Source organism: Chryseobacterium sp. Bi04 (assembly GCF_918698085.1).
Lineage (GTDB): Bacteria > Bacteroidota > Bacteroidia > Flavobacteriales > Weeksellaceae > Chryseobacterium.
Genome location: NZ_CAKKLP010000010.1, coordinates 115,343 through 173,013, shown reverse-complemented (window position 1 = coordinate 173,013; position 57,671 = coordinate 115,343). Strand labels below are relative to the sequence as shown.

Below are 57,671 nucleotides of genomic sequence, written 5' to 3'. Positions count from 1 at the left end.
ACAGCTCGGAACAGTAATGACTGATGCAGATTATCAGAAGCAAGGCTTGAGCCGTTTTTTTAATGGAACGTATTCTCAATGATTTTAAAGGAAAGAATGATGGAATATTCCTGTTTGCCAACGAAACGGTACTTGATTTTTATCCTAAGTTCGGATTTGTTCCAGTACAGGAATTTGAGGCTTTTCAGCATATTAAAAACTTAAATCCTGGAGAAAGATCTGATAAAAGGAAATTAAATCTTGACCAGGAAGCAGATCTGAAATTATTTGAAAATAGGGTAGAAAATGCTGTCCCGAACACCATCTTTCAAACAAAAAACAAGGGGCTCTCTTTTTTCTACTGCTATGCTAATCCTGAATTGGGTTACAGAGATTCTATTTACTTCATTGAAGATCTGAACTGTGCTGTTGTGGTAGAAAATGAAGAAAAAACACTGCATATTTTAGAGGTTTTCAGCCCCAGTACCATAGATATCACCCGCGTTATTGCTGCTTTTACGGATATTCCATTCGATGAAGTTGTATTAGGGTTCACACCGGAGCAGAATAATTTTAATTACCGAAAATGGAAAGATGATGATTTACAGCTTTTTGTAACTGAAGAATTAGAGCCTTTTTTTAAGAAGCAGCAACTTATTGTACCTGTATTATCACACACTTAAAAAACAGATTATGAAGCAGAATATTTATGATAATCCTGAATTCTTCACAGGCTATAAGGCACTCCGTGAAGGATATAAAGGCTTAAATGAACTATTGGAACAACCGGTAATGAAAAGATTACTGCTTCCTGTTCAAAATAAAACAATTCTTGATATGGGCTGTGGTCTGGGCCATCACTATTGTCAATACTCTTTTAACTGCAGGATTTATATTAAAAAACCTGGAAGAACCAAGTCCGGACAAAGAATTACTGAATTTACGTCCTGATTTCCTACAGCATGCACACCGCTATTGTTATAATCAACTGTCAAAAAATATAAATACAGGAACTTTTGTGATTATAGTCACAAGTAAGACCATTACTAATCCCTTAATTTTGTCTTCACTAAACAATAGATATGGACAATAAAACCACAAACACAGCAGAACAATTTATCCAGTATTTAAATGACGAAAACTTTGATAAAGCGGAAAGCTGTCTCGATCCGGAATTTAAATTCATCGGAGTAATGGGAAGCCGCGATAATGCTTCAGTTTACATCAAAGATATGAGACAGATGAAGTTTAAATATAAGATTCTTCAGGCATTTACAGCCGGTGAAGATGTATGTTTCTGGTATCAGATCACTATGGGAGAAAAAACAATACTGGCATCCGGATGGTATGAAATCAAAGATGAAAAGATCCGGTCATTGCAGGTCCTTTTTGATCCCAGACCATTATTAAATGATCAATAACATCATCTGATTCATGGGCTCAGCATAAATACAACAGCATCTATACAGGTTTATGGATGTTTTTTGTTACGTCAGGAATCACCATCTATGCTTATCTTTAACCGTAAGATAAATTCCGGGAAATAAGGAAATTGAAAATGAGAAATTCCGGAATTAAGAATTCCTGATGAACAGAATTTCAAAGATTTTATTTGAATGATATTTCTGTTCATTTTAAGAGCAGAATCTGAGACCATTACGCTATACTTTATCCTTTTATCCAACCTACCTTTTCTCTCCATAGGGTATAGTCTTTTTCTCTGGCATCCATTTCGGCGATATGTTCAGAATCGGGAATACGGTTGATCTCTTCTAGGGATAATGGTGGCAGGCCCACCTTGAGCCGTTCTTCATTTATGTTCTCTTTATTTTCTACAGGATATAATTTTCTTTCAGGAATAAGCTGAGTTCCATACCGTTGCGGCTTACTTTGAAACACCTGAATCCGGTCATACAGATAGGCTTTATTTTTGGGGTTAACATCATTACTGTTCTCATCCATCATGATATAGCAGTCTTTCATAAATGCAGGCTCCCCTATAGAATGCTGGATAATCAGCCAGGCTGCATCACTTGCTTCCTCTCCTACTTTTGAGATCGTTGGAAATCCAATTTCCTGGATGATTTCTCTAAGACGTTTTGCATTAGTTTGATGAACGGCTTCCATTTCAGGGTGATAGCCTCCTGATAACTCTCCTTTGGCTACCAGCTTTTCCCTTACGGACAAATCATGATTGGCAAGTTCGATGAGCTCTTCTGAGAATTTATACTCCATTATTTAAAGTTTTTTGATCAGGTATTTAGGTGATTCTGTATAGCCTTGCCTGTAATAAAACCGATGTGCTTTTTCTCTATTGAAATTACAATGCACCTCTATTCTATCGCAGTTTTTCTCCCGGGCTACTTTCTCACAGTATTCTTCCAAAAGCTTTCCTATCCCTGAACTCCTGTAGTTTTCATCTACCGAAAAATAACTGATCCTTGCAAAATCTCCTTTAAGAGCAATCTGCGGAATAATATGGACAGAAATAAAAGCAACAACCCTGCCTTCTGAATTTTCTGCAACGGTAAGATATTCGTTAGGGTCGTTTAAAAGTTTTTTTATTTTTTGAGAAAGAAATTCTTCTGTATCAGAGTATCCCAATTGATCCAGCAGGGCTATAACAAATTTCTGATCTTCTTCTTTCATTCTTCTGATATTCATAGCTTTATTGTTTTAAAAGGAGACTCAATGACCCGATCAAGTTACAAAATAATAGTCTACAAAATCACTGAATCAGAATTATCTATCTCAATTTTTTCAAGAACAAACTGAAGTCTCTGCCGTAGTGTATCTTTAGGAACCTCTATTAAATGATACCCAAATTCCAGATAGGTTTCCTTTATACAATTAAAGGTAAGTATCGCTTCTTCAGGAGTCTGCTTCCTTTCCGGATCGTTCTCATAAATCTCATCCCAGGGTGGAAGAATAAAAACATTTTTATGATAAACCATTGCGCTGGCTTGTATTTTCATCTCCTCCGGAACACGGATATTTTCCGTTTTGAGATAGCCGATTGTATCTAATATTCCCCGGTCAAAGAAAGCCGCTTTCAAATCGGGAATCCGGCTTATTTCCTGATAGGCTGCTACAGAAGCATCAAACATCAGTTTGGCAAAAAGATTTTTGTTTATCCAGGGCAAGCCTTCACCGTTCATACTAAGCTGTTCTTTAATCACTCTCCGTCCTTCTTCAGGAACCGTGATACAGCCGTCTCTGCCCAGTTCATTAAGCAGCGTGGTTTTACCTGATCCCGGACCGCCGGTAATAATATATAATGCTGGAGCGTCTCTTTCCATCTTTATTTCATAGGGTTAATGATTGGAATACATACATTTCCATATGAAACGGAAATGCAGTTATTTATTATTTTTAATAATGCTCTGGTAGGTACTGATCCGGTCTTCTTCCCGGTACATATTACTTAGAACAAGAATATTATCTGTATTGTATTTTTCAGCAATATGCTCTAATCTTGCTGATATCGACTGAGAAGTCTCTATCACCATCCGGTCTAAAATTCTAAAAAACTCTTTTTCATCCTGAGTTCCCAGGACTTTTTGTTCTACAATTTCAGGCGGAAAAAGGGCCTCCGGACTGACCAATTGTCTTGACTGCAAAAACTGATAAGCCATTCCATATGCGTTACGTGTGGCTTTTTCAATAGTTTCTGCCACAGAAGCAGCTACCGTAACCTGCAATGAAGAGCTGGAAGCATATTGAGTCCTGTCAAATTTCTGAAGATAAGCCTCTGTATTTTCTTTTCCGTTTTCACTGTTCATAAAGGCAGCAAAAGAATATCCTATTCCATGTTTTGCGGCTTCAATGGCTGATGTCATTCCGGAACCCAGCCAAATAATTTCAGGAAGGTGCTGTAGATGTGTAGGCTGTGCAATAAGGTTTTCATAAACTCCTTTTTCTTCTTTGATAAGTTGAATGATCTCCTGAAGTTTCGTTTCCATATTGGATAAAACTACAGGTTTATGATTATTTAAGGCCATCACCGCATCTTTCAGTCCTCCGGGAGCTTTCCCCAATCCGAGGATAAAGCGCCCTGGATATATGCTTCCCAATAGTTTCGTCCATTCTGCTATTTTATAAGCTGAATAGTTTCTCATCATAATTCCGGCTGTTCCTACTTTTATCCTTTTTGTTTTACTCAGGATAATAGCCGCTAAAAGCTCAGGGCTTGAGCTGCCATATGCTTCTACACCATGATGTTCTGCATACATTACACTATGGAATCCTGTTTCTTCAGCTAATAAAGCGAGATTAATACTGTTGGTCAATGCCGATGATGCGTTACCACCCATTGACGTAGGTGACTGATCTAATATCCCCAGTTTTAATTTCATACTATTGAATCAGATTTTTTATCCATTCATGTGAAGATAAGAAAAAAGAGAGTTTGATATATATTGAGTTTTAAAATTATTTGCCTCGTATGCCATCTTTCTCACTGAGACTCTTTCCTTCTTTGGGAGGAAAGGTTATTCCTTCTTCTTTGATAAGATCATATCCGAACATCATAATGGTTTCAATAACCGGAATCGCTTTCTTTCCTTTTTCTGTAAGGCTGTACTCTACTTTCGGAGGAACTACCGGAAATACTTCACGATGAATCATGTCTTTGGCTTCCAGCTCCCGAAGCTGGCTGGTCAGCATCTTATCCGTGATATGGGGAATATCTTTTTTAAGCTCACTGAAACGAAGTGGTTTTTCCTGCAGTCTCCATAAAATGGGCATTTTCCAGGTTCCTCCAATATGGCTTAACGCAAACTCAATAGGCGTATAATACAGTCTTTTATCATGAAAAAATTCAGGCATAATAATAGTTTTTACAGTTACCCTTTCATAAAGGTGAGTATAGAACTAAAAGGTAAGTATATAGTTTTCTGATAGTCCATTTTGCAAATTTGCACAAAAAATATGAAATCAAAAAGAAATCTTTATGTCCTTGCTTTAGGTGTTTTTGGGATTACCACCACAGAATTTGGGGTCATCGGGATATTACCTGAAATAGCTTCTGCATTTCACGTCCCGATTGACAAAGCAGGATGGCTGTTAAGTGTTTTCGCATTGATTGTGGCGGTTTTCGGGCCTTTTATGATCATTCTCTTTTCATCTTTCAGAAGAAAACCTTTGCTGGTTAGTTCTCTGTTTATTTTTGCTGCAGCTAATGTTTTATCAGCTTATATTACCAATTTCTATATACTGCTGGCTGTCAGAATGATTCCTGCATTTTTCCATCCGGTATATTGGTCTATTTCGTTATCTGTTGCTGAAAAAACCTCCGCTCCCGAAAACAAATCAAAGGCAGTCGGTATTATTTTTTCCGGGCTCACCCTGGCAACAGTGCTTGGGGTTCCGCTAGCCACTTTAATGTCTGACCTGATCTCCTGGCAAGCCGCTTTTTTTCTGACTGCTTTCATTAATATATTGGCGCTGGCAGGCGTTCAGTTATTTTTACCCTCTATTCAGAATACTTCAGGATCATCAACAGGACTTAGCTTTAAAACACTTAATAATATCCCTTTATGGACCAGCCTTTTTCTTGCATTTTTTACCATAATGGCAATGTATTCTACGTATGGATATATGGCTGATTTTTTAAAGAATATTACCCTAATGAATGGCAGACAGATCAGTATAATGTTTTTCCTGTTTGGAACCGTAGGAATTGCAGGAAATAAAATGGCAGGAAAATACATGTCCCGGTTTCCTTTTGAAACTACCCTTATTTTTTTAATCCTCTTATTAGGTATCCATCTATTGATTTTTTATTACGGAGTTTTTTTTATTCCTATGATTGGAATCATCGCATTTTGGGGGTTGATTCATTCGGGAGGTTTTCTGATCAGTAATATCAATGTTACTTCCTCCACTTCCGGTTCTCCTGAATTTATCAACAGTATTTTTACGTCCTGTGGTAATTTTGCCGTAACAGCAGGAACTTTACTGGGAGGATTCTGGATTTCCCATTATGGTATTGGAAGTATTGTATGGCCAAGCATTATATGCATCACATTAGCATTCTGCATATTGCTTTTAAAGAAGAAGCTGACAGAATAAGCCAGATCTACCCCTTTCAAGGCTGATATTTTAAGATTTGGGTGTATTATTTGTGGTAGAAAAAGAATGGGTTTAATCTTTTTTGCAGACCTGAGGTTCTTTAATGTATACAACAAACCCCTGCTGTCCGCAAGGGTTTGTTTTTTATGTTGTATATCGGTTGGAAATATTAATCCTTCATTATTTTATTCATCTCATCAAATTCATTCTCAATCACTGTATCATGCTTGTAGGTCAGTAAAGAAACAATAATATTGGTAAGTAATGAAAGCGTAAACCCGGGAATCATTTCGTACCAGTCTTTAAACGGATGCTGAAAATAGACCCATGCCAGTACTGTTACTCCTCCTGCCAGCATCCCGGCAAAGCCTCCCTGCCAGGTTGTTTTCTTCCATAAAAGAGACAGAAGGATCAGAGGACCGAATGCGGAACCAAAACCTGCCCAGGCATTTCCTACCAGGTTAAGAATGCTGTCTTTAGGATCCAATGATAAAAGAACTGCAATAACCGCAACCAACAACACGGAAACCCTGCTGGTAATCAATAGTTGTTTGGGTGTTGCCTTTTTGTTCAGAAAAGCTTTATAAATATCTTCCGTTAATGAACTGGAGGTTACCAGCAGTTGCGAAGAAATAGTGCTCATTACAGCTGCCAGAATAGCCGTAAGCAGGAATCCTGCAATAAACGGATGGAATAATATGCGGGAGAAATAAATAAAAATAGTCTCTGCTTCTGTCTTTGACCCATCAAATTTCATCATCGTTGCAATATCGAATTTTTGCAGGTAAGCGATCCCAACTAAACCTATGGCTAAAGCACCGGCCACGGTAAAAATCATCCATGTAATCCCTATTCTTCTTGCCTTGATCAAATCTTTAGGTTTATCTATCGCCATGAAACGTACCAAAATATGTGGCTGCCCACAGTACCCAAGTCCCCAGGCTAATAAAGATACTATACTTATTGTGGTAGTGCCCTGGAATAAATCAAGGTATCTAGGATCTTTCGCTTTAATAAGTGAAAATGTTTCCTGAAAGCTCCCGATTTCAGAAATCACTACAATCGGTACGATAACCAGGGCCAACACCATAATAGTCCCTTGTACAAAATCGGTAAGACTTACCGCCAGGAATCCTCCTAAAAAGGTATATAAGACAACAACTAAGCTCGTTACCAGTAATCCTACAGTGTAATCCATTCCAAAAGCCGATTCAAACAGCTTTCCTCCGGAAACCATCCCCGCTGAAGTGTAGAGTGTAAAAAATACAAGAATAAAAATAGAGGAAGTGATCTTCAGAAGGTGGTTTTTATTTTTAAACCTGTTTTCGAAAAACACGGGTATTGTAATGGCATTCTGAGCTACCTCGGTATAAATCCTGAGCCTTGGTGCTACAATGATGTAGTTGAGATAAGCCCCAATCGTTAAACCTATCGCAATCCATGAACTGGAAATTCCGGATAAATACATGGCACCGGGAACTCCCATCAGCAGCCAGCCGCTCATATCAGCCGCTCCGGCAGACAGGGCTGTAACGGCTGCGCCCATTTTTCTTCCTCCAATTAAAAACTCCTCTGAATTACTGGTTGATTTTCTATAAGAATAGATGCCTATACCTATCATCAATAACAGATACAACCCCACAGAAATCCCTTCATATACTTGCATATCATTTTTTTTATGAAGCCGAAGATAGTTATTTTTTGAAAAACGGAGGTTTTGTATCGCAAAACAGGCTATGTTCTCAATATAAAAAACCCCGACAGGCTTACCAAAGTTCTTTGTATTTATCTAAGAACCAGCACGGTTCTATTTAACCAATGCCTGAGCCCTCTTCAGATTGTCTGTTGCCTGCAGAATTTTATTCTTCAGAATCGCATTATAATCCGGATGCTGCGAAAGAAACTGATTAACCGTTTCAAGTGCTTTTGGATTCTGATAATTACTAAATGTTGACCGAAGCCAGTTATCCGGGAAAAAGATATCTCCTGTTTTCTGTATTTCCTGCAGGAGATCTAAAGACCTGGGCAGATACTGAATAGAAGTATGCTGTCTCAACGGATGGTGCAGGTAGCCCAATGCAGCCCCTACAGCAGATTCATTCGTTCTGTTCTGTTTTTGAGTAAGACCATTGAAAAAATCGTCACGGATTTTTTGATCTGATGAAGCTGCCTTCATAATAATTTTAAAACGGTTTACCCGGTCCGGATTTTTAATTCTGGTCAGCTGTTCTTGCAGCAAATCATTATTATTGGCGTTTCGTAATGATAAAGAAAGCGCAAGGCTGGTAAAATCTTCATCATTAAGAGATACCTCTTTCGGAGGAGTCTGGGATTTCCAGATCGTATACAGATTATCATAGGCCTGTTGAGATTGAAAAATCCCCTGATAGCCATCAAATAAAATTTTCTTGTTGTTTTTAGCCGTTTGCGCCTGCAGAGCCTTCCAAAGTATATTTTCTATATTTTCAGATTCCTTCAGCCGTATATTCTCAGGTAAGAATTCCCAATAAATAGTAGCAATATAACCGGTAATCAGGCGAAGGTTCAGTTCTGTACTTTCTGTTGATAATTGTCCGGCAAAAAAGTTCAGTAAGTCTTGCGGGGTTACTTCTGAACCATTCAGCATATTTTCATACAATGATATATATATGCTGGCACGGTTGATCGGATCCTTCACTACAGAAAAGTTTGTCATTACTGCTTTATCAGTTTTGAATACCCCATACCCTATTCCTGAAGAATTCAGCAGAATAAAAAGAGGTTTTGCTTTCCCTTTTAATGCTGAAACTTCCTGTTGTTTTTTGGACAACTTTATGCTAACTTTTTCTACTTTGTCAGTGTAAAACAGACTTACCTGAAACTCCTGAGGCCATAATTTTTGGTCCTTTCCATATTCCGGATGCTGAGAAAGGCTAAAGTATTCAATTGTATTATCTCTATACTTCACATCATAGTCTATGACAGGTCTTCCGGGATCATTAACCCACACTTTATTCCAGCTTTGCAGATCTTCCGGTGTATGGTTGTCTAAAATAGCAATAAGATCCGGCCAGCTTGCATTACTGTAAGCATATTTTTTAAGATATTCGCTCACTCCTTTTTTGAAGTTCTCTTCTCCAATCAACAGTTCCAGCTGACGCATCATGATCGGCGCTTTGTTATAAATAACCGGGCCATACATCATCCCTGCATTTTGAAGATTATCTAAAACCTGCCGGATGGGATTCGCTCCCAATGTACGGTCTACTCCATATGCTGCCGGGAAATGTGTTGTTAAAAACTTCAGGTCATAAACACTTTTATCCGAAGAAGCTCCGGTACTTTTATCCGCCATAAAGTTGGCAAACACTTCTTTCATCCAGACATCATTAAACCAGTTCATCGTCACCATATCTCCAAACCAGAGATGAGCCACCTCGTGGGCAATAAGATTGGAACGGTTATTCAATTGATTTTGGGTAGCATTCTGATCTAAAAACAAGGTGGAATTTTGAAATAAGATGGCTCCGGGGTGCTCCATTCCTCCAAACTGGAAATCAGGGACGGCAATCATTCCATGCTTTTGAAAAGGATGAGGAATATCGGTCCATTTTTCGAAGTAAGCAAGAGAGTTTCTATACAGGGAGAAAATAGAATCCATACTGTTTTTAATTTTCACAGAATCTGTTTCACGGTATAAAAGCCTGGAGTCCTGCTCTCCTATTTTTTCTGTAGAAGTCTTAAAATCTCCGGCAGCAAAAGAAAAGAGATAAGTGGGAAGTAAGTCCGACTGGTTAAACTTTAAGGTTTTTTGTCCTTGTTGTATACTTGTTTCCTTAAGCTTCCCATTCGCTATGGCGCTCCATTTTTCAGGAATGGTTAAGTCTAAAGAATAATTAGCTTTCAGGTTAGGCTGGTCAAAACACGGAAACATGGTTCGCGCACGGTCCGGTACAAATAAAGCATATAAGTAGCCATCCCGCCTGTTCAAAGCTCCATTACCGGCAAGAAAGGTGAAATTGATTTGATTAAACCCTGATTTCAGGTATTTTGCCTCAATGATCACATGTTCATTTTCCAGAACAGGTTTTGTCATTTGTCCATTCACAGACACTGATACCAGCGATGAAGCTTCTTCTTTAAAATCGATCTGCAGTGGGGTTTCATTTTGCTTTTTATAGTTAAAACTAAGAACTTCTGTCCCCGAAATCCTCTCCGATTTGCTTTCAGGAATCTTCAGACTGAGCTCATATTTAATCTCACTGAGTGTATTCTTTCTCAGCTGAGCCAATTCATATGAAACACCGGATTCAATCTTCGGTAAAGATTTTACCTGTGTATGATAACTACTGCTAAAAATAACAAAACATAATGCGAGTACCCCTTTTTTCATAATTCAAATATAAGGATAGAAATTGTGATGGAAAATAGAAACATCAATCCAGGATTTTACGGTAACACAAACTCCTCCCTGTGGTGAGTTTTTTTTACTATTTAAAAATAATTTTCAAAAAAAACAGAAGCAGGAACTGAATTTATCTATTCAGCTAGTGGGCCCACATTCAACCAAAGGCTCACTCTAGGATTATAATATCTCGCTCCATAGTAATAATATCCCGTCTCATCATCCTGCTCCTTACCATTAAACTTATAAGGTGTATTGTAAGAGTTCTTATGATTTTGCCTCTTTCCTTATTTATTGTTTTTAAAGGAATCGGCGAATCTCCTCCGTCGATTTCTACAAAGACCTCTCCGCTTGGGAAATACTCGATATTCTGGGTTACTTCACCATCTAAACCGGTAATAAAAGAACGCCTACGCGACAGTCTGGCTCTTTCGCTAAAAAGGTCCACCGGAACTTTTCTTTACGCTCCGCCCTCTAAGTGATCAGGATGATACCAATATGTATCTTTCTCCTCTACACCTGTATACGAAGATACACAATTTTCAGTATAGCCTGCATTTTGTCCATAGTTAGGGGGAGGTGTAATTCCATTCGCTGCCATGATCGCTAAACTGGCGGCAGTATTGGCCTCCAACTTTTCTTTAGCTACCGCTTTTTCATTGATTGCGGCACTTCCTCCTCCAAAAGGAATAATCAGCCATCCGCAATTAAATTGCCCAACATCTTTTCCTTTTCCTAATTTACTGTTGATACGTTGGCTGCCTGCATAATAATGCTTGGTATAATTCAGAATATACTTTCCGGTTTGCTGATCTAACGTAAGAGCGTCAGAAAGCATACCATTCGGGTAGATTGTATACCTGTTATTGTTTACTATACTTTCATTTCCTCCTGTATTAATAATAACGGCATCACCCAATACATTTTTGATAATTCTTTCTCCTCCGGCATCATAAGTATAGATAGATGCTCCATCTACTTCCGGAGTGGAAGGATTGGTATCTACAAAACGAAGACGGTTCTCTTCATCCCACAGATCCTATAAAAACAAAACCCTCACTATTGTGAAGGCTCTATTTTTTTTTGCTGGGTAAGAGCTGGAAGCTCATACCAGTGAAAGGAGAATATAATTTTTAACAATCAATAAAATACTTTTTGAAAGCACTATTCTCTTTTAATTGAGGAAATGAAACAATTAATTTATTCAATGTTTTTTTTCTGAATTTTTTGTAGCTCTGTTTAAAATCATCATAATTACAATTGATCTTAAATAACCCGGCATTACTCTCAGAAATTACTAATTCATTAGTATGCTCATTATAAAGGTAATCAAGACTATTACTATAAAAATCATACGATACAGTAAAAGCCTCATTATTTCCTTCATCAATGTGAGAAAACATAGAGTCAAATTGATTAATGTAATCTAAAATCCCTGTTTCAAGTATTATTTCTTTTCTCTCCCCAGTACTATAATGAATATGTATATATATAACTCCACTGAAGCTTTTTTTCAAATCGTATATATCATAGTATTTAATTTTAATATTATCAAATATCTCGTTCTCTAATTTATATTCAAAAAAAATTGAATTCATATAATTTATTTTGTAGGATAAGCATTTTTAACATTCCCTGCATTATCGAAATATACAGTAATTGTTTTTGTTTTATGGCTCATTATTTTAGTCCTTTCTATACCATCTACCACGTTTTTCACTTTCGTATCATAAGTCCCAATTACTTCATCAAATTCATATATTACTTTATAATTATCTTTAGTTCCACTATGTTTGCCTTTCGTTATAGCTTCTTGAACTAATTTTTTGACACTTTTTGTATTACTCAATGCTTGTGAAAAACGACTGCTTTCTCTACCAATTCTTGATTTAAAAAAATGTCCCGCTGCAATATGTTCTATTGCTGTAGTTCCATAATCTGCAACAAAGAAAGGTTTCAAGAGTTTATACTATTATAGTTAAAATATATCAAATGAGTTGATATATTTTAAATTATGATTTTTTTAAAATCAGCTATATATTATTTGAAACAGATTAGCCTTATCAATAATTATTTGAATATTTTTTTTATTGACCAATATAAAAAGGTTATTAGCAAAGACCCTCCTACTATTATTATCCACCAATAAGGCAAAACCCAAAAAATAAAATATTTTATAGAATTAATAAGGTATGATGGCGCATTTTTAGAAGGATAAACTATTTGGAAGGCATCATCTGTAAGTCCTAAAAAACAGGCAATTACTGATAATACTATAATGCTTATAATAAATACATTAAAAATTGGTTTTTTCATATTACATTATTTTGCTGCTTTTCCAGATTGGACATTTCCATCTTGAGGATTTAATTTTTGAAATTGTACATTCCATTGATTAGGAGAATAATTTTTACCCTTATAATTGACACCTTTAAATGTATCATTTTTATTTAATAAAACTTTGAATCTAAAACTAGACATAGGTCTCTCATTATCTCCTGCTAAAGAAGTATAAGGAGAGCCATCTGCTCCAGAAGCACCTAAAAATAAAGAATTTCCTTTTGTATCTGTGATGAATGTTTCATTTGATGGGAACTTATCTCCATAAACAGTTCCTTCAATGTCAAAACTTTGTCCTTTCATTACATTTGAAACATTAAAACTCACATTTGTATCAATATCAGGAGATACAATTCCCCATAACATGGCTTTATTCGATCCATACATATGTACATAAAATGATTGTTTATTGCTATTATAGGCATTACTTCCTTTAACATTTGTAGGCGAAGTAGCACTACTAAATTCAGTTCCCAGCCAGTCTGAATGAGTTATATGAGGTGTCATGGTCATACTTCTATTATCCAGATTAATTTTTGCCGTAGCAGCAATTCTATATGTATCTGATTGACTTGTAGAAAATTTTCTATTATTTCCATCTCCTTCGAACCCCATTCCAAATCTATTAAATGGTGCAAAACTTCTGGTTTGCATAAAAAATGTTTGTTTGCCATTAGGGTCAATATATTTAATAGGATTTTGGTATGTATAGATATATGGATTTAGGTTTCCAGAATTATACACTCCACCATTATGTTCCCCATCAATATAAGCTTGATCATTCATAAACGGATTATAATCCGCCAGCGGGTCCACATTCAACCAAAGACTCACTCTAGGATTATAATATCTCGCCCCATAGTAATAATACCCCGTCTCATCATCCTGCTCCTTACCATTAAACTTATAAGGTGTATTGTAAGAATTCTTATGGTTTTGCCTCTTTCTTTATTTATTGTTTTTAAAGGAATCGGCGAATCTCCTCCGTCGATTTCTACAAACACTTCTCCGCTTGGGAAATATTCTATATTCTGGGTTACTTCTCCGTCTAAACCGGTAATAAAAGAGCTGCTGCCTAAGTGATCAGGATGATACCAATACGTATCTTTCTCCTCTACCCCTGTATACGAAGATACACAATCTTGCTATAAAGCTAAAGCCCCACTATGTAAGGGCTTTGGCTTCTATTCTAAACACCAGCGAGGGGCTGATTTCCTGCATAATAATGCTTAGTATAAGACAGCCCATATTTAAAGACCACTGCCCAAAAACAGCAGTGGCCTTTTCTTTATCTAGATCATTGTCTAGCTATACTTATTGCCTTAGAGACGAGCAAAATGCTTGCGCTAGCGAGAGGCAATTTTAATGAAAACTCTTTCAATATTAGGAGATAATATATTATAAAAAATTTCACAAAAATCTTTTTCAGAATAATCCATATCATTATCTATATAAAAAAGTTCTACTTGATTGATTTTTTTTTCAATTCTTTCAAAAAACTCATCCTTTAAAAAAGTAACTTCTTCATAATTTAAAGAATTTAAAAAGAAGCTCACTTTGAAAAAAGTATTTAATTTTTTAATTGTACATAAAATATAACGATTACTAAAATTACAATTTTCTTGGTTTCTAAATGAAACAAAAAAATTATATATTTCTTCTTGATTTTTAAAATACGCATCAAAACTCTCTTCATTAAAATCAACATCATCTCCTTCTAAATATCCTCTCACCACTTCAGCACCTAGCTTATTTAGTGTTTCTAGCAAAGATAATCTCGAAAGATTCTTAAAACATAAAACTGCTTCTTTATAAGTTGCCATATATTATTCCTATCTAGGTTCCTTAAATATTTTAACATTGTCTTTTCCCAGTTTCTCCTGAGCTTTCTTTATTAACCATTCTGGCGTATTATCTGACAGGTAAGTTTGTGCTGTTGCTCCCGTATCATCAGCAACTCGTTTAAGATTTGCAAGAGTACTTAAAAAAGCACTCCCTCCATTTTTGGCTTTACTAGCTCCTCCAACACTTATAAGTTCTCCATTATTCCCAATTACATCAATGGTGGTACCAATTGTTCCATCTTTTGTACGAACTACCAAATCTTTTCCATCGACCATTGCTACTCCTCCTCCCGATAACTCAGCTACCAAATTTTCTCTCTTCTTACCTAAATCCAATACATCACCAACATGTCTAAATTGTCTAAAATTATCAGCATTTTTAAAAAGTTTTTTTAATCCTTTTAAAAAATCTCCACCTGGTACCCAAGCTATCATAGCAAAAGAGATATCCCAACCATTGCCTCCTTTGAATGCGTTGTAAGTATCTTTAATGTCAATAAGCTGTCCATAGTATGGAACAAACCCTGCTCCAGTATCATGAATAAGAGTCCATGATTTTTCATAAGAGCGATTCATTCCCCTTATAACATGCTGCCTTTGATTAGCAGGAACGCTACTCATTGCATATCCCCAAGTTTGTTTTCCGTTAGGGTCAATAAGATTTATTGGACTTTGATAGCAATAAATATACGGATTATTATTCCCCGAATTATACACTCCCCCATTATGTTCCCCATCAATATAAGCCTGATCATTATACAACGGATTATAGTCTGCCAATGGATCCACATTCAACCAAAGGCTCACCCTTGCATTATAATATCTCGCACCATAATAGTAATACCCCGTCTCATCATCCTGCTCCTTACCATTAAACTACGTATCTTTCTCCTCAACCCCTGTATACGAAGATACACAATTTCATTATAGCCCGCATTTTGTCCATAGTTAGGGGGAGGCCTAATTCCATTCGCTGCCATAATTGCTAAGCTAGCAGTTGTATTGGCTTCTAATTTTTCTTTGGCTACCATCTTTTCATTGATGGAAGACGCTCCGGCTCCATAAGGAATGATCAACCATGCACAATTAAATAATCCTACGTCTTTTCCTTTTCCTTTTCCTAATTTGCTGCAATTGCAGTGGTTTTACTTTTATCAAGTTAAAAACTTTGCGCAGCGGGGTAATTATTAGAATCTATGATTAATATTTGATTTTTATATATTTCAACCAATTTGTTTTCTGTATTATAATTCTCCTCCTCCAAATAAAATGGCTTATCTATTAAATCTGACATTGATGAAACAAAATCTATAATTTTTTTTAAATTTTCATCATTTAAAATATCATTATAAACAACATCAAAATCTAAATCACTTATCCCATTAAAATAGCAATTTATTGAAATAGTTTTTAAATCAATTATTGCCATATAACCATTTTCAGTATTCCCATTCCAAAAACTTAATAGCAATTTGTAGTCAATTTTTTCAGTTTCATTGTTTGAAACATATTCTTTAAAAACTATTTTGTATGTATTATTTAGATATGATATTAAAATTTTCCAATTCTCATTAGATAAATCATAAGCACCTATATTGATAAAATATTTATTATCAATTTTTTCAATGGTTTGTTTTACTAATTCTAAAGTCATATTATTTTTATTTTTTAATAACTCTTTCAACATTATTTATATTTCTTTGAGGAAGTTCCCTAAATCCTCCAAATTCCCCCTGTCTGTTGACATTAAATCCCCTACCAGTTACTTTGTCATAAATAGTTTTAGTTCCATTTTTTTCCAAATCTATTAACTGCTTATTAGAATTAACAATATCTTTTATAATTCCCATTCCATCATCTGTTGCTGTTTTTCCTGAATAAGCTACATTTTCAAAAGTACTGCCTGTTCTTCCTGCGTGTTTCTGTAAAGCTCTACCAATTACTGACATTCCTCCTTTTGAAGGAGCTAATATAGAATCCAATAGTTTTTCTGCATTAGGAATAACTTTAGTTCCAATTTTAGAGACCATGTTACTCAGTAATGGTCCAGCTATTTTCATGATACCTCCTGCTACTAAACTCCCAGCTGCATTATCTACCAATTCATGGACAAATCTATTATCAACTGGATCATATCGTTTCTTTTCAACAAAATAATCAGAATCTCCACCAAACCAGCTATTGATTTTATTACCTATTGAAGCTGGTAGATTTGTTGTGTTGTTATGATATTTATTTCCTCTGATGGTAACTATTTGTGATAATCTTTGTGCTTCGCTTCCTGTAACACATACCTGCTTACCATTAGGGTCAATATATTTTATTGGATTCTGATATGTATAAATGTAAGGATTCAAGTTTCCGGAGTTGTAAACACCATCATTGTGTTCCCCATCAATATAAGCCTGATCATTATAGAACGGGTTATAATCTGCCAAGGGGTCCACATTCAACCAAAGACTCACTCTAGGGTTATAATATCTCGCACCATAATAGTAATATCCCGTCTCATCATCCTGCTCCTTGCCATTAAACTTATAAGGTGTATTGTAAGAATTTTTATGGTTTTCTACAAACACTTCTCCGCTTGGGAAATACTCTATATTCTGGGTTACTTCACCATCTAAACCGGTAATAAAAGAACTGCTGCCTAAGTGATCAGGATGATACCAATACGTATCTTTCTCCTCTACCCCTGTATACGAAGATACACAATTTTCATTATAGCCTGCGTTTTGTCCATAGTTAGGGGGAGGCGTAATTCCATTCGCTGCCATGATCGCTAAACTGGCTGCAGTATTGGCCTCCAACTTTTCTTTAGCTACCGCTTTTTCATTGATTGCTGCACTTCCTGCTCCAAAAGGAATAATCAGCCATCCGCAATTAAATTGCCCTACATCTTTTCCTTTGCCTAATTTACTGTTGATACGTTGGCTACCTGCATAATAATGCTTGGTATAATTCAGGATATACTTTCCGGTTTGCTGATCTAACGTAAGAGCGGCAGAAAGCATACCATTCGGGTAGATCGTATACCTGTTATTGTTTACTATACTTTCATTTCCTCCTGTATTGATAATAACGGCATCACCCAATACATTTTTGATAATTCTTTCTCCTCCGGCATCATAAGTATAGATGGACGCTCCATCTACCTCCGGAGTGGAAGGATTGGTATCTACAAAACGAAGACGGTTCTCTTCATCCCATAAGTACTTTGTTTTAGGTTCTGTTGCTTCACAGGTTTGCTGAGCAATGGCTGTAGGGTTTCCTTTTTTATCATAGGTATAGTTCTGGAACTTCACCTGAGGATTGTTTACATCACAGCATAAAGCACCCGGCACATTAGGCTCATCTACAATGGTTGTTGGCGCATGAGGTTTTGTGCTTTCATATTTATAGTTCAATCGGTAAGAACTGGCTTCTATAGTATTCCACACATTCCCGGTATTTCCCATCGCTTTTTCATGCTTTTGGGTTTTACCCATCACATTATGCATATTGTCATAAGCCATGGTAACGGTGTAACGCTGGCGTTCTTCCTGACTTTGCGGATTGATGCCGCGCCAGTTTCCACTTGCAGAAGTCAGTCTGTATAAGTCGTCATATCCATAAGTATGGTTGGTCCCTCCACCCAATAATCCGGCCTGTGCTACAGGAGCATTGTTATGAACCTGAAGTACATTGCTTACCACATCATACTGATACAGGTTCTTCATGAAGTAACGGTTACCGGGAGTCTGGGCATTCATTTTCAGCAGCCTCCTTCTCTTGGTCTCATACTCATAGCTGGTTGCTGTTCCGTTTCCATATTTCAGGAATACTCTCTGGTCAAATTTATCATAGCCTAATTCATTAATGATATTTCTGGTGAAACCATCTTTTACCGAAGTCATATTCTTAAGGTTTCCGGCCAGGTTGTAATTATACGTTAGTTTTTCTCCATCCGGATAGGTAATGGTTTTCACACGGTTCCAGGTATCGTATTCCCATTCTGTTCCGAACCAGTATACTCCTGCTCCGGGAACAGCTACTGAACGGCGCTGATGGGTAAGTTCTCCCAATCTGCCGTATTTCATATACTGTGTTCCGGTAGCATCTACCTGATACCATAATCTTCCTACCGAATTATTATCCATTGCTGAAGCGTCCATCGCCTGGCCATAATAGTATTTTACTGTATTTTCAGGATATTTTGGATACATCACAGCATTCAGACGGCCAAAATCATAGGTGTAAGTAACGGTTTCATTTTCAGCATTGGCTCTGGAAGTCATATTGCTGGCAGCATCATATACAAAGGTGGAAATTCCGCTGTCCGGATGGGTCATGGATGTTCTTCGACCTAAATCATCATAAATACTGGTTGTCAGATTATTCTGTACATCTCTTACTTTTAACAACTCGTCAATAGCATCATGGGTGAAGCTTGTAAAAATATCTCCGGTATTGGAAGGTTCATGTACAGTTGTTGTACGTCCTTTAATGTCTGTATACGCTTTCTTGATCGTTCCTAATTCATCCGTCATAATAGTACGGAACATCAGTCTTCCTTCGCGGTCATTTCCAAAGCCATATTCCACTTCAGAAATCAGATCTTCATCCGGTAATTTAGTGGTAAGGACTCTATCCAGTACATCATACGTATTGATGGTAGGAACGATATTGTCTACCGTAGCATCATAAGTATATCCTGAAGCCTGTGCTTCTGTAGGGTAATATGTTTTCAGAGCTCTGCCGAAAGCATCCTGTTCTACTTTTCCGGAAACCACATATTTAAGGCCTTTTTGGTAGAGATCTGCTGTCTTTTTCACCTGTATAGGGCTTCCAAAACCATCAGAAATACTTACGGTATTAATGGTATTGTTAGCATTATCAGGATCATAATGACGGGTTACGGCATAAGATTGTGCTCCTGTAGCATTCAATGGTGCATCGTTGACCGGTTTATATTCAAACTGTATCGTCCACGGAATATCGTTGAACATTTCATAAGGACCGGTAATTTCAGTTGTTCTTCCCGCTGCATCGTAAGCATACTGGGTCGGCTGCAGATTCATATCTTCAGTGAAGACAGGGACTCCAAACCGGAAGTCATATTCTGACTTGCTGCTGTATCCGAAGGCATCTTTTACCACAGTAGGATAAGTCGCTACATTAGAATCATAGGTATACTCATGGAAGAAGCGTTGTCCCTGGTGGTTCACCGGACCGATTGCTTTTTTAATATTTCCATAGATATCATACTCATAATTATTGACAGGATTTCCTGGACCTACCATGGTAATGGCAGTAACATTTCCTTTACTGTCATACTGAGCTGTTCTTTCCCTTACTACCCCTGCAGCAGTTGATTTTACCCCTGTAGGCAGGATGAGATAGTTTGAAGCATTGTCTGTAACCTGATATGTTATAATAGAAGTAAGCACTTCTCCGGCTCCGATCTGAACGTCTCCCGCATCTTTATTCTGTTTCAGGTTACCATAATTATCATAGACCATTTCTGTAGAAGTAGATTTACCTGCCACGGCCTGGCCTTCATAGAAACTGGAAGTCGTTTTGTCCAATGCAGTGAAGTAGGCATAATTCGTCAGCGATTTTTCTCCTTCTTTCACCGGCAGATTAGTCGCTACCGTAGCTGTATTATGGATCGTCCTTAAGGTAAGCGTATTATTTTTCTCCGTCCATTTTTTCCCTGCTGCATCGTATAGTATTTCAGATAATAAAGATCCTTTTAAAAAATAGGAATTATTATTGAAAACCTGCTGAGTATATCGGTAGATTTCTGTAGCAGCAGCTCCTCCATTTCCTGTATTGATCTGATTGGTTCTTACCTTCTCAAATCCATAAAATGTTCTTTCTCTTCTGCTATGGTAAGGATTTTCGTAGGTTACAGTAATTTTGGAAGCATCCGGTCTGAACTGATTGTCTCCGGTAAATCCATCATTTGTCACCACAGAAGTCATGATCCATTTGCTTTGCGGCAAATCATACGTATTTCCTGTTCTTTCGTAGGTTACCTCCCAGGATCCACCCATTGGAGTGGTTACTTTTTTGAGGAGGTTGGTAGTTCCTATCGTAGAATACTTTACAAATCCGGCTGTATTACTGAAATTACCGTCACCATCTGCCTGTGATTGTAATAAATCCGGGAAGCCGTCTCCGTTCAGGTCTACTATCTGCTGCTTAACGTTACTGTCTCCTTCCCCAAAACTTGTACTTGGGTTTACAGAAATTTTAAGAGAATTTCCGGTAGTGCCGATAGGAATAAGGATAGACGCCGTAACTCCTACATTCATATTAAATCCCCGGGAAACATCCTGCTGAATATTAGATGCAGCATTCCATGGAATGGCAACAAACCTGTTTCCTGTATTGATCTGGACGCTCAGATTTCCGCCCGAACTGGTTACCAGATCTGCAAGGCCATCATTATTGATATCTATCAGTGATGTTTTCTGATCATTAAATGTTTCAGATTTTCCGGCTCCAAAAGCAATACTACCGTTAAACATGCTTACTCCTTTAGGCAAACCGTTTGTTATGGTTCCTCCAATGGAAGCTCCTGCCCCAAGATTAGAGGAAGTAGTGGTTCCATTTCTGAAATCACCATATGAAAGATTTTCAGGAGCGGCATAAGAGTACCCCAAATTCAACTGAACCTGTCCATTCTGAGAAACTTTATCCAATAGTCCATCTCCATTAATATCAATATAACTATAAAGAGAAAAGTCTGTCCCATCAGATGAGCCGGCAGAAAAATTAAAGCCTGGTTCAACAGCTTTTAATGCATTTTTATTACTGGATTCATTGGACTTTCCTGATAATGGATAGCTTTGTCCCACTCCTTTTCCAGAATTTTTATGCTCTGTTCTGTGTGGATTATCGTTGGCTCCTGTTAAGGTACTTCCGGAAAGCATACCGATCATATTGGTATATTGAATAGCATTTCCGTTCAATACATCAGGATAGCCGTCTCCATTCATATCAAAATAATCCAATGTATTAATTGTACTCCCTTTCGATTTTGTATTATTTAAAGAGAAAACGGAAAACCCTCCTGAAATCCCTTCATTATCATTTGTCGTTTTTGATTGTTTAACAGGTGCGTTAAAAATGCCTGGTGTATTTGCAGGTGTCCCTTGTGAAAGGACACTCATGTCATTCATTCCCATTCTTGAAGTGGAAACATCTGTACCTTGAACGTAAGTGGTTTTACTGATTCCAATATACCTTTGAACGTAATCAGGATTAGTGGGTGCATTAAAATCTCTTCCATTATAAGCATTCATCATCATGAAAAGCCTCTGATTCAAAGGAGTAGAATCACTCTCATCAACAGGAGGAACTAATTTACCGGGATCTATAAGCTGGCTCCCATAATCTGTTAACTGAGTTTGCAGTTCACCACAAGTTGCCGGCAGCGTACCATAGCCTCCATGATAAATAAACTGACCCCAGCTTCTGTACATGGCTCCAAACCTTGCATCATCTTTAGACAGATCTGCATTAGATCCTGCCAGATATATTTTATCAGTATCTTTTCCGTAAACATTGATTCCATGGGTCTCAAATACTGTAGGTGCCAAAGGATTTACATTGGCAGACTGGCGGATCTCTACTTCCAGGCTAGGGATAGCTCCATCTAATCCTTTATCAGACTCCAGATCTGTATAACATTCCACATAATAATCATTATAACGTACAATAGGTTGTGAAATAGAAAGCTCCTGTATACTGCTCACACTACCTGTCCAATTGATTGTTGTAATAATTGGCTCCACAAAGTTTCCACGCTGCATTAGTCTTTTTCTAACGATATAAGTATATCTTCCTGCCGGTTTGCCTGTTAATTTTGCATATAATGAATAATTTCCGTCACGGCTACGCATGTCAATCCATGGCTTAAATGTGGAAACTGTATTAGTTCTTAAATTGTAAAATTGAATGTCGGGGATTACGGGTAGTTCCATATCACTTCCTTCATAATTGATCGTCAGCTTTAAATTATTAAACTTTAAATCTTCCCATTTTTCATTTAAGTCAGATTGTACCTGGAAATACAGGATATCACCTTCAGCTAAAGCACCTGTGTTAAAAAGCAGATTCTGGCTTCCGGTAGTGGTGTTAGGATACTGCTGACTTCCTATGGTTGTTACCGTACCATTTGATTGTTTTCTTACAATATTCAGTCTAATGTCTTTTACCGTAAGAGGCTTGATGAATGTTCCCGTAACGGTTGCCGAGTTTACACTGACAGGGACTCCTGTTCCGTTTTTACTGCTTATGAGGCTTACATTGCTAAATTGGCCTAAGAGTGTTTCTGATGAGTCTCTATACCAATCCTTAAGAGCACCCGGGTATGGATAGGCCATTGCAGCGCTGATATAGGTAATATTCATAGGAAATTCTACAATATCCCCAACACCATTGTCCCTTGAATTTGCCCTGAAATAAAAATAATCACCCGGTTTTACCTGTATTGATGTCTGAACAACACTATATAAGCTGTTGGCCGTGTTGAGTACCGTAAACGGAACTAAAAAGCTTGAAGTATTTGTTTCTGCATTATACTGTTGTACACTTATTTTCACCCCGTCCGGGCTAGATGAAGGATTCTTTAGTCTAATTACTCCTAATATATTAATAGTTCCTTCATAAGGCGCCCGCCAAACTTTAACAACATCGTGAAGGGGGGAGTTTTTATAATCCTCCAATAGATCATTACAGTCTACAGCCGGAGTACTTATAGCAGCTCCTTTACTGATTGGGTTTGGAGTCAGTAAAACATCTGTCGTATATTTTAGAACTCCATTTTCTATTCTTCCAAAATAAACCTGCCCGTTGCTGACTATATCCTGAATTCCATCGCTATTGGCATCTGTAAAATAATTATAAGTAAGATCTTTTGTTTTGGATGTTCCCCCAGATATCCCTGCCGAAGCCAGTATTGAAGCGGTTGCCTCGAAACCAAAACTATTCGTATAGCTTTTTGAATAAGAAAAAGATTTCGAGTTTTCAGGAGTCAATAAATCACTTCCAAAAGAACTTATATCTAATCCTTTCTTTCTATATTTAAAAACAGAATTCGGAGAATTCCATTCATTCTTCAAAACCTTATCCGGTAGCCCATCTCCATCTACATCGGTTATGGTAAGCCTTCCTCCAACTTCTCCTTCAGTATACTGATAATCTCCACCAAATGTTGCACTTTTGGTAAGCGGATTATAGGCCTGGGTATCACCTACTTTTGCAACACCAAAGGTAAGGGCTCCACCCACCGTTGTATTTTTCGAGTCACCATGCCCCAATAATGAAGAACTTTTTATTCCTGCATCGTTAGCAACAGCATCAATTGAAGTCTCAGGTGAATACTGAGTAGTTTCTATAGTATTAAAGTATTCTATCCTATTGGTATAAAATACACTCCCATTTGCATTTTTCTCAGTAATTGTTTCTAAAAGCGATTTAGAAAAGGCTCCTTTTTTATATTGAAACTCATAACTTCTCACCTGAGCTCCATCATATAATATCTGAATGCTCCCTAACCTTTTTGATGTCACCCGTACAAATCCAAGCCTTGCATCTACCTGTACATCCTCTCTTTGATTGGAGTCATATCCAAAATTGACATTGTATTTCTTTAAAGAAGGATTAGCATCATTAAGGGTATATTCTATTGTATTGATATACATTTCTTTCCCCCCATTTCCAAGAGCTCCTGACGAACTGTATGTGGGCGTATCATAATTGTACTTTACATAATTTCCATTCGTATCAATTGTTTTATAAAGCGACCAGTAGCCGATATTATTTGTTCCGGATTGCCTCAGTACCGCATTTTCTACGATGGCAGTACCATCTCCTCCAAAATAATTCCTGGTACCATCTTTACTGATCACTTCCCACCAGTAACTGGAGGGGCTGCTGCCGTGTCTGATGATTTTATGATAAGCACCTTCTATTCTCGGGTAAAACTGTCGTTCTGCAGTTCTGTCTTTATCAAAACCTTCTGCACGATTTGGCAAAACGTATTTATCACCATCTTTAAAAGTCAGCTGCTCCCCACCAAAAGAATAAATTTCTGTCTCTTTTGCTCCGTCATATTTTGGTACTCCCCATCTTGTATCAATACTTATCGCAGGAGTAGAAAGATCCCAGCCTAAACCCAGCCAGCCATTGCCGCCCTCACTGCTGTAGTTTACAGATAATGAAGGCTGTACTCCTTGCCTTCCGGTAGGAAGCTTAATAGGAAAACTTGTATTTACTGTTCCCATACTGTTGGGTGAAGGTGCTCCTATACTCACAATTCCTGTGGATGGGTCTGCTGCTTTGATATCTTTAATAGAATTGGGAGCATAGTTTCCTGTTTCCGGAGATTCAGGTACTTTGATGATTCCTGCAATCATATCCGTAAAGTGGGTTGTTTTAGAAACCAACACCTGCTTGTCACTCATCAAAGAATCTTTTTCCAGTGCCATCCATTTTTTCTGGATATCATCAAAGTAAAAAACCCTGATATCCTGTTCGGTATATCCTGCAGGAATTTTAGATTTGTCATAATCCATTGATACTTTTGCAGGAATGCTGAAATGCTCTCCATGAGGAAGAAAACGATACGCAAAATGCTGTTTGGTAACATTAACGAATTCGGGAGTGGTAACAGGAATATCAATATCCCGCAAAGGGGTTACTGAAAAGTTCTGTGATGTTTTCAGAATGCCTTTGTTTACTTCAAGACCTGCGCCTTCCCAATGTAATTCTCCAGCTTCTCCTGCAGCAATATTTTTTATCAGTGCTGAAGAAACAGCTTTTACCGCTTTATAAGAGGAAGGTATAGATGTATCAATCCTGATATGGACATTACGAACCTTATAGGTGTATTCTGCTTCGGAAGGAATGGTAAAGGTGATTTTATTTTTCCCCTGAAGAACAGCAGAGGGTGATAATACTTCGGAGTGAAAACTCCATTGGTTATTTTTTTCCACCACCTTACCTCCTGTAGCCAATTCATCATTGATGTATTTGCTGATACCGGAGGCCTCGCTCACTCCATAAAGCTCATATTCCAGCCATACAGAAGAATTGGGTTTTACAACATCATTCACCAACACTGTAAATATATTATCAAATACCTGGTCTATAGGATGTTCCTGGTCTTTACCAATAACTCCCTGTTTAATATCTGACCTGTATAATTTGGACGCATGGCTTTTTACATCGGATATATTAAAAGTTTTAACGCTTTCTGATGAGCTTTGAGGTATCTTTTCTATAGTTTCCTTATTGTTTACAGAAGCCTGTTCAGGTGATGAATTTCTTTCGTTTTCAGAAAAAGATAACGGAGAATGCGAAGATGAAATACTTTTATATTCCCTATCGATTTGTTTTTGCTCTTCTTTATGTAAAAAAAGACTGTTGGCTTGAGCATGGATCTGTGACCATGAAATAAGAAAAATAAAAGAATTAACTATTTTTTTCTGTCCTCTGATGAGGTTAAATAAAGATGTCTTCATAGCCGTTATTAGTTAATGATTAGTTTAAAATTTTTCTTCTGAGAAGACGTTTCCACAACCACAACATAGGTTCCTCCCACCTTAAGTGATTCTTTAAACTCATAGAAAGATTTCCCCGATTCCTTAATTTCTTTAGCCAGTCTTCCGGACATTTCAAAAATTTTAACATTTACATCTTCTGCTTTTGACAGACGGATACGGATCGTAAAGTTTTCTCCTGCATGAATAGGGTTAGGGAAAATTACGATGCTGTTTTCCAAAGGCTGGGTTACTGAAATTTTATTGGTTTTTATACAGCCTCCGGGAGTGGTGGCCGTGATTGTATAGTCTCCGGGTTCATAGATTTTAATTTTTGATCCGGAGCTCGTAAATCCATTATTGGAAGTCCATTGATAAAGGGTTTCTTTATTGCTGATATTTTTAGAAGCATCCAATTCAACAAATCCATTTTGAGGCAGTATATAATTTTCTTCCAAATTCTGATCTATAGCCTTAAAATCAGTAATGTTAAAACTAAAACGGGAGGAAATATTGGTTTTATCCAAAATTTCCAGCGTATAGCTTCCAGGTGTAAGGTTATTAAAATCTACCTTCGGACTTTGTGAGGTTTGATTTTGCACCGGCACGTTATCTTTCGTCAGATTAATTTTAAATGGAGCGGCCCCTCTTTGAATATTGATTTTTAAAGCTCCAAAACTATTTTTACAGTCAGCCTGTATAATTTCTTTTGCCAGTAAGAGTTGTGATCCCAAAGCAAAAGTAAACACATCCGATCCTGAAAAATCCTTATCAAATATTATATTTTCAAAATGAATAAATCCCTTATCGTCCACAGATTCCATAGGATACACTTCAAGGTCAGTGTTGTTGAAATCTCCTTTTCCGGAACGGTCAATAACCAGTAAGACCTTCTTTCCTTCAGGAAGGACAGGAAGGATATCTTTGGTATAAAAAACGACTTCAGTTGGGAAAGAAGTCTCCTTCTCTTCAGATAAACGTATTTTCCATTTCCGTTTTAAAAGTTGCTGTCCGAGTACTTCTTTATCAAATTCTAACGCTTCACCAGTATTTCCCCAGATCAGGAAAGTCTGGTTAGGGAGTTGAGCTGTATTATCTTTATTACTGACCATTAACTCTTGAGCTGCAATAGACAAGCGTTTGTTTTCTGAGGTACTTGTAGACTGCTTCTGATAAAGCCCTGAATATTGATCTATTGCAATACCGGCAACATTCTCCGGATAGTCTGCATAATCTTCTTTTTTCCATATTTTTCTACTTTTGGAACTCAGATATTCAGTCATTGGCATGGTGACACCATATTTTATGGCCAGATAGGAATTCACCCGGTCTCTTTCGTTTTGGGTTAAAATCTTACGGTATATAAAAAATTCAGGTAATTTTCCTTTAAAAGCATTCCCATTTCTGTTTCCTCCATCTTTTCCTATATACAGATTACTTTTTCCTGAGCTTCCCAATACATCGTCTATCCGCTGAGAAGGCACATCAAATTTGGAATACATACTCAGGGAAGTCATGCTGTCCAGTTTTTCAGGCTCTATATAATTGATCTGTTCATTATTATAGCGAAAAACACTGCTTGTACTGTAGTATAGCGCCTTCTCACCGGCAAAGTCTGTTGAAAACAATGCAGTTTCTCTATTTGTATTTTTGTTCTGGTATACCATAAAAAGGGTTACCTTATTCAAGGTTTCCATGACATAAGGAATTTTCAGGAAGTTATTGGTTCCGTCAAAATCCAGTGTTTCGTTATAATTCAGTAAACCATATCCCGGTTTATTCTTTTCTGTATCTGCAGATATAATATGCTGATTGCTGCTATAATCTGTATACAGAAGGGTCGTATTTCTTCCCGTATCAGATTTCAGCCAAAGGCTTACTTCGCCCACTCCACCGGGACTTTGTGAAAATATCAAAGAACTGAACGACACAAAAATGATTCTATATAAATGCTTCATAGCTCCTTTATTTAATGATTATTTTTTTACCTGTTTTTTGAGTTGCCGTTTCCACATACAGAATATATACTCCACCAGGCAGTCCTTTTACATATAGGGTTTTCATAAATCCACCAGCAGGGAAATTCTGAGAACTTTCCTGACGCAGAGCCTCTTTTCCTGAAGCATCGTATAGGGTAAAGGTGACTTTAGAAGAACTTTCAAGGCTGAATTTGACATTGAGTTCATCATGTACCGGATTTGGATAGACGGCCAGTTCATTTCGTTTTTCAGCTTCCGTTTTTTTAGAAAGAGCAGATGTGGCTGCAGCTTTATTAGTTCTTGTCAGTGACTGTGCCTGATACAATAAAGGAAGGTCTACTCCGGCACCACAACTGGGATCGATATAGGCTAAAAATGTGGCTCCCGGCTCTGTTTCAAAACCTATTGTATTATTGCCTCCTGATGCATCAGGTAATAATTCCACAGATTGGGCTGCTTTATAAGTAACATCTGCTGTACTTTTAATCACATTAGACGCTTTGATATTTTTGGCTGTACCTACAAAACTAGGAGCATCTATATTGTCTTTTTCTCTTACCAGTACATAAAGATCATCCGAATAGCAGAAAGAAACCCCGGAAAGTATCAGCGAAAAATTTTGGTTTCCCTGCTGAAGATTTCCTTTATGCCTGATAATTACCTGATATAACCCGTCCGGATGATCAATTTCCACTTTTTCAATATTATCTACGGAATTAACAGAATTTCTTGTAGCTGATGCCGTATAATTTTGGATTCCTCCCAGTTTCCAGGGATAGAAAGTTTGGGTATTTCCGGAATTATCTTTTTTAACAATAATGATATCCAGATCATTAACGAGAGCTGAAGTTTCATCATCCGCATTACTATTTCCTATATTCCCGGCAGGGTCTGTCCATGCCAAAGTAGCTACAAGCGGCTGATTTGCTTTGCCAGCAACTACATACAACCGGTATTCTTTTCCGTTCGCCAGATTTTCTTCTTTCACCAAGGTGCTTTTGTTATTGCTGTAGATCAATTGAGCAGCCCTCTCCGTATTCATCAAACCCCATCCGTAAGCATAGTCGGGGCCAAGCGCTCCTCTATCATTAGCTGTATGGGTAATAATGCCTCTCACAGAAGATGACCACATATAATTAGAATTAAGGGTTTTCCAATATTGCTGTAATAAAGTAACCACTCCCGACACAATAGCTGCCGCTGAGGATGTTCCTTTGTAAACACCATAAGCAGCATTATAAGTTTCTATTGCAGAATATATATCTTCTCCCGGCGCACTGATATCAGGTTTTATCCTGCCATCATCCGTAGGCCCATAGCTGCTGAAAGAAGTTGTAATAAACTGATCATCAGCCTGCATATTTTCATCTTTTTTGACAGCACCTACTACCAAAACATTTTTAGCAATACCAGCTCCTTCCAAGAGATCGTAGCCTCCTTTGGCCTGAGTCTGGGGAACAATATCATAATTGAGGTCACGGGCATTACCCACAGCTTTTACAATTTGAAAGTAAGGATTACCATACATGAGGGCATCCCAATTTTGGGCTGTATTATTGTATTTTCCAAACTGATAGGTCTGTAAATACATAGGATCAAAACCATAGCTGTTATTAGCAACCAGCATCCCGGTCCCAGCCTCTGCTAACATTTCCGAAACATCGTTCACCCAGTCATACGCATTTAAAGAGGCTCCGTAAGCAATTCCCCGCGCACTAGGATTGGAAGTATTGTTTCCGGCAATTGTTCCTGCTATATGGGTACTATGCCGGGAAATAGTTTGGTTCTGGCTTTGAGGATAAGTAATCTTTCCAACCAATAACTGATGACTAAGCCTGGGTTTTGAAAAATCCCATTGTCCGATCAGCATATTCTGCCCGGAAATATCCAATCCTAAACCTCCTCCATTATACATTTTTGCCGTTTTCACCATTTTGGATGCTCCGGCATTAAGAGTCGTATAGTACATGGGCCTTCCTTTCTCATCAGCTCCAATAAGCTGTTTGTAATTATCTTTTTCGATAATAAATTCTTTATAGCCTAAAGCTTTAAACCTTTGAATATGCTCCTTTTGCTTAGCAGATTCAGAAGAAAACCGAATAGCTAATTCTCTCCCAATAGCCTGCTTCTTTATCAGTAGGGTATCAGCTGTTTCCTGTGCTGAAAGATAACAGGAAGATACAAGCCCAACCAAGAGTATTTTATTATGAAATATATTTTTACTCATCTCTATTTGGTTTTATTTTCAAGAGTGGTTATTCTTTGTATCAGGTTATTTATTAAATCCTGCTGTTTTCTGCTTTTTTCTTCTCCATCAATAAGTTTTTTATTCTGTTCAATAGAATACAGAGTCAATTCCTCTATTTTTTCCAATAATTTGGCATCCATTTCTCCGAGATTAATACCATTTTTTACCACATCATCTGCTGAAGGAATATTGGGTAAATGCCCTTTATCCTGAATATGTTTTTCCACTTCAGATAAACCCATCAGTTTATAATCTTTTTTGAATACATAATCTGCCCAGCCGTTAGCCGAAGCGATCTCTACTTTTACTTTCTCTGTTTTTATCCCATCTTTTACAAAAAGTAAATATGAATCACAATCTGCACAGTTAATATTTTTAGTTCCCATCGCTATTTTGCCATTATTAGCAAGATATAATTTGTAATCTCCAAAGCTCGGGGAAGGCCATGGCTTACCAAAACTCAGTCCCCCTATAGAGTTATCCTGTGTTGCTCTTTCAATATATTCAATACTCCATTCTCCCCTATTATACTGCTGATTGGGATTATCATTTGAATCCCCAAATACAATTTTTGGCCCTCCTCCCACAGATGTATCAGTACTATTATATCCACCAGTAAGTCTTATGCTCCCATTATGAATTGAGAGTGTCTCTAATGGGGCACTTGTCCCAATGCCTATTTTTCCAGTTGCATTGATGTGCAAAGCATCTTTATTATTCGTTTTGATCACCAAACTCTGGTTATCAATAGTTCCAATAAAATTCGTTGAAGGATTAGTCCCTGAGTTTCCAGTTATATTCCACGGCTGTGTCTGAGAATAAGTGAATGAAAAGACAAAAGCAGATAGTGTAAGTAGGTATTTTTTCATGATTATTATATTTTTTTTGTAATTATTTTGTAGAAGTTATTCTTTCAGTTCAATACTTAATTTTCTATATTTCTTGTTAAGCTTTTTAATTGATCGTTCCTGTATTTCAATACATATTGCTGCGCAGTCCCGCACTGTTATTTTACTACTCAGGTTACTGTTTACTCACCAGTATAGTGAACTTTAAGTATAGTATCCCGATTATCAGTAATTTCTCATTATGGATAGATAAATCTATTTCCGAATTGCATTTGCCAGGTTATATGGCTGGAAATACTTAAAGATAAGAATGGATAAAAAAGACCTTATTTCTTTTGCCTTTTAAAAGAATAATGGATAAGTAATGTAGCGTTGCCAGATTTTTGCGTTTTTATTGTGTTTTTTGTTTAGAATAAATCTATAATAAACCATAGTTCCCATCCAAATTTACATATTGTATATCTCATTAAATTGATAAATACAATCAGTAAAAACATAAAATATGTGTGTAAAAAAAAGCATTAATAATTTACAAATAATTAAAAATCAAATGATTGTCAACTCAATTCAATTTTGTACTTTTATAAAAATTAATTCATTGCCATGAGAATTTTTCTATCCGTTTTGTTTCTCTCTGCCATTTCTTTTCAGGCCTTTATACGAAGTCCTTTTCAGACTATATATGCTTCAAATAAAAGCATATCCAGCAGCCTTGTAACTCACTTAAAAAGCTCTACACAAGATCAGATAATATGGAATAAGAAATTGGAAAAGGCAAATAAGGAAAACTCGAACTTGCGGCAATTACACACCTGGGAAAAGAGATTATATTCTGTGACTATAGTAACTACACTCATTATACTCGCTGGTCTTATGCATCTGGTCTTTACAACACATATGAAAAAGAAATACTATAAGGGTCTTTATCTTCAGGAAATAAAAAAACAAGAAATACAAAACAGTTTCCACAGACCAGAAACAATCTTACATAGTGAAGAGAATATTTTTGAACTTACAGATATTAATCCTTTAATTGTTGAAAGTATCCTTCACTCTCTTGAAACTTTTGAAAAAGAAAAAAAATATCTGGATAAAAATGCCTCTTTATCCAATTTAGCAAAAGAATGTGCTACCAATACATCCTATATGTCAAAAGTAGTCAATCATTATAAAAAGCAGAATTTTGCTTCATATCTTAATGATTTACGGTTAAATCATGCCACAGAGCTATGGAGAAAAAATCCTAAGCTACGCTATAAAAGTATTCAGGGAATGGCAGATATGACCGGCTTCAATACAGCCCAAAGCTTTTCTAAAAAATTCAATGAAAAATATAAAATATCTCCTACTCATTTTCTAAAAAACCTCAACCAAAATATCAAAAAAAGCTAAAATTGCTAAAGTAAAAAACAGCTAATTCTTTTTTTATTTATATTAGTTCCAAATAATTTAAATTCATTATATCCATTGTCATAAATATTTAATAATTTAGCCTAATATTTTAAACAAATGGGACTATTCCTTAAACCTATTGATGTAGTAGATGACATTTCACAAGAAGATTTCCGTGAAAAGTATCTAAAGCCATGTAAGCCAGTGGTAATCAAGAATATGGCTAAAAAGTGGCCTGCGTATCAAAAATGGACGATGGAGTACATGAAAGAGGTCGTAGGTGATGTGACTGTTCCTTTATATGACAGCGCAAAAGCTGATCCTGCAGCTCCCATCAATACACCCACTACAAAAATGAAATTCGCAGACTATATTGATTTGATTCAAAAGGAGCCTACCGATCTGAGAATTTTCTTTTTTGACCCTATTAAATTTGCGCCCAAATTGCTGGATGATTATATCCCACCTAAGAATCTGATGGGAGGATTTTTGGATAAATATCCAAGTATGTTCTTTGGAGGAAAAGGTTCGGTGACCTTCCTTCATTATGATATTGACATGCCTCATATTTTCCATACTCATTTTAACGGGAGAAAGCATGTTCTTCTTTTTGAATACAAATGGAAAACCCGTTTATATAAGCTCCCTTATGCAACATATGCATTGGAAGATTATGATATTGCCAATCCTGATTTTGAAAAATTTCCGGCGCTGGATGGAATTGAAGGGATAGAATGTTATCTGGAACATGGAGACACTTTATTCATGCCTACCGGTTGGTGGCACTGGATGAAATACCTGGATGGATCTTTCTCCATCTCTCTTCGTGCATGGGACAAAAGCTGGGCTGTAAAAGCACATTCCCTGTGGAATCTGACTGTTCAGCGAAACTTTGATAATTTCATGAAAGGCCGTTATAAAAAAAGATATATGGACTGGAAAGAAAGAAAGGCTGTTGAAAGAGCTCATACAGCATTAAAGAAAGGACTGCCAAAATAAGCAATAAACTCATCAAAAACGGGTTGAAAGAGATTTCTTTCAACCCGTTTTTCTTATCATAGCTGAAAATCTCTTTACTCTTTACTCTTTACTCTTTATTCTTTATTCTTAAATACACTATTTTACTTTTATCCATCATTTCAATTAAAATTTTTAATTAAATTGCATAGACAAATAACTTCTTCATCCTTTATTTGGTCTATATGTTTGAAAAACTTATTGATAGCTTTGAAAAACTCTGCCTTCAGATTATTATAGAAATACTGTTGGTTCCGGTAACTATTTTTAAACTGTTCCAGAAACCCAGCCGTTGTTATGATTTTTCTGTACATGAAATGGAAAAGGAAGAATCAGAACGCTTTCGGGATTATTTATCTCCGATCAAACTTTCAGTATACACCTCTGTCATTATTTCTGTATTATTGATGGATTATGGTGGCGAACAAAATTTTATTTCCAGGATCAAGGAATTAAGCATGGTAGAAAAGGCTTTATTTATATTCCTGATCAACAATTGTACAGCCGTATTATTCAGCGTGATATTATTGTGGTATAAAAAAGAAAAGGTAAATACCGTAACCTTTCGTACGTTGCTGTTTTCTTTCATTTATACAACTGTTTATACTTCTACTCCATTCTTTTTACTCATTCTTTCTGCCATGTTTCTTGGGCAGACCATCAATGTGCAGGCTTATCTCACTCATCTTGAAAAGCTACACACTTACGGGGTAAAAGATGATCTGTTTTTTATTGTTTTATTATTATTTGCAGTCATAGGAATTATTGGGCTTTTTAAATTATTCAAAGCTTTGCATTATATCCTGAAAGAAAATTTTCGGTATCACCCTTATGTAATATGGATCTTTACCCTGCTTTTTTTTCTTATTCAGCTTTATTATGCAAAAGGGTTCATTTAAAGGGAACAAAACCAGGAGAACAGGATAATTAATTCTTTATTTTTCAGTTTTTAATTGATTAAAAAATTGTTTATTATTGCTGAATTTTCACCTGTGTTCTTATAGTTATAATCTCTTCTTCATCCGTTGTAAAGTGTCCTTTAAATTCATTCGGCATTCTTTCGTTCTGTTCATTCACCTGTTTCAGTAATTCATTAAAGCAGGTATAATGATACCTTTCAGCCAGAAATGGTAAAGCATTTTTCCCTTTCAGTAATTCGTACTCCTGATAATTATAAGGAGCTGTTTTTTCACGTTTCATCAGTGTCATTTTAAATTTGGTGATCAATTTTTCAATTTCTTTATCCTCAGAAAATTGAGCCATCCCCTCGTAATGCATGCTTGATTGTTCTATAAATTCTGATCAGATCATCAAAATGTTCAGGGCAAATACTTTTATTATCCAGATTAAAATAATGCACTTCTGAATCTACATACCGCTTATCAGCTTTTTCATTTGACAGAATTTCCGGAAATGTGGTTATTGGGATTAATGATTCTTGTGCAAATTGCAAAAAAATTAATTATAATCTCATGAAAGAATAGAGTTTAAGTTTAGGCTAAAGCCAAACGTATTGTTTTATATGAGAGCGGGCTAAAGCCCGCCCCTATTGATGCTTAACAACAAAATCTTTAATCTTTAATCTTTAATCTTTAATCTTTAATCTTTAATCTTTAATCTTTAATCAATATTGTCACGTTTTGTTCACTAAGTTTGTCTTACAAAGAAATATCATGCAGGAAAATTACAACAGGCTCCTCACCTATGCCTATAATATTACGGGTTCCTATGAGGATTCCCAGGACCTGGTACAGGATGTTATAGAAAAATATATTTCACTGGATAAATCAGAGATCAGGAATGAGACTAATTTCCTGATCAAAAGCACCATTAACCATGCTATAAATTTTAAAAACAGACATAGCAAAAAAATGGTGTATGGAGAATGGCTTCCTGAGCCGCTTTCTTTCGAAAATGCAGAGAATAAACTCATCAAAGAACAGACTGCCCGCTATACCCTGCTTGTTCTGTTAGAAAAACTGAATGCCAGAGAACGTGCAGTCTATATTCTCAAGGAAGCTTTCGATTATTCTCACCAGGAAATTGCAGAGGCTCTTGATATTTCGGTGGAAAATTCCCGTAAACTGCTAAGTCGCGCAGGTAAACAGCTGCAAAATATAAAATATACTCCCGATTCCATCAGTATTTCTCCTGAAATGGACATTCTTCAACAATATCAGCAAGCATTAAGCGAAGGAAATGTACCCAAAATTGAAGAACTTCTTATCGATGATATCAGGCTTTCTGCGGATGGTGGAAAACGGGTTCGTGTGATCAAAGCTGTAGAAGTTGGGAAATCTGCTACTGCCCAGCTTCTGGCCTACGTACAGCAGCAGTTTCTAGGCAACAGACCTTATACCTTCCATATTTTTAATCATCAGCCTGCTATTTGTTTCTGGCAGGGAGATCGTATTTACAACTGTCATATTTTAGATATTGATCCTCAGGGGTTAATCCGAGAAATCTATTCTATTGTAGACCCTGAAAAATTAAAAAGATTGTAATAAGTGTCACGTTTGGGAAAAGCAATGTGTCTTTTAAAGAAAAAAGTATGAACACATTACTCAGAATCGACAGCAGTCTTAGAACTGAAGGCTCCTATTCAAGAACCTTAGGTGATTATTTTATTCAGCAATGGCAGACAAAAAACCAGGAAGGGATTATTATTGAAAGAGATGTTAGCAGACAGCTTATGCCTCATATTACCCAGGAGACGATCCATGCATTTTTCAGTGAGATTCCCGATGAGAGGGATACTCATTTATCTGATCAGCTCATCAGTGAACTGTACCAAAGTAATGAAATTCTCATCACCTGCCCGATGTACAACTATGGAATACCATCTTCTTTGAAAGCCTATTTTGACCTGGTGATCAGAACAAAAAAAACATTTACTGGCAGTACTATCCCAAAAGGATTACTTAAAAATAAAAAAGCTTACATTATTTCTTCAATGGGAGGAATTAGTACTGAAACATTGAATCCATTGGAAAACCATCTTACTCAGCTTTTAAGTCTTATGGGAATCACTGAAATCTCTTACTTTCCGCTGGATGGTACAGTAGATCAATCCAGCATCAGCGAAAAAATATGCATACAACAATCGGAAATTTTAAAACAACTCAATTAATAATGGAACAGATACAACAAACCATTGAAAGATTCATTAAAGGTGGCGACAACAGTGACACAGCAATTTTAGAAGAAATTCTTCACAAAGATTATCAGAATATTCAGGACGGTTTCTTTGACAGACCTGGGATTTTCGTTATTCCAAAAGAAGAATATATCGGCCTGGTACGGGAAAAGGTTTTTGGTGGAAAGCCTCGTGAAATTTCTTACCATTTCATAGAGCACAACAATAATATTGCTTACGCTAAGGTTTCTCTGGAAAGCTCTGTATTAAGGTTTTCTTCTCTCATCACCTGTGTACAGGAAAATGGGAAATGGCAGGTGATAACCAATATGCCTTCCATAGAAAGCAAATAGAAGGTAGTCTCAGAAACCCTTCTCTCTATGCAATATTTTGTTTAAATGGAAATGTACTAACAAACAATATAAGGTTATTCCAAAGTAGTATAAAGCAGAAAATCAGCATATCAATTAAAATCAAGCGGGGATAATTTTATAAATTTACGATACAAAATGAGTAGAAGTAATTCTATGTAACCATTAATCTGCACCACATGCAAAAAACAAACGAAATACATAACAGGTCGCAACAGCACGATAGATGGGCATACAATTCAACTCAACAGAAATCCCCTATCCGTCTGATGATATTCAACAAAAGCTTCTTCAACCCCGTAAGTTGTCGTCTTATTTTATTGTACTGATTGAAAGCGGTTCGATCGACTATACATTGGATCTGCAGGACATTAGCCTCTCTGAAGGACAATTGCTATTTGCAATGCCTAACCAGATTTTCACACCACCCCATAAAGCAGATAATCTTACCTATTATAAGGTAATATTTGATGAAAATACTTTGGCATTGCTTCCGCAACAATTTTCTTTTTTAGTTAATCCTTTAAACACGCAAAAAATAAGACTTAATGAGGCAGCCAGGCAGCGCGTACAAAAAGTTTTTGAAATTTTAAACCAACTCCTTCAAACTGACAAAAACCAATCAGATACAGAAATAATATTAGCTTATTTGAACTCATTATTAGCAGAATTAAATAGTGCCTATTTTAAAAATAAAGAGCCTGCAAATATTTTAAACCCCAACTTGTCAAAATTTATTGAGTTTAAATTAGCCGTAGAAGCCCATCTCACCGAGCAGCCTTCTATCCATACGATTGCAGAAAAACTAGCCCTGACCACCAACAGTTTATACCGAATTGTAAAAGAATATTCTGGCGTCTCACCTAAGAATTTTTTCACCAGCCGTTTAATGATAGAAGCACAGCGAAAACTGCATTATTCAAATCTTTCTGTAAAAGAACTGGCTTACGAATTAGGATTTAATGATGCTGACTATTTCTCTAAGTTTTTTAAAAAATGTACAGGAAAAAGCGTGACTGAGTTTTTAGAAAACACCCAGGATTTGTCTGGTAAATAAAGTGATTTGTCCATCTCCCTTCTCCTGTAGTCTTATACATTTGTTGTATTAATTTTAGAACAAAGAAATGAAATCAGCATTAGTAACAGGAGCTAACAAAAGTATTGGCTTTGAAGTAACAAGGCAGCTTGCCCAAAAAGGAATTTATGTTTACCTCGGCAGTCGTAACCTACAAAACGGCAGGGAAGCCGTCGATACACTGAAAGCAGAGGGGCTAAACAATATAGAAGCTATTCAGCTTGACATTACGGATGACGAATCGGTAAAAAATGCCCGTTTGGAAATAGGAAAAAAAACAAAAGTACTGGACATACTTATTAATAATGCGGGTATTTATGGAGGTTATCCACAAACTGCACTCGACGCAACCATTGACCAGTTTAAAGCAACTTATGATGCGAATGTTTATGGTGTAATAAGAGTTACCCAGGCATTTATTGATTTACTGAAAAAGTCGGAAGAACCCCGTATTGTAAATGTAAGTTCAAGCCAGGGTTCAATTACTCTGCATAGCGACCCAACATATAAATACTATGACAACAAAGGCGTTGTATATCTTTCTTCAAAATCAGCCATGAATATGTTTACCGTTGTTTTGGCTTATGAGTTAAAAGATACCGCTTTCAAAATAAATGCTGTTTGCCCCGGATATACTAAAACAGATTTCAACGGTCATCGTGGGCCGGGCAGTCTCGAAGATGCCGGAAAACGGATTGTAAAATATGCTTTACTGGGCAAAGACGGGGCCACAGGCAAATTCTTTAGTGAAGAAAACAATCCTGAAACCGGTGAGATACCTTGGTAAAACCAATACAATAGGTTGGATGACAATTTCTTATAAGAGTACTCCTATCCTGAGGGAGTATATATTTCTTGTACCGGAAATAGTATATTGAAATTCGGAAAAATTTCTTTGCAGTACTATTCTTTTGTTTTGTTATCACATTCACATTTCTTTACAAATGTTATCGTTCAGCAAAGAATGCCGGATGTAATTTTGTTTCAAATAATAAAATTATGAAACATTTTATACAACAGGTTTTCAGTGAGGTGCTGGAAAACCCTGTATTTGATCAGACAGCAATCGAAAAGTACTTTTCCAAGCAATATGTTCAGTTTGTAGATCATACCCAGCTGAATTATGACGAATTCATCCTGCATATAAAAAAGCTTAAGGAAAAAGTAGCTGAACAAAAGCTCGAAATTATTAATTATGCTGAAAATGGGAATACTATTTTTACCAAGCATATCGCAACATCTGTTTTAAAAGATGGAAGTACCGTTCTGCATAAGGTATTGGCAGAATTTACCATTCAGGATGGTAAAATTATACAATGTGATGAATTGACTTTCTTACTGGAGGGAAATCATACGGCAAAGGGGTTAGGATCTGAAACCTAGAAAAATAGGAAGCTTCACGTTTCCTATATTAACAAATCTTAAAACAATCTTAATTTTCACTTCAACACTTTTTCCAAACAGACGTTTAAATTTGTTTCGATTTTTAATCTAATAAAAGAAAGTGAAGAAAATTTTTACATCCGTTTTGTTTTGTGCTTCTATTTTTTTCTATGCACAAACCGGTTCTCTTTCCGGAAACATTAATGACGACGCTAAGATTGCATTACCGGGAGCCAAAATATCCTTAAATCCCGGAAATATCTATACAACTTCTGATGAGCATGGAAATTTTGTCTTCCTTAATGTTCCTCCGGGCACCTATACCATGAAGATTGATTACCTGGGATATGGAGTACATGATTATAATGTAACCGTTGAACCTGAAAAAAACACCCGTCAAAATATTGTTTTTGATAAAAAAGAAAACTCTATTGCAGAAATTGTGGTTTCAGGAGCTACTTTAAAAAACCAGGCAAGAGCCCTAAACAAGCAAAAAAACAATGCCAATATCACCAATGTGATTTCCTCCGACCAGATTGGACGTTTTCCTGATGCCAATATTGGAGATGCATTAAAACGTGTTCCGGGGGTTACTATCCAGAATGATCAAGGTGAAGCAAGAAATCTTATTATCAGAGGTCTTGCCCCAAATCTTAATTCTGTTACCCTAAACGGAGACAGAATTCCTTCTGCTGAAGGTGACAACCGTAATGTACAGATGGACCTGATTCCTTCGGATATGATCTCTACCATTGAGGTTAATAAAACCTTAACTCCTGATATGGATGCTGATGCTATCGGAGGTTCTGTAAACCTTATCACTAGGGCTTCCCCTAACGGACAGAGAATTTCAGCAACCCTGGCCGGAGGATATAGTCCGATTCGCGAAAAAGGCAATTATACAGCAGGATTCGTATATGGAAACAGGTTTTTAAACAAAAAGCTGGGTGCTGTACTCAGTTTTTCCTATAACAACAATAATTTCGGCTCAGATAATATAGAACCCGTATGGAGCCTGGCTAATGACGCTGCCCAAACAGCCTATATCAGCAAAATGGGTGTACGTTACTATAACGAGCACCGCATCAGGCATAGTTTTGATCTTAATATGGATTATGAATTCGATTCAAAAAATAAGATTTATGCCTCAGCAATGTACAACTTCAGGAATGATAAAGAAACCCGCTATGCACTGGGATATAAAATAAAGCCTGTGTATAATGCTGATGAAACAGAAATCACAGACTGGAAAGGCAGCATTACCAGACAGAATAAGGGTGGCGATGCAGGCAATGATAACACCCGTTTAGAAAAACAAAAAGTTCAGAATTATGCCTTACGGGGTGAGCATTTGCTCGGATCTAAAGTAGATCTTGACTGGTCGATGAATTATGCCATAGCCAGTGAAGATAAACCTCATCAGCGCTATATAGAATTTGAAAACAGCAAAATGAACTTCTCTCAGAATCTCAGTGATCCTGAAAACCCGGTTATCACCCCTCTGGCCGCTGATAATTTAGGAAGCTATAAATTAAGTGATCTTTCGGATGCCAACAGCTTTACCCAGGAGAAGGAGTTTGGGGCAAAAGTGAATGTACGTTTTCCTTTTTCTGTCATTGAAGATCAGAAAGGAAGACTTCGTACAGGTTTCCGTATGCGTCTGAAGGAAAAAGAAAGGGAAAATGACTTTTATGCTTTTCAACCGATCAGCAATATGGGAAGCCTTCTTTCCGTACCTACAGTATATCTTGATGGGCATAACTTCCAAGCGGGAAATTATATTCCGGGTACATTTGTTGATCCGGCATATCTGGGAAGCTTAGATTTATTTAACCCTGCTTTGTTCAATGGAAAATCTAAGCCTGAAAAATTCCTTTCAAGCAATTATACAGCAAAAGAGCAGATCTATGCAGGGTATATCCGTTGGGATCAGGATTTCAATGATCAACTTTCCATGATTGTTGGGGCACGTGTGGAAACAACAAAGATTGATTACACCGGGAATTACGTTATGAATGAAAAAGACCTGCTAGGGCAAATCAATAACACCAATACTTACACCAATGTTCTTCCCAACCTTTCTTTCAAGTATGTTCCCGTACAGGATCTTGTACTTCGCGCTGCATTTACTACAGCACTTGCCCGTCCGAACTATTACTCATTAGTCCCTTACCTGAACGTGATCTCTGAAGATGAAATCGTGGCAGCCGGAAACCCCAATCTGAAAGCCACTTACGCCTATAATTTTGATTTTATGGCGGAAAAGTATTTTAAGTCTGTAGGGATTCTTTCAGGAGGAATTTTTTATAAGAACCTTAATGATTTTATTTACACATACTCCAAAAGAAATTATACGGCTGGTGACTTCGCCGCCGACTTTGCAGGGCAATCCAACCCTATTCCTTCCGGTGAAAGCAACTGGAAATTTACCCAACAACGCAATGGTGATAATGTAGATATTTACGGATTTGAAGTCGCATTGCAAAGACAGCTTGATTTTATTCCGGGAGCATTCTGGAAAGGTCTTGGAGTGTATGTTAACTATACTTACACGAAATCGAAGGCAAAAGGCATTACTAATGAAGACGGTATAGAAAGAACGGATGTAGGACTTCCCGGAGCGGCACCCCATATGTTCAACGGCTCTCTTTCATGGGAAAACAAGCATTTTTCAGCCAGAGTTTCTGTGAATTATGCTTCTCATTATATTGATGAGCTGGGAGGAAAAGCTTTTGATGACCGGTATTATGACAAACAGTTTTTTCTGGATGCCAACGCTTCCTATAAAATTACCAGCCAGCTGAGAATTTTTGCTGAAGCCAATAATCTGACCAATCAGCCGTTAAGATATTATCAGGGAATCCAGAGCAGGACGGCTCAGGCAGAATATTACAGACCCAGATTTACCATGGGGGTAAAATTTGATTTTTAAAACAGTCATGAAGAAAATAAAATATTGTATCATTGCTCTTTCAGCTTTTCCTTTTGTGATCAGCTGTACAGGGCAAAAAGAATTAGGAGAAAAACTTAAACCAAGCGTTATTACTGAAACTGTAGCTCATGATACTGATGATCCAGCCATATGGATCCATCCTGACGATGCTTCAAAAAGTATCATCATCGGAACAGATAAAGATACTGATGGCGGATTGTATGCCTTCGATCTTAACGGTAAAATAATTCATAAAGTTTCAGGGCTTAAACGCCCTAATAATGTAGATATTGAATACGGTTTTACTGTAAATGGTAAAAAAACGGACATTGCAGCGGTTACAGAAAGAGAAACCAATAAGGTAAAACTGTATAGCCTTCCTGATCTGAAAGAAGTTGGAGAAATTTCTGTATTTGAAGGAGAAACAGAGCGCGGCCCAATGGGTGTTTCCATGTATAAAAACCCGGAAACAGGGGATATATTCGTTGTTGTCGGAAGAAAATCAGGTCCGAAAGAAGGTTATCTCTGGCAATATAAACTTTCTGAGAAAAACGGAACCATCACAGGTGAGGTAGTCCGGAAATTTGGGAAATACAGCGGTTTAAAGGAAATTGAGAGCATTGCTGTAGATGATGAAAAAGGCTATATCTATTATTCTGACGAGCAGTTTGGAGTACACCAATATTATGCAGATCCGGCAAAAGGGAATGATGAATTATTGGTTTTTGGAAAAGGAGATTTCACCTCTGATGTAGAGGGAATTTCCATCTATCCTACGTCCCCACAGAACGGATATATTTTGGTTTCCAATCAGCAGAAAGACACATTTAATGTCTACCTCAGAGAAGATCCTGCAAAGGGAAAAATTGCTGAGATTCCTGTTTCTACCAGTGAAAGTGACGGTTCTGAAGTGACAAATATTAATCTGGGACCTAAGTTTCCAAAAGGAGTATTTGTTGCTATGAGCAATGGCCGGGTATTTCACTTCTATGACTGGAGAATGGTTGAAGAAAGAATCAAAACGGCTATCAAAACCGCAGATCAATCCAAGTAAATAGGTTTAAACCATTAGCTTTAATGGTGGCAGTAAGAATATTAGAACGATTTAAAAATATAATATTCTTACTGTCTTATTATTTTTAACCGTTTATTTTTATCCCTGAATATGTTTCCTCAAAAATTCGGCAGTATAGGATGTTTTATTTTTCAACAGTCCTTCCGGAGTTCCTTCAAACATAATTTCACCTCCAAATTTACCGGCCCCCGGACCTATATCTATAATCCAATCTCCCTGGGCAATAATATCTAAATTATGTTCTATAACAATTAATGTATTTTTTTTATCCGTAAGAGTATTTAGAAAGGATAATAATTTGCGCGTATCACTGGGATGCAGACCTGTGCTTGGCTCATCCATAACAATAGTCCGGTTACCGTGTTTCAGTTCTTTGGTGAGTTTCAGGCGTTGTCTTTCACCTCCTGAGAAACTGTCTAACCGCTGCCCTAGCGTCAGGTAATCCAGTCCTAATTTTATCAGTACCTCAAAATGTTTAATGACAGATTCATCGGCAAAAAAGGATATGGCCTCGGAAACGGTCATATTCATGACTTCTACTATTGTTTTTTGATTGTAGTGATATTGAAGGACCTTAGGATCAAATCCTGAACCGCCACATTCTTCACAGGGCTGTTCAATATTGTCCATAAATGCAAGATCTATTTTTTCGATACCCAACCCTCTACAGTTTTTACAGGCTCCTTCACTGTTTCTGCTAAACAGCTTCTCTGAAACGTGGCTGGCATGAGCAAAAAGCTGACGTACTGTATCCGATATATTTAAATAAGTAAGCAGGTTGGAACGGACACTGGCTGCAAATAAAGATTGGTCTATAATCGTTACATCAGGATAGAAATCCGGTAATACTCTATTGATCAAAGTGCTTTTACCTGAACCTGCCACTCCCGTTACCACAGTCATCACCTCTGTCGGAATACTGACATTTATATTTTTAAGATTGTACAGCCGGGCATTCCTGATCTTCAAATAGTCCTTTGGTTTTCTTGGATGTAGGTTAATGACCGGCTTTTCTGCAAAGTAAGATCCCGTTTTGCCTGCAGATTGCTTTAGCTCATTAAAAGTTCCTTCATACACCACATTACCACCGTTTTTTCCGGATCCTGGACCCATATCAATCACCCAGTCTGCCATTTTAATAATATCAGGGTCATGCTCTACAATTAAAACGGAATTTCCTTTATCTCTGATCTGCTCAATAATACGGATAATGTTCTGTAAGTCCTTCGGATGAAGACCAATGCTCGGTTCATCAAAAATATAAAGCAAATCAACAAGGCTGTTCCCAAGGTTTCTCACCATTTTTATCCGTTGAGATTCTCCTCCGGAAAGCGTTTGTGTAGTCCGGTCCAATGTAAGGTATTGTAATCCAATATTGATTATATTTTGGAGTTTTGCGGAAAGTTCCTTAATGATGACGTCATACGTTTTTGATTCCAGCGAATTAATAAATTCAAACAATTCATCCATTGAAAGGGCGGTACAATCCGCAATATTTTTCCCTTCGATGGTACAGGACAGTATTTTGTCATTAAGCCGTTTTCCCTTACAGGATGGACAGGTCTTTGTTGTGACAACATTTTTCAATGCATCTTTTCTCGTTATATTTTCTTTTGAATCTTTTTTCAGGAATGCTTTTTCTATTCTTGGAATAATCCCTTCATATTTTACCGTTTTTCCCCATTCTTTATGAGGATGTTTAGGCTTATGCTCTTCTGCATAAAGCAATATTTCCCATTCTTCGTCAGTAAAATCTTTCAGTTTTTTATCATTATCAAAATAACCGGATAAGGTATATCTTGTCAGACGCCAGCCTCCCGGCTGAAAGGTCGGAAATCTGACAGCCCCTTCATGTAAAGATTTGTTCTTATCAATCAGAGTAGTAATATTCAAGGCCTGGATAAATCCCAATCCTTCACATTCCGGGCACATTCCCTGTGGATTATTAAATGAGAAAACATTGGAATAGCCTACAAAAGGCTGCCCCATTCTGGAAAACAACAGCCTCAGGGAAGCATACACATCGGTAGCCGTCCCTACGGTAGATCTTGCATTGCCCCCCAGTCTTTTCTGATTGATAATGATGGGAACATTCAGGTTTTCAATTTTATCCACATCCGGGATTCCATAATGCTGTAAGCGGTTTCTGACAAAACTATTCTGGGTTTCATTAATCTGACGCTGGGCTTCAGCTCCAATGGTTTCAAATACCAGAGAAGATTTTCCGGAACCCGATACTCCCGTAAAAACAACCATTTTATTTTTTGGAATTTTTATGGAAATATTTTTGAGATTATTTTGCCTCGCATTTGTAATTTCTATATTTTCCATGGTATAATGATTACCTTTGTTAATAGTTAACTAAGTTAAGCATATTTCTCATGAAAGCTATTGAAAAAGAGTTTTTTAACACATTTACTGATTTTCAGTGTCTTATTCTTGCCCACATGAACAGAGGGGACATCAATGGAGTAACCGCAGCTCATTATAATATTATGGAGTTTATTTTGAGGAAAGAAGGTGCTACAGGAAGGGAGGTATCCACTGCTTTTAATATAAGCCAGGCAGCCATTTCAAAGCAATTAAAATTTTTGATTGATCATGATTTTATTATCCAGAAACAGAATGAAACCGACCGCCGGAAATTTAATCTTTCGGTAACGGAAAAAGGGCGTTTTATCATTGATAATTCAGAAACATTCCGGGAAAATATCACCCGGCAGACTGCTGCCATATTAACCTCTAAAGAGTTAAAGAGTTTTACTGATCTGCTGGGCAAGGTTTTAAAGCATCTCAAGCTTTAAATTAACCAAATGCCATTTTAAACACAACTTCTTTTCCCTCTTAAAATAATCAATTTTCATTTCAAAACTTTGCGTTAAAGCATATTATTTATTGAAAGAAGTCTTATGTCAGCTCATTTTTTTAACGCAAAGATTTAATAACTTTGAGGAAGCAAAGATGGAATCAACTTCCTTGATTCTTTAAGCGTATGCATAGCCATGCAGCTTCATCATCGACAAAGTCGATTTTCTTTGCCTCTTAAAATAATCAGCTCTCATATAAAAACTTTGCGTTAAAGATTTTATTGTTACAGCAGGCATTACACTAGATTATTTTTTAACGTAGAGATTATCTTAGTATAACGTTATATAAGGCTTCAGTTCTCTTACTTATATGTTCCAAACAGTCTGTCCCAGATAGAGGTATAAAAACCAAAATTTTTACTTTCATCCAAATGGTGCTGGTTATGAAATCTGGTGGTTCCTATCCAATATCTGTCAAACTTTGCAGGAAAAAATTCCCTGTTCAAATGCCCTATCGTTCCCCAAATAAGATTGAGTAGTAGATAAATAGAAATGGAAACAACAGAAAAAGGATAACAAATCAACAAAATAAGCATCATCATTCCAAAGCCAATCGTTTCTAACGGATGGAGTACAAAAAGACTTAAGTAATTGGTGCTTATATGCTCATGATGTTTACCATGCAGCAGTTTATATACAAAGGGTAGATGAGCGGCATAATGAAAAAAATACATCAGCAGATCCATTACAAGAAGTAAAGCAACGACCTCTGATACTATCCCAACCGCCGATTCTTTATTTCCGACTTCAATCCATCCTTTTTTCCATAAAAATACCCCCAGTAAAAGTACAAGACAGTTGCAGGCAATTGTCAAAATACTAAGATAAAAATCGGATGCCGTAATGGGATGATTTTTTTCCTGAAGTCTGCTTTTAGGACATGTTTTCTCTATAAAAAGATAGAGTCCAATAGAAAACAGATATAGGAAAACATTAATAATAAGGCTGAATACGATCCATTCCAGCCATGAAAAATGCCAAAATATCTGTAAATAGCCGGAAAGTTCAGTCGTATTAAAATTCATAAATATACCCTCTGTCATCTTGATTGTATAAATGTATGAATTTCGCAAGAAAGACCACAGAAAGCAGATCAAAAATAATGGCTACCTCCTATTCAGTATTATTTCTGTCTTGCCTTTCTTTTGAGTTCCCGGAACCTTATGGTCAGTCTTTTTCTCAGGTTCTCATGATACTCCCTGTAGTTTTTTATACTCTTCTCAAGGTTCTTTTTATTGGATAAATAATCTTCATACAGGTTTCCTAATTCTGAAATTTGCAGAGCAATGTCAGAAGACCGGGATTCAGGATCTTCCAAAGCTTCTAATAAAAGACGGTAATTTTCGATACGGCTGGTGAGGCTTGTATGAAGTTGTGGTTCTATTCCCTGCATGATATTAATTTTTTATCTTATTATTTTTTAATTTTTTTAAAGAAGATTAATAACAGTTTTTTATTCATTTTTTAATTTTTCCGTTTACTTTCCCTTTGCAGCAAAAGGCACATCACTTTGATACAGAATTTTTGTTTTATGAAAGGGTTCAGACTGAACCTGCTTTAAATAAACATGGTTTAAAGCTTCTGAAATTAAGGTTTCTCCGGGATCTCCCAATGGAAGTAATGGCAGCTGAGTATATTCATTCACCTTAAACTGTGGGGAAATCCCATTGCTGTATTCCCCTATTCCGTTCGCATTGAAAACTTTATAAATAACCGGATGGATCTGCCAGGAAATCTTTTTGGGCTTCCTTTTGTCTTCCACTATAAACCCGGCCATATCTTTTCCTAAGGTAACATCGCCTATTTGTACAACCTGCAGATAGGGTTTCAGGTTATTGACTACTATTTCTGCAGCTGATGCCGTACTGTTTGAGGTAAGAACATAGAGTTTATTCAATCCTAACGAATTGGAATGCAATACATTAAAGTCAAGAGCTTTAGGATCGTAAGAAATCTGTTGGCCAAATGTTCTTTTGACTTCACCTCCGTTTTTATTTCCTTTAAAAATGATAAAGGGTGAACTGGCTGATATTCCTGAGGGAATTAATGCACAAAGTGCTGCGGCAGCTGACACGGAACCTCCATAATTATACCTCAGATCAAGAATTAATTCCTGAATTCCGGCAGCTTTAAACTCTCCAAACTTCTGATGAAGCATGGATGTCATTCCATCCGGAAAATCATAAATATACAGATACCCTGTCTTTTTACCGTTTTCATTAAAAATTTTTGATAAGAAAGGCTGTTCCAAAGAATATCCATAATACACAGTGACATCCTTTTCATCGGCAACAGCTCCATTTTTCCAGCTTCCCACCTTAAGATCTATTACCGTTTGATCTTTCATAGAAGAAGTAATGGTTTCTGCATTGGCAGCCGTAACTGCTTTTCCATTTATTTTTGTAATAATCATTCCCCTTTCCAAGCCGGCATTGAAAGCCGGAGAGTTTGTAAGGACCAATTTTATCACTGTAACCACTTCTCCATTGGTAAGCTGGACCACGCTATAATCAAAGCCATACATATTTCGTATTGAACGCGGATATGTAGAAGAGTCTTGTGTATTGACGATAAAAGAAAATCTATCCTGAGGGGATAACAGACTTTTAAAGAAATCCTTTGCCGGAAGGTGATAGTCTGGTTTTGCAGGCATCTGATCAGCCCAGTAATAATACCTTTTCATGCTGTCCTGCACCCATACATTCAGAGATTCTGTACTTCCGTCGGGAAATACAGGAGCACTTTCGTCATTATTTGTACACGACACAAGAAAGGCTGTGATAGCAATAAGCTGAAATTTCAAAAATTTTTTCATATATAATTACAGATATTCTGCTACATCGATATCTCCTTTTACAACCCATACTCCATTTTCCAGTTTTTCCTGAAGTACGATCATATTGGCTCCCATATGTTGTTTTATGGTCACCTTAATCATTTCAGATCCTGCATAAGGTTCTGTGGTTCCCGGTTTATATAATTCCAGGTATACCGGAGCGGTAGCACTGAATGAATTATAAATTTTCACCGCAGTAAAATCATCCTTTCCAATGCTCTCGAATTCTGCCAGGACCACCCCATTTTCTCTTTTTAAAATGCCTTTTACATGGGTAAGGGATGACCCTGAAAATTCTCCCAGGTTAGGAAAAATAAATTCAAATCCTACTTTCCCAAAATTAACCTGAGGTTTTACTGCATAGGTTTGCAGGAAAATACCGGGAAGATTAAAAAAGTATAAATTTTTATAATCTGCTATATTGTCATAGCTAATGGTATATTTTCTGATTTCGGCTCCTGTTTCATTATTATATATTCCCAGTTTGTTGGTTTCCCCTTCATCCAGTACAAACTGAAGCTGAGTTTCTATTTTATTGGTGTATGAAGTATTTCCGTTAATAGATACCGGAACTCCATTAAACCTCAGCTGAAGTACATCAGGCTTTGAAAACCCTTTAATGGTTACTTCTCCGGGTTTCTGTATTTTATCATACCTTTCCATGACAGTGTTGTCTGTACATGAAAACAGGATGGTAAAGAATAGTAATGCAAAGATCTTATTCATCTTTTTGAATTAATTATATCATTTAAACTTTAAAATATTGCCCCACCCAATGAGCAGGGCAATAGATAATTATAAAAAAACGGGTTGGATATGTTTCGGATAACCTTTTAATTAAAATGCTACCCATTATTGTATATAAAATTTGATGGTCTCTTTAATGATTGGTTTTTAAGAGTTAACTGATTATTTTTTAATAAATTTCAATCGCTCTGTAGTCTTTCCGTCAGTAATTTCCGCGATATAAGTTCCTGCCGACAATCCTGCTACATTAATAGATTGGGAATACTGAGCTGTAATCACTTTTTGGGCTGCAGTATTGTAAATACTTACTACTGCTGTTTTTTCTTTCAATTCCGGGTTAAGCTTTAATTTCAGAGTTTCTTTTACAGGGTTCTCTGCTATTTGAGTTAGATTTTTCTTTGTTTTTACGTCCTTTGTTCCTAAAAATGCACTGGCATAGATTGCCATTTCATCGATATTGATATTTTGGATATTATTACTGTTAGGTTTTCTGTTGGACCACATCCCGATATAGATTTTCTTTCCTGCAAAAGCAGAGATATCTACCAGATCCTGTACAAATTGGGTAAGATCTGTAGGGAAAGGATTATCTGATCCTCCTACTTGTATTTTATAAGGACTTGGAAGCTCATTCCCTGCAGTATCTACAGTCATTGCCTGGAAATCTGATAATTCAGGAACTGCTTTCTGAGGAGTACTCACATAGATATAAAGGTCTCTACCGAGCGTTGTATGGGTAGTTCTTTGTCTCCCGACATAGGCAGCAAGAGTGATGGTTCCTGCCGTATTTGACAAATCGATCTGAGGGGAAATGATCCAGTCATTTTCTGAGCCAAATCCTGTTGCGGTTCCTGTTGGAATTAAATTAATGGAATGACGGAGAACACCTGCAGTTCCATATACCATAGAAGTACCATTGTGATAAATATTTTGTCCCTGAAGCCATCCATTGCTGTTGTTATTCAGATCATGGAAGGTCCATCCCTGAAGATCAGCAGGAGTATCAAAAGTATTTCCCCATACCAGGGTTTGTGCTGTTGCCAGCTGAGATAAAAACAGAACAGATGATAAAATTATTTTTTTCATGACAATTATTATTATGATTTTTTTGAGTAATAAAAAGCAAGGAATCAGCATACGCTGTTTCCCTGCTTTTAAAAATTTATTATTCTACAATAGCAAAATTGTATTTTGTCCAGGTTCCCTGAAAGTTTCCACAGTTTCTAGGTGAAACATTCCAAAGACCTTCGTTGAAGAATGGTTGGCTCATTCCCCATAATGCCGCTGTATTTCCTGTAAGAAGATTAGCAGCCGGAATTCCTGCTGTACCTGCTCCTGTCACAGAAGTTGTAAAGCCATGAACCTGAATAGTGTTTAAAGTAGAAGCAGCAGAAAGCTGAGAACCAGTACCTTCTACTTTGATTCCTACCGGATAACCTGTTACTACAGCATTATTTAAAGTTAATTTACCGTTTCTTCTGATATGGATACCGTTTTCGTAGGCAGCTCCTTGTCCTGCATTACCATATTTAGCGCCAATGATCGTAAGGTTATTGATCACAGGATTTGTAATTAATGAAGTAGCTGTACCTGTTGCGTTGTTATCCAACTCAATACCGTTAGAGTCAGGGCTTCCACCACTTACAGTATGTGCTGAATTGTAATCTGCCAGAGAAAGGGCGCAAGTAATAGTTCCTGTATACCCATTATCAAAGTCAAAATTATCATCTTCAGCAGCAAAAGAAATTAGGTTTGAAGCATTTACTGTACCTCCAAAGAACTCAAAAGAGTCATCCTGACCGTACGAAACCTGAATATGATCTAAAGTAGTTCCGTTTCCAACACCTCCTAATGATAAAGCATTCACTTCATTACCAGAGTTAGCTCCTACGAAATCGTACCCAGCAAACTCGATACGTACATACTTTAAGATCCCTGCATTATGAGAAGGATTGGTTCCTCCGAAATAATAATCACTTCCTGTAAGACCTTCAATAGTAGTGGTAGAAGGTACATTGGTAGGTGCATCTCCTAAAAGGATTACCCCTCCGAAATCTCCAGGAGTCGCCGTAGTGTCTTCGTTTCCGTCCAATAATTTGTAGCTGGTAAAAATAATAGGCTGAGACTCTGTCCCGGTAGCATTAATTTTACCTGTTTTTGTAACTACTAAAATTCCTGAACCTTCTCCTGAAGCGTTTGGTTTAGCTTTGATAAAAGTTCCAGGCTGAATAGTAAGGGTAGCTCCATTTTTAACAGCTACAGTACCGTCAAGCTCTATAACACCACTCCATGTAGTATTAGAAGTAATAGCACCGCTAACAGTAGTAACAGGAAGTGCAGAAGCCGTAAGATATTCTGCAGAAGTTGCTTTCATATCGAATGGTGTAGAAGAATCTGCTAAGTTATCGTGTTGACAAGCAGTAAGAGATAATGCAGCAGCTGCAATAAGAGTTAGTTTTTTCATTGTTATAATTTTTAAGAGATCCGGTGTTTATTTTATGGCCGGAAATTTTAATATTGAGGAATATCCGCCTCTATATTCCTGCGATTTGGTTTTTATTTCACCCTGCATCCCATGAGGAGCTGATCTGCCGGGGTTTCCTGTTTATCTGCTACTACCCGGAAAAATATAGTAGCGTTCGGTTTTTGGCTGATCCGGTACTGCTGTGCGCATCATCAGTATTGATCCGGTTCCTGTTCAGGATTCCGAAACCTGTACATTTCTATATCAAGAGCTCTTAACTTCTATCTTATCATTGATCAAAATGTATAATTCACACTCAGCCCGAATATTCTTCCGCTGTAGGCACGAAATAAGATTTTGTCAATATTTTTATCATATTTATTGGTAGCGCCCGGTAATAATTCCAGGGATTCCCTTTCTGTTTCCAGGCCGCTTCCGCCTCCACTTTTCTTTCCTGCATAGGAATTAAAATTGTTATAGTATTCTTTTACCCTGTTGAAAAGGTTTTTGACATTTAATTTAACTTCAAGGTTTCTGTTCTGAAGAAATTTATATGAGATCTGGGCATCTGCTACGGCATAAGGTCGTTGTATTTCCTCCCCGTTATAAGAATATCCTACGGTAATATATTGATCACCTTTGGCGTTATACAGGAAGCTCAGTCCCAGTCTTTCATCATCATACATTAACCCTGCATTATAAGCATAAGGAGTCTGCCCATACAGAGGCCTGGAAACTTCATAGGTGGCATCATGATCACCGGTTTTTTCACGGTCTTTAAAAGCAATTACTTTAGTATCGTTATAGGTAAAATTTCCGCTCACAAAAAGATGGGATAATATGGAATTGGCTGCAATGAACCCCAGGTTTTTCCGTACTTCCACTTCAAGGCCCTTCAGTTTTGCATTTTTAGAATTTCCATTATACAGATACAGGTTTCCTTCATTAGAAATATAGCCCTCACGTTCAATGGGGTGGTCTAAATTTTTATAGTAAATTCCTGCAGAAAAAATCTCTCCTAATCCCGGAAACCACTCCAGTTTAAAATCATAATTATTGACTACAGAAGACACCATTTCTGTATTGTAAATCTGACCATTGGCTACAGGATCAAAATAGGGCAATCCTGTTCTTTCATTAAACTGGGGACGGATCACGGTTTTATTATAGGCCAGTCTCACATTGATTTTATTGGTGGGGCTGTAGGTAAAATTGGCAGAAGGCATCCATTGCCACGGTTGATCATCAACGCTGGGTTTGTTTACATTTCTGGAGTCTTCAGTATCGAGCTGTTGGGAAATAAGATCATATTTAAAATATTCTGCCCGTAATCCCCAGACCAATCTGAACTTGTTTCTCCAGCGGTTATCAAACATAAGATATATGGCATGCTGTTCCACTTCACCTTCATATTTATCATTTTTATAGAGAGGCCTGGTCTGCCATCCAATTCCACCGGGGGCATAATGAGAACCGTCAAACCAATCGGAAAGGGCACCGTACATCTGCAATATTTTACTGTTCGGGACGTTCCTGTTCGGATCTACTCTCAATAAAAATTTTTGCTGTTGGTTGGTATTTGTTTTGGATGCCCCGGCATACCCTATTTTGATATCATTTTTAAAGGCTTCTCTGTCTAAATTCCATTTGAATGAAGCTCCATAATTATAATCTGTTTCTTTAGTACCAATATATCCCCTGGCAAAATCACTTGAAGAATTATTGACCTCATGATAGCTTAAAATCTCACTTCCTATAAAATTATATAAACTCTGATGCAGTGTATAATCTTTTGTATCCGAAGACACCCCGGTTCTGGCAGCAAACCAGCTGATCTCCATATTTCCAAGCTTGTGATTACCTTCCAGCTTATTCTGCAGGAACATCTGGTAAACAGGATAATTGGTGTTTCCTGCAAAAGGTTTATCCAACGATTTAATTTGCGAAGGATCATTGTTTGGAATAACACCATTATAAAAATAATTATAGGAAGTTTCCGCATTGGAAGGTAAACCACTTCCACTTGTATATTCATTCCAGCCCGTAATCCGGGTCAGGGTATTATCATAAATATGCGTGTAGGAATTACGGAAGGAAATTCTGCTTTTATTAAGCTGCAATCCAAAATTCAGCATCCCTGCCAGCGTAGAATTGTAATTGTAAGAAGCCCCTGTATTTTTAAAATTATAGAAAGGAATCTGCCCGCTGGCATCAAGAGGTCCGGTAGTATCCAGCCAGTTTCCTCTTCCCGTATGGTCGATATCCAGTTTATTCTGTTCATTTTTAATGATAAAGGCTCCTGCAAAACCCCATTTATTATTGTTTTTAAGAGCATACGTTCTTCCCAGTGCCATCTGTATATTAGACCCCATATCGCCTCTTGTCTTATACGTCGTAAAATTATCATTGACGAACTGTTTAGACTGTTCGAAAAACAATGGGTTGTTTATACCCATCGCCTCGAGGCCTTTCGGGAAGTTTCTTGTTCCGTCATCATATCCGAAATAATCATATTTCCCCCGTTTCCGGGTCAGGAATTCTTTAAATGCTGCCTGATCATTGTAAGAAGTTCCCAATGTAACGGTAGTGAAGTTTTCGTTGGGAATATCTTTGGTTCTTACTTCTACATACCCTCCTGCAAAGCTGGCATTCATATCCGGGGTTGCAGATTTACTCACCACTACACTTTCCACCATGGCGGTAGGAATAATATCGAAAGAGAAATTCTGGTTATAAGCTTCTGTGCTGGGCAAATTGATCCCATCCATAGCTGCTGTATTCCAGCGCTCTCCCATTGACCTTACCACTACATATTTGTTATCTATAGTCGTGATTCCAGTGACTCTTTTTAAAGTTCCCCCTACATCACTGTCCGGAGTTTTAGAGATCTGTTCCGCAGAAATTCCGTCACTCATCTGGGCTGCTTTTTTCTGTTGAGTCAGTAATCCTGCCTGCGTATCTGCTTTACGGGTGGCTGTTACCACCACTTCTTTAATGTCTGTAATTTTATCGGAAGCCGTATTTAATGCAAATGAAACCGTATTGGTTTCCTTATTGGTAACGGATAGCTTCTCTACCCTAAGTGTATTATATTTAGGGGCTTTTATCGTAAGAGTATAGATTCCTGACGGAAGATCTATATTAAAATCCCCGTTATTATCTGTGGTTATGGTTTTCTGGGTAATACTTACTTCTGCTCCGGCAATCGGGTTTCCCACTTCATCAACAATTTTTCCTGAAATACGTCCGTTTCCCGGTACAGAAACACCTGGACCAGCGTATTGTATTGAAATAAGGTCGCCATGCAGACGGAATACTACAGGAAGTCCGCTGGTAATATCTTTCAGACAGCTGTTGATAGAACTGTTTTCACATTTTATTCCTTTTACCTTCAGCTCTTTGATATCTGTTTTTGAGTAGGCCAGTCTCATTCCGGTTTTTCCTGCAAATTCTTCCAATACTTCAATTAACGGTCTGTTGGTAGGAACAGAAAATGACACTTTCTGAACCAATTCCTGTGCTTCTGCTGCTACAGTAAAAAATAACGCTGCTATGGTAAAACCACATTTCAAACTTTTCATACGTGAGTGTTCTCTTTTAAATTAATGGTTATCTGATTATTTGTTTTTTGGTGATTGTCTTTTTTATTTTTTCAAAATATAGATGTTGTCTTTTTTCTGGACTTCCAATCCCAATATGAAAGCCAGTGATTCAATATTTTCACCCACTGTTCCTCCTGTAAAATCTGCGGTAATCTTTTTATCTTCTGCTTCTTTAGGGTAATAAATCTTTGTACTGTAATTGCCTTCCAACACTGCAATGACCTCCTTTAGTGCAACATCAGTAAAGCTTAAAGACAGCAGTGCCGGAGTCTGTTTATTCAGGGTTCCGTCCGGAGCAAATGAAATAATGGCAGTAGTACGGGCTACTCCGAAGTTGGTCCACTTCTGATTGGGCTTCAGGTAAGAATCGGGAGCACCTGCAGAAGAGACGGCCACTTTTCCTTCATAAAGGTCCACTGCTTTTTTCTTTCCGGATTGTGAGATTTTGAATACCGTTCCCAATACTTTTGTACTGAAACCTTCAGCCTGAACTATAAAAGGATGCGCTTTTGATTTGGCTACAGAAAAAACAGCATCTCCTTTCAAATCTACAATCCTGGTAGATGCCGGAAACGATGGATCCACACTAAGCTCAGCTCCCGGCAGCAACGTTACCACAGTTCCGTCTGAAAGATGTACCGTTTTATTTCCAGCCCCTGCAAGGTAAACATCCGGTTTAAAGAATGTATTATAGGTAAACCAGCCTCCCAATGACAAAAGCAAAACAATAACAGCTGCAACTCTGTAGGCATACTTTTTAAAACTTCCGATATGCCTGCCTTTTTCAATAGGTATAAAATAATGTTCCAGCGCAGATAATACCCTTTCTTTGGCTTCTTTCATATGAATGGGATCCAGCTCTTTTTCTGCATGGATTTTCCATTTCTCTATAATTTCACTTTCCTTATCAGAGATTTTTTCCTCCGAAACTTCCCGTGCCCAAAGCCTGAAAACAAAGGCTTCAATATTTTTATATTTAAAACGTTTCATAAAATAGTTCATCGTATTCACAGATACTTCTATCTATAAGACGGTGAAAATGGAAAACTTCCCCAGGGCATTCTTAATATTCTATTCACATTAGCCTTCTATTACTTATCATTTTTAATATTTTTTACATTTATTCAACATTAGATTCATATTTAAGCTCTGATCTTCAGAAATATTTAACCTTACCATAACTAAAGTTCATAAAAAGTTAATTTTCCTTTAAGTAATTTTGTTTCAACAATATGAAACTAACAGACACAGCTTTATTAAAGAAAATAAAATCAGGAGACCGCCCTGCATTTACGCTGTTGTATGACCGATATTGGGATAGTTTATACCGCTTTGTTTTTGTACGGACCAAGGATAAAGAAGTTTCCGAAGAGCTGCTCCAGGATTTATGGATGAAAATCATTGAAAATACGGATACCATACAAACAGATGAGACAGAAAGTGCAAAAGGATATCTGCTCCGCCATCTTCACTACCGGATCATTGATTATTACAACAGTTATAAAAAAGCTCCTCCCATCCTGAGTATTGATGAAATTGACTTCCC

At 37.0% G+C, this 57,671-nt stretch carries 45 protein-coding genes and 3 pseudogenes (2 of these 48 running past the window's edge); 18 read left to right on the top strand and 30 right to left on the bottom strand.

Annotation, left to right across the window (positions count from 1 at the left end; all coding sequences use genetic code 11):
- From LQV47_RS15905 to LQV47_RS15890, 4 genes are all read left to right on the top strand, one after another.
- Positions 1-82 carry the 3' portion of a hypothetical protein gene (locus LQV47_RS15905; protein WP_230038546.1) on the top strand. 257 nt of this gene lie to the left of the window's left edge, so 82 of the gene's 339 nt are visible here — the last part of the coding sequence; the start codon falls outside the window, past its left edge; it ends in the stop codon at positions 80-82.
- A complete protein-coding gene (locus LQV47_RS15900) occupies positions 63-662 on the top strand; it encodes a hypothetical protein (RefSeq protein ID WP_230038545.1) in 600 nt (199 codons plus the stop codon). Before LQV47_RS15905 ends, LQV47_RS15900 begins: the two co-directional genes overlap by 20 nt.
- 10 nt (positions 663-672) lie before the next feature.
- Positions 673-930: a tRNA 5-methoxyuridine(34)/uridine 5-oxyacetic acid(34) synthase CmoB gene (locus LQV47_RS15895; protein ID WP_230038543.1), complete on the top strand. Its 258-nt coding sequence runs from the start codon at positions 673-675 to the stop codon at positions 928-930.
- A 131-nt stretch (positions 931-1,061) separates the two neighbouring features.
- Positions 1,062-1,400, top strand: a complete 339-nt coding sequence (locus LQV47_RS15890; RefSeq protein WP_230038541.1) for a nuclear transport factor 2 family protein — start codon at positions 1,062-1,064, stop codon at positions 1,398-1,400.
- Between the two features lie 247 nt (positions 1,401-1,647).
- On the opposite strand, the gene LQV47_RS15885 is transcribed toward LQV47_RS15890, so the two are convergent.
- The 5 genes from LQV47_RS15885 to LQV47_RS15865 all read right to left on the bottom strand — a co-directional run bounded on the left by LQV47_RS15885 (position 1,648) and on the right by LQV47_RS15865 (position 4,806).
- On the bottom strand, positions 1,648-2,214 hold the full coding sequence (locus tag LQV47_RS15885) for a DUF6624 domain-containing protein (RefSeq protein ID WP_230038538.1): 567 nt from the start codon (positions 2,212-2,214) through the stop codon (positions 1,648-1,650).
- Positions 2,215-2,217: 3 nt separating this feature from the next.
- Positions 2,218-2,643 (bottom strand): GNAT family N-acetyltransferase, encoded by a 426-nt coding sequence (locus tag LQV47_RS15880; protein WP_230038536.1) that lies wholly within the window; start codon positions 2,641-2,643, stop codon positions 2,218-2,220.
- A 56-nt stretch (positions 2,644-2,699) separates the two neighbouring features.
- Positions 2,700-3,278 (bottom strand): AAA family ATPase, encoded by a 579-nt coding sequence (locus tag LQV47_RS15875; protein WP_230038534.1) that lies wholly within the window; start codon positions 3,276-3,278, stop codon positions 2,700-2,702.
- A 60-nt stretch (positions 3,279-3,338) separates the two neighbouring features.
- Positions 3,339-4,334, bottom strand: coding sequence for an MsnO8 family LLM class oxidoreductase (locus tag LQV47_RS15870; RefSeq protein ID WP_230038532.1), 996 nt, complete (start codon positions 4,332-4,334; stop codon positions 3,339-3,341).
- 76 nt (positions 4,335-4,410) lie between these two features.
- A complete protein-coding gene (locus LQV47_RS15865; protein WP_230038530.1) occupies positions 4,411-4,806 on the bottom strand; it encodes a helix-turn-helix domain-containing protein in 396 nt (131 codons plus the stop codon).
- Positions 4,807-4,908: 102 nt separating this feature from the next.
- On the opposite strand from LQV47_RS15865, the gene LQV47_RS15860 reads away from it, so the two are divergent.
- Positions 4,909-6,051, top strand: a complete 1,143-nt coding sequence (locus tag LQV47_RS15860) for an MFS transporter (protein ID WP_230038528.1) — start codon at positions 4,909-4,911, stop codon at positions 6,049-6,051.
- A 169-nt stretch (positions 6,052-6,220) separates the two neighbouring features.
- Here the strand turns inward: LQV47_RS15860 and putP are convergent, their stop codons facing one another.
- The 15 genes and pseudogenes from putP to LQV47_RS15785 form a co-directional block, all read right to left on the bottom strand.
- Positions 6,221-7,717, bottom strand: coding sequence for a sodium/proline symporter PutP (gene putP / locus LQV47_RS15855; protein WP_230038526.1), 1,497 nt, complete (start codon positions 7,715-7,717; stop codon positions 6,221-6,223).
- A gap of 141 nt (positions 7,718-7,858) precedes the next feature.
- The gene (locus tag LQV47_RS15850; protein ID WP_230038524.1) at positions 7,859-10,423 is read right to left on the bottom strand and encodes a M1 family aminopeptidase; all 2,565 of its coding nucleotides are present in this window, start codon (positions 10,421-10,423) and stop codon (positions 7,859-7,861) included.
- Positions 10,424-10,569: 146 nt separating this feature from the next.
- Positions 10,570-10,704 (bottom strand): annotated as a pseudogene (locus tag LQV47_RS22515) (RHS repeat-associated core domain-containing protein); the annotation flags it as partial.
- Between the two features lie 191 nt (positions 10,705-10,895).
- Complete coding sequence (locus LQV47_RS15840) at positions 10,896-11,354, bottom strand: hypothetical protein (protein ID WP_230038522.1); 459 nt, start codon at positions 11,352-11,354, stop codon at positions 10,896-10,898.
- 214 nt (positions 11,355-11,568) lie between these two features.
- Positions 11,569-12,033, bottom strand: coding sequence for a hypothetical protein (locus tag LQV47_RS15835; protein WP_230038520.1), 465 nt, complete (start codon positions 12,031-12,033; stop codon positions 11,569-11,571).
- Between the two features lie 5 nt (positions 12,034-12,038).
- A complete protein-coding gene (locus LQV47_RS15830) occupies positions 12,039-12,395 on the bottom strand; it encodes a hypothetical protein (RefSeq protein WP_230038519.1) in 357 nt (118 codons plus the stop codon).
- Between the two features lie 110 nt (positions 12,396-12,505).
- Positions 12,506-12,751: a hypothetical protein gene (locus LQV47_RS15825; RefSeq protein WP_230038517.1), complete on the bottom strand. Its 246-nt coding sequence runs from the start codon at positions 12,749-12,751 to the stop codon at positions 12,506-12,508.
- A 6-nt stretch (positions 12,752-12,757) separates the two neighbouring features.
- Positions 12,758-13,645: pseudogene (locus LQV47_RS15820) on the bottom strand (hypothetical protein); the annotation flags it as partial.
- A 476-nt stretch (positions 13,646-14,121) separates the two neighbouring features.
- Complete coding sequence (locus LQV47_RS15815) at positions 14,122-14,598, bottom strand: hypothetical protein (RefSeq protein WP_115920030.1); 477 nt, start codon at positions 14,596-14,598, stop codon at positions 14,122-14,124.
- Positions 14,599-14,607: 9 nt separating this feature from the next.
- Positions 14,608-15,483 (bottom strand): annotated as a pseudogene (locus LQV47_RS15810) (hypothetical protein); the annotation flags it as partial.
- A 295-nt stretch (positions 15,484-15,778) separates the two neighbouring features.
- On the bottom strand, positions 15,779-16,273 hold the full coding sequence (locus LQV47_RS15805) for a hypothetical protein (protein WP_230038515.1): 495 nt from the start codon (positions 16,271-16,273) through the stop codon (positions 15,779-15,781).
- 7 nt (positions 16,274-16,280) lie between these two features.
- Complete coding sequence (locus LQV47_RS15800; RefSeq protein ID WP_230038513.1) at positions 16,281-26,135, bottom strand: SpvB/TcaC N-terminal domain-containing protein; 9,855 nt, start codon at positions 26,133-26,135, stop codon at positions 16,281-16,283.
- A gap of 8 nt (positions 26,136-26,143) precedes the next feature.
- Positions 26,144-28,111 carry a T9SS type A sorting domain-containing protein gene (locus LQV47_RS15795; RefSeq protein WP_230038511.1) on the bottom strand — a complete coding sequence of 656 codons (1,968 nt, stop codon included), beginning with the start codon at positions 28,109-28,111 and terminating at the stop codon, positions 26,144-26,146.
- Positions 28,112-28,118: 7 nt separating this feature from the next.
- On the bottom strand, positions 28,119-30,359 hold the full coding sequence (locus LQV47_RS15790) for a S8 family serine peptidase (protein WP_230038509.1): 2,241 nt from the start codon (positions 30,357-30,359) through the stop codon (positions 28,119-28,121).
- 2 nt (positions 30,360-30,361) lie between these two features.
- Complete coding sequence (locus LQV47_RS15785; protein ID WP_230038507.1) at positions 30,362-31,249, bottom strand: hypothetical protein; 888 nt, start codon at positions 31,247-31,249, stop codon at positions 30,362-30,364.
- A gap of 876 nt (positions 31,250-32,125) precedes the next feature.
- On the opposite strand from LQV47_RS15785, the gene LQV47_RS15780 reads away from it, so the two are divergent.
- The 3 genes from LQV47_RS15780 to LQV47_RS15770 all read left to right on the top strand — a co-directional run bounded on the left by LQV47_RS15780 (position 32,126) and on the right by LQV47_RS15770 (position 34,536).
- Positions 32,126-32,620, top strand: coding sequence for a helix-turn-helix domain-containing protein (locus tag LQV47_RS15780; RefSeq protein WP_230038505.1), 495 nt, complete (start codon positions 32,126-32,128; stop codon positions 32,618-32,620).
- A 117-nt stretch (positions 32,621-32,737) separates the two neighbouring features.
- Positions 32,738-33,619: a cupin-like domain-containing protein gene (locus LQV47_RS15775; protein ID WP_230038503.1), complete on the top strand. Its 882-nt coding sequence runs from the start codon at positions 32,738-32,740 to the stop codon at positions 33,617-33,619.
- A gap of 203 nt (positions 33,620-33,822) precedes the next feature.
- Positions 33,823-34,536 carry a hypothetical protein gene (locus LQV47_RS15770; RefSeq protein WP_230038501.1) on the top strand — a complete coding sequence of 238 codons (714 nt, stop codon included), beginning with the start codon at positions 33,823-33,825 and terminating at the stop codon, positions 34,534-34,536.
- 73 nt (positions 34,537-34,609) lie between these two features.
- On the opposite strand, the gene LQV47_RS15765 is transcribed toward LQV47_RS15770, so the two are convergent.
- On the bottom strand, positions 34,610-34,915 hold the full coding sequence (locus tag LQV47_RS15765) for a hypothetical protein (protein WP_230038499.1): 306 nt from the start codon (positions 34,913-34,915) through the stop codon (positions 34,610-34,612).
- A 395-nt stretch (positions 34,916-35,310) separates the two neighbouring features.
- On the opposite strand from LQV47_RS15765, the gene LQV47_RS15760 reads away from it, so the two are divergent.
- The 8 genes from LQV47_RS15760 (at position 35,311) to LQV47_RS15725 (ending at position 43,588) form a co-directional block, all read left to right on the top strand.
- Positions 35,311-36,141 carry a sigma-70 family RNA polymerase sigma factor gene (locus LQV47_RS15760; RefSeq protein ID WP_230038497.1) on the top strand — a complete coding sequence of 277 codons (831 nt, stop codon included), beginning with the start codon at positions 35,311-35,313 and terminating at the stop codon, positions 36,139-36,141.
- Positions 36,142-36,188: 47 nt separating this feature from the next.
- Entirely contained in the window at positions 36,189-36,767 is a 579-nt protein-coding gene (locus LQV47_RS15755; protein WP_230038495.1) for an NAD(P)H-dependent oxidoreductase, read from the top strand.
- 2 nt (positions 36,768-36,769) lie between these two features.
- Positions 36,770-37,126, top strand: coding sequence for a nuclear transport factor 2 family protein (locus LQV47_RS15750; RefSeq protein WP_230038493.1), 357 nt, complete (start codon positions 36,770-36,772; stop codon positions 37,124-37,126).
- 373 nt (positions 37,127-37,499) lie between these two features.
- Positions 37,500-38,201, top strand: a complete 702-nt coding sequence (locus LQV47_RS15745) for a helix-turn-helix domain-containing protein (protein ID WP_230038491.1) — start codon at positions 37,500-37,502, stop codon at positions 38,199-38,201.
- Between the two features lie 67 nt (positions 38,202-38,268).
- On the top strand, positions 38,269-39,006 hold the full coding sequence (locus tag LQV47_RS15740) for an SDR family oxidoreductase (RefSeq protein WP_230038489.1): 738 nt from the start codon (positions 38,269-38,271) through the stop codon (positions 39,004-39,006).
- Positions 39,007-39,218: 212 nt separating this feature from the next.
- A complete protein-coding gene (locus LQV47_RS15735) occupies positions 39,219-39,602 on the top strand; it encodes a hypothetical protein (protein WP_230038488.1) in 384 nt (127 codons plus the stop codon).
- Between the two features lie 121 nt (positions 39,603-39,723).
- A complete protein-coding gene (locus tag LQV47_RS15730) occupies positions 39,724-42,534 on the top strand; it encodes a TonB-dependent receptor (protein ID WP_230038486.1) in 2,811 nt (936 codons plus the stop codon).
- Between the two features lie 7 nt (positions 42,535-42,541).
- Positions 42,542-43,588, top strand: a complete 1,047-nt coding sequence (locus LQV47_RS15725) for a phytase (protein ID WP_230038484.1) — start codon at positions 42,542-42,544, stop codon at positions 43,586-43,588.
- Positions 43,589-43,687: 99 nt separating this feature from the next.
- On the opposite strand, the gene LQV47_RS15720 is transcribed toward LQV47_RS15725, so the two are convergent.
- Complete coding sequence (locus LQV47_RS15720) at positions 43,688-45,940, bottom strand: excinuclease ABC subunit UvrA (protein WP_230038482.1); 2,253 nt, start codon at positions 45,938-45,940, stop codon at positions 43,688-43,690.
- 50 nt (positions 45,941-45,990) lie between these two features.
- Here LQV47_RS15720 and LQV47_RS15715 point away from each other — a divergent pair, with 50 nt between their 5' ends.
- Complete coding sequence (locus LQV47_RS15715) at positions 45,991-46,413, top strand: MarR family transcriptional regulator (protein WP_230038480.1); 423 nt, start codon at positions 45,991-45,993, stop codon at positions 46,411-46,413.
- 365 nt (positions 46,414-46,778) lie between these two features.
- Here LQV47_RS15715 and LQV47_RS15710 read toward each other — a convergent pair whose 3' ends face one another.
- The 8 genes from LQV47_RS15710 to LQV47_RS15675 all read right to left on the bottom strand — a co-directional run bounded on the left by LQV47_RS15710 (position 46,779) and on the right by LQV47_RS15675 (position 57,115).
- On the bottom strand, positions 46,779-47,501 hold the full coding sequence (locus tag LQV47_RS15710; RefSeq protein ID WP_230038478.1) for a sterol desaturase family protein: 723 nt from the start codon (positions 47,499-47,501) through the stop codon (positions 46,779-46,781).
- A gap of 98 nt (positions 47,502-47,599) precedes the next feature.
- Positions 47,600-47,869 (bottom strand): hypothetical protein, encoded by a 270-nt coding sequence (locus LQV47_RS15705; RefSeq protein ID WP_047490568.1) that lies wholly within the window; start codon positions 47,867-47,869, stop codon positions 47,600-47,602.
- Between the two features lie 84 nt (positions 47,870-47,953).
- Positions 47,954-49,291 carry a S41 family peptidase gene (locus tag LQV47_RS15700; protein ID WP_230038476.1) on the bottom strand — a complete coding sequence of 446 codons (1,338 nt, stop codon included), beginning with the start codon at positions 49,289-49,291 and terminating at the stop codon, positions 47,954-47,956.
- 6 nt (positions 49,292-49,297) lie between these two features.
- Positions 49,298-50,038, bottom strand: coding sequence for a hypothetical protein (locus LQV47_RS15695; protein ID WP_230038474.1), 741 nt, complete (start codon positions 50,036-50,038; stop codon positions 49,298-49,300).
- A 183-nt stretch (positions 50,039-50,221) separates the two neighbouring features.
- Positions 50,222-51,145 (bottom strand): T9SS type A sorting domain-containing protein, encoded by a 924-nt coding sequence (locus LQV47_RS15690; RefSeq protein ID WP_230038472.1) that lies wholly within the window; start codon positions 51,143-51,145, stop codon positions 50,222-50,224.
- A 79-nt stretch (positions 51,146-51,224) separates the two neighbouring features.
- Positions 51,225-52,523 carry a hypothetical protein gene (locus LQV47_RS15685; protein WP_230038470.1) on the bottom strand — a complete coding sequence of 433 codons (1,299 nt, stop codon included), beginning with the start codon at positions 52,521-52,523 and terminating at the stop codon, positions 51,225-51,227.
- Positions 52,524-52,819: 296 nt separating this feature from the next.
- Positions 52,820-56,104, bottom strand: coding sequence for a TonB-dependent receptor (locus LQV47_RS15680; protein ID WP_230038468.1), 3,285 nt, complete (start codon positions 56,102-56,104; stop codon positions 52,820-52,822).
- A gap of 63 nt (positions 56,105-56,167) precedes the next feature.
- Positions 56,168-57,115 carry a FecR family protein gene (locus LQV47_RS15675; RefSeq protein ID WP_230038467.1) on the bottom strand — a complete coding sequence of 316 codons (948 nt, stop codon included), beginning with the start codon at positions 57,113-57,115 and terminating at the stop codon, positions 56,168-56,170.
- Between the two features lie 242 nt (positions 57,116-57,357).
- On the opposite strand from LQV47_RS15675, the gene LQV47_RS15670 reads away from it, so the two are divergent.
- Positions 57,358-57,671, top strand: partial view of a sigma-70 family RNA polymerase sigma factor gene (locus LQV47_RS15670; RefSeq protein ID WP_230038465.1) — the 5' portion only. 313 nt of this gene lie beyond the right edge of the window; 314 of the gene's 627 nt are visible here — the first part of the coding sequence; it begins with the start codon at positions 57,358-57,360; its stop codon lies beyond the right edge, outside the window.

Excerpts from the sequence above, each read along its gene's own strand:
- LQV47_RS15900 (WP_230038545.1), top strand. The coding sequence starts at position 63 with ATGGAACGTATTCTCAATGATTTTAAAGGAAAGAATGATGGAATATTC.
- LQV47_RS15895 (WP_230038543.1), top strand. The coding sequence starts at position 673 with ATGAAGCAGAATATTTATGATAATCCTGAATTCTTCACAGGCTATAAG.
- LQV47_RS15890 (WP_230038541.1), top strand. The coding sequence starts at position 1,062 with ATGGACAATAAAACCACAAACACAGCAGAACAATTTATCCAGTATTTA.
- LQV47_RS15885 (WP_230038538.1), bottom strand. The coding sequence starts at position 2,214 with ATGGAGTATAAATTCTCAGAAGAGCTCATCGAACTTGCCAATCATGAT.
- LQV47_RS15880 (WP_230038536.1), bottom strand. The coding sequence starts at position 2,643 with ATGAATATCAGAAGAATGAAAGAAGAAGATCAGAAATTTGTTATAGCC.
- LQV47_RS15875 (WP_230038534.1), bottom strand. The coding sequence starts at position 3,278 with ATGGAAAGAGACGCTCCAGCATTATATATTATTACCGGCGGTCCGGGA.
- LQV47_RS15870 (WP_230038532.1), bottom strand. The coding sequence starts at position 4,334 with ATGAAATTAAAACTGGGGATATTAGATCAGTCACCTACGTCAATGGGT.
- LQV47_RS15865 (WP_230038530.1), bottom strand. The coding sequence starts at position 4,806 with ATGCCTGAATTTTTTCATGATAAAAGACTGTATTATACGCCTATTGAG.
- LQV47_RS15860 (WP_230038528.1), top strand. The coding sequence starts at position 4,909 with ATGAAATCAAAAAGAAATCTTTATGTCCTTGCTTTAGGTGTTTTTGGG.
- putP (WP_230038526.1), bottom strand. The coding sequence starts at position 7,717 with ATGCAAGTATATGAAGGGATTTCTGTGGGGTTGTATCTGTTATTGATG.
- LQV47_RS15850 (WP_230038524.1), bottom strand. The coding sequence starts at position 10,423 with ATGAAAAAAGGGGTACTCGCATTATGTTTTGTTATTTTTAGCAGTAGT.
- LQV47_RS15835 (WP_230038520.1), bottom strand. The coding sequence starts at position 12,033 with ATGAATTCAATTTTTTTTGAATATAAATTAGAGAACGAGATATTTGAT.
- LQV47_RS15825 (WP_230038517.1), bottom strand. The coding sequence starts at position 12,751 with ATGAAAAAACCAATTTTTAATGTATTTATTATAAGCATTATAGTATTA.
- LQV47_RS15815 (WP_115920030.1), bottom strand. The coding sequence starts at position 14,598 with ATGGCAACTTATAAAGAAGCAGTTTTATGTTTTAAGAATCTTTCGAGA.
- LQV47_RS15805 (WP_230038515.1), bottom strand. The coding sequence starts at position 16,273 with ATGACTTTAGAATTAGTAAAACAAACCATTGAAAAAATTGATAATAAA.
- LQV47_RS15800 (WP_230038513.1), bottom strand. The coding sequence starts at position 26,135 with ATGAAGACATCTTTATTTAACCTCATCAGAGGACAGAAAAAAATAGTT.
- LQV47_RS15795 (WP_230038511.1), bottom strand. The coding sequence starts at position 28,111 with ATGAAGCATTTATATAGAATCATTTTTGTGTCGTTCAGTTCTTTGATA.
- LQV47_RS15790 (WP_230038509.1), bottom strand. The coding sequence starts at position 30,359 with ATGAGTAAAAATATATTTCATAATAAAATACTCTTGGTTGGGCTTGTA.
- LQV47_RS15785 (WP_230038507.1), bottom strand. The coding sequence starts at position 31,249 with ATGAAAAAATACCTACTTACACTATCTGCTTTTGTCTTTTCATTCACT.
- LQV47_RS15780 (WP_230038505.1), top strand. The coding sequence starts at position 32,126 with ATGAAAAAGAAATACTATAAGGGTCTTTATCTTCAGGAAATAAAAAAA.
- LQV47_RS15775 (WP_230038503.1), top strand. The coding sequence starts at position 32,738 with ATGGGACTATTCCTTAAACCTATTGATGTAGTAGATGACATTTCACAA.
- LQV47_RS15770 (WP_230038501.1), top strand. The coding sequence starts at position 33,823 with ATGTTTGAAAAACTTATTGATAGCTTTGAAAAACTCTGCCTTCAGATT.
- LQV47_RS15765 (WP_230038499.1), bottom strand. The coding sequence starts at position 34,915 with ATGCATTACGAGGGGATGGCTCAATTTTCTGAGGATAAAGAAATTGAA.
- LQV47_RS15760 (WP_230038497.1), top strand. The coding sequence starts at position 35,311 with ATGCAGGAAAATTACAACAGGCTCCTCACCTATGCCTATAATATTACG.
- LQV47_RS15755 (WP_230038495.1), top strand. The coding sequence starts at position 36,189 with ATGAACACATTACTCAGAATCGACAGCAGTCTTAGAACTGAAGGCTCC.
- LQV47_RS15750 (WP_230038493.1), top strand. The coding sequence starts at position 36,770 with ATGGAACAGATACAACAAACCATTGAAAGATTCATTAAAGGTGGCGAC.
- LQV47_RS15740 (WP_230038489.1), top strand. The coding sequence starts at position 38,269 with ATGAAATCAGCATTAGTAACAGGAGCTAACAAAAGTATTGGCTTTGAA.
- LQV47_RS15735 (WP_230038488.1), top strand. The coding sequence starts at position 39,219 with ATGAAACATTTTATACAACAGGTTTTCAGTGAGGTGCTGGAAAACCCT.
- LQV47_RS15725 (WP_230038484.1), top strand. The coding sequence starts at position 42,542 with ATGAAGAAAATAAAATATTGTATCATTGCTCTTTCAGCTTTTCCTTTT.
- LQV47_RS15720 (WP_230038482.1), bottom strand. The coding sequence starts at position 45,940 with ATGGAAAATATAGAAATTACAAATGCGAGGCAAAATAATCTCAAAAAT.
- LQV47_RS15715 (WP_230038480.1), top strand. The coding sequence starts at position 45,991 with ATGAAAGCTATTGAAAAAGAGTTTTTTAACACATTTACTGATTTTCAG.
- LQV47_RS15710 (WP_230038478.1), bottom strand. The coding sequence starts at position 47,501 with ATGAATTTTAATACGACTGAACTTTCCGGCTATTTACAGATATTTTGG.
- LQV47_RS15705 (WP_047490568.1), bottom strand. The coding sequence starts at position 47,869 with ATGCAGGGAATAGAACCACAACTTCATACAAGCCTCACCAGCCGTATC.
- LQV47_RS15700 (WP_230038476.1), bottom strand. The coding sequence starts at position 49,291 with ATGAAAAAATTTTTGAAATTTCAGCTTATTGCTATCACAGCCTTTCTT.
- LQV47_RS15695 (WP_230038474.1), bottom strand. The coding sequence starts at position 50,038 with ATGAATAAGATCTTTGCATTACTATTCTTTACCATCCTGTTTTCATGT.
- LQV47_RS15690 (WP_230038472.1), bottom strand. The coding sequence starts at position 51,145 with ATGAAAAAAATAATTTTATCATCTGTTCTGTTTTTATCTCAGCTGGCA.
- LQV47_RS15685 (WP_230038470.1), bottom strand. The coding sequence starts at position 52,523 with ATGAAAAAACTAACTCTTATTGCAGCTGCTGCATTATCTCTTACTGCT.
- LQV47_RS15680 (WP_230038468.1), bottom strand. The coding sequence starts at position 56,104 with ATGAAAAGTTTGAAATGTGGTTTTACCATAGCAGCGTTATTTTTTACT.
- LQV47_RS15675 (WP_230038467.1), bottom strand. The coding sequence starts at position 57,115 with ATGAAACGTTTTAAATATAAAAATATTGAAGCCTTTGTTTTCAGGCTT.